Genomic DNA, 57,671 nt, shown 5'->3' with positions numbered 1-57,671 from the left:
ACGACTCTGTCATGGATAGCCGTGTCGAGCTTGCCTGCCTCACCAAGGATGCGCCTTACAAGACGCTCAAGCTTGGAGATGACGCGAATGTTTGTGATCTGGCAAGCTTCAATCGCGGCGCGAAATTGATTTGGAAGCTCCGGCGCGGCAGCTGGCGTCAACCCTCGGCTTTTGTGAAGTGAAAGTGCAATGCTTGTCGCCTCAGAAGGAGACATCACCAGGCGTTGCTCTTCATCTACTACTTTCTCTCTAAACTGGCGCCAGATGAAGTCGTCAGTTAGCTTTTCTACATTGAGGATCAGCAGGATTTTACAGCCGAGTCGCTGGGCGCATTCCTCAACAAAGCCTAGAACTTCGTTGACATGGAGGGAGTCATGCTTGCGCTCGATATCGTCGATGACGATCAGCTTACCCCTCAACAACATGGGGACCGCCATGAAGCCTATTTCATCCAGTGCCTCGAAACTTGGGTGGAGAGCTGTTGCGGCCTTTTTACCGACGGATACCACGTTCCCGAGCATCTCTTTGACGGTTCCGCCACCGCTGGACTGAAGCACGGCTGCTTGAGCGAGCTTTAGCTTCAGATCGCGGATGCTGGTCACGCCGAACAACGAGCAATACATCGCGTTTCTGACAAGTGGATCGAGCGAATCCTCTTGGATTCCCTTCCAGAGGTGTGTTTTACCAACTCCCCAAGGACCAGAGAAGGCTACCACCTTCAATGTCCGATCAAGCAAAAGCGAGGAAAGGGCAGACTTGCAATCGATGTAAGACATGCTTGTCACGTAGCTCCATCTTCATTTTTAGGTAGCCGCAGGCTTGCTCCGCCATCGACCTGGATGGTGCGGATTTCTACAGGATGCATGGTGCCATGCCCCGCGCAGTCACTGATACCCCGTGAGACAATCGACAGCAGATTGTCTACAGAACTTCAATGCTTATGTCGGTGTGGCACTTTTGACACATGCAGGTGCTCGGGCACATGCCAGCGCCATGGAAACTCGATCGCCTTGCTGATCCCGATCCGCGGCCCGACCACCGGTGCGGCGGGTGGCGCCATCCCATCGGACACGATGCGGATGCCGCGGTCGTTACGGACCAGATCCGCGCCATCCAGCGCCTTGGTGATGCCCATCGCCTGCGACAGGCGGCCCGGGCCACTGGCCAGGTCGCGCTCGCGCTTGATCGCCGGACGCGCCTCGCGGATCAGCTGCAGCCCCGCAACCGGTTCCAGTGCGCGCAGCAGCACGCCCCAGCCTTGGCCGACGTCCCCACACACCGCGTTCGAGCCCCAGTGCATGCCGTAGCTGAAATAGACGTAGAGATGGCCGGCTTGGCCGAACATCGTGGCGGTGCGCGCGGTCATCCCGCGATAGGAGTGCGCTGCCGGATCCTGGTCACCCGCGTACGCCTCCACCTCCACGATCCGCCCGGCGCGACCGTCATCGCGCACCAGCAGTTTGTTCAACAGTTCCGGCGCTACCTCGGCCGGGTGCCGCTGATAGAAACGCCGCGGCAGAACCTTCCACGTCTTCATGACCTTCCGCGCAATGGATGCACCTTGCCAGTGTGGAACCAGCGCTTACTGTGACGCGCCGCGGGTCAATGCGCGATCAACGCCCCGCCATCGTCACGCCACGCTCGCCCCGCATTCGCGGCAGGTTGATCGAAACAGGGCAATCCTCGATGGCAGACACCGCCACCGCCAGCCACGCGCCATGCCCGCCAGAAAGCGCCTGAAAATCGCCACCTTCAACGTCAACGGTGTGCTGACACGGCTGCCCCATCTGCTGACGTGGCTGGCGCGCGAACAGCCCGATATCGTGGCACTGCAGGAACTCAAGGCCACCCAGGAGGCGTTCCCGGAGGCGGCGATCCGCGAGGCGGGGTACGGCTGCATCTGGCAGGGACAACGATCCTGGAACGGGGTCGCGCTGCTTGCGCGCGGCCAGGACCCGATCGAAAGCCGCCGCGGGTTGCCCGGCGACCCGAAAGACCACCAGAGCCGCTATCTGGAAGCGGCCGCGCATGGCGTGATCGTGGCGGGTCTGTATCTGCCCAATGGCAATCCGCAGCCGGGCCCGAAGTTCGATTACAAGCTCAAGTGGATGCAGCGGCTCCACAAGCACGCCAAAACGCTGGTCGCATTGCCGCATCCGGTCGCGCTGATCGGCGACTTCAACGTCGTGCCCACGGATGCGGATATCTACGATCCCAAATCGTGGCGCAAGGACGCGCTGCTGCAGCCCGAGGTCCGCCAGGCCTATCAGGCGCTGCTCGACCAGGGCTGGACCGACAGCCTGCGCGCGGTGCATGGCGATGCACAGATCTTCACGTTCTGGGACTACTTCCGTGAGCACTTCGCCCGCGAGCGCGGGCTGCGCATCGACCATCTTCTGCTCAATCCGGTGCTCGCGCCCCGCCTGAAAGATGCCGGGGTGGACCGCTGGGTGCGGGCGCTGGAAAAACCCAGCGACCATGCGCCCACCTGGGTCGAGGTCGTGGCACCGCCCAAGCCCCGATAGCCGCAGCGCGATGTCGAAAACACCGCCGACGCGGTAGAGTCCTCGGGCAGGCCGTTTGCGAGGGTATTGCCATGCCATATCGGAGAAAGGACATCGCCCCGGGCGTCGGCGAGGGCAAGCGGCTGCCGGCCGGCCCGGAGACCCCGGTGTTCTGTCGGGCGCGTGAGTATCCCGCCGGCACGATCATCGCGTTGCATCACCATCCGGACCGGCACCAACTGGTCTACGCCGAATCCGGCGTGCTGGTGGTGCAGGCCGGGGCAGGGCGCTGGGTGGTGCCCAGCACACGCGCGATCTGGATTCCTGCCGGCATGGGCCACAAGGTCAGCTGCATCGGCGCGGTCGGCATGCGCAGCCTGTACATCCTGCCGCAGGCGATCGCCCAGCCACCAGCCAGCGCCTCGACGGTCTCGGTCACGCCTTTGCTGGCCGCCCTGATTCATGCGGCGATGGACGTCGCGCCGCCGTATCAAGCCGATTCCCGCGACGGGCGGCTGATGCAGTTGATCCTGGATGAGCTGCAGCTGTTGCCGGTGCTGCCGCTGCATCTGCCGCAGCCGACCGACCCGCGGCTGCGCGCTATTGGGCAGCAGCTGGAATCCACGCCGGACGATCCCTCCACCCTGCAGGACTGGGCGCGCCGGCTGGGCGTGGACGTCAAGACCATCCAGCGCCTGTGCGCACGCGAGCTGGGCATGACCTTCGGGCAATGGCGCCAGCAGGCGCGTCTGCTGCGTGCGCTGGAGCAGCTGGCGCACGGCGAGAAGGTGATCGACGTGGCGCTCTCGCTGGGCTACGCCAGTCCGAGCGCCTTCACTGCCATGTTCAAGAAACGCTTCGGCCAGCTGCCGAGCCAGTTCTTCCATTGATGCGCGCGCCTCAGCGCATCGTGGTCTTCGGCAGGAACGCTGTCGCCAGCCCCAGCAGCGGCAGATACGAGGTGAAGTGGTAGACCCACACGATGCCGTGCACGTCGGCCAGCTTCCCGAGCCCGGCCGCGCCGATGCCACCGATGCCGAACATCAAACCGAACATCAGGCCCGACACCATGCCGACACGGCCCGGTACCGCTTCCTGCGCGTACACCACCAACGCCGCGAAGGCCGAGGACATCACCAGCCCGACCGCCACCGCCAACACTGCGGTGCCCATCAGGTTGGCGTAGGGCAGGGCGAGCGCGAACGGCGCAACACCGAGGAAGGAGATCCAGATCACCGCCTTGCGCCCGATCCGGTCCCCGACCGGACCACCGATGAAGGTACCCAGCGCGACCGAGGCCAGGAAGATGAAGAGGTACATCTGGCTCTGCTGCACGCTCAGGCCAAAGCGCTCGATCAGGTAGAAGGTGAAGTAGTTGGTGAACGAGGCGATGTAGACGAACTTGGCGAACATCAACACCGCGATCACTGCGATGGCCTGGATCACCTTGCCGCGGCTCAACCCGACGCCGTGGCTCTTGGCCAGGCTCTTCATCTTTGCCTGGCCGTGCTGCACGGTCCAGCCGGTGAGACGGAACAGCACGGTGATGGCCAACGCAGCCGCCAGCATGAACCATGCAATGGCACGCTGCCCGTGCGGGATCACGATCAAGGCCGCCAGCAGCGGCCCGATCGCCGAGCCGGTATTGCCACCGACCTGGAAAGTGGACTGCGCGGTGCCGAAGCGGCCGCCCGAGGCCATGCGCGCCACGCGCGAGGCTTCGGGATGGAAGGTGGCCGAACCGATGCCGACGATCGCCGCAGCAACCAGCAGCATTTCGTAGCTGGTCGCCACCGCCATCAGGGCGATGCCGACGAAGGTGGCGATCATGCCCGACGGCAGCAGGTACGGCAGCGGCCGTTTGTCGGTGTACATGCCCACCCATGGCTGCAACAGCGAGGCGGTGACCTGGTACACCAGGGCGATGATGCCGATCTGGCCGAAGGTGAGCGAAAACTCGCTCTTGAACATCGGATACACCGCCGGCAGCACGGCCTGGATCATGTCGTTGAGCAGGTGCGCGAAGGCAGCAGCGCCGACGATGCGGATCGCGAAACCCTGGTTGGGGGCCGGGGTGATCGGTTCGGTGGGGATGACGGGCGGGGCAGCGGTTTCAGTGGTCATGGGCCGGGATCAGGAGCGGGAGGGTGCCGATGCCTGGGTATCAGCGGCGTTGGCACCCGGAAGCGGACAGGCGACAAGCGTAGACCGCGGCTCGGGCCCCGTCTCTCGCGATATGGGCGGTGGTCGTCGCAATCAGGGCAGGCCCTCTGAAAAGCAGGCGGTACAGCCCAGGTGGTCCCGCGACGCGGCATACTCCCTCCGACTGCCGGACGGCAGCCCAGCGGAAAGGAGGACAGGATGTTGCCGATCAGAACACTCATGGTGGTGCTGCTGCTCTTCAGCACCTCGAGCTGGGCGAGGGTGCCCACCGACCCTGCGCAGGCCGAGCAGATCTTCACTCGCTGGCTGGCGGCCTACAACGCCGGCGACCGCCAGGAACTGCAGGCGGTGCTGTCGACCTACGGGATCGATCACACCGCGCAGCAGTATCTGGACATCCGCGAGACCTTCGGCCCGTTCGACGTGCTGACCAGGACCGTCGATACGCCCGATACCATCGCCGCCATCGTGCGGGGCACATCGAGCGATCGCGGGGTGCTGATCACCGTGGCCATCGATCCTGACAACAGACCCCGGCTCAAGACGCTGCAGCTGGAGGGCACCGAGATACCCGACGCATTCAAACCCGCGCGGCTTGAGATGCCCGCGCTCATCGCGCAGAGCCGCGCGCGATTGGACGGGCTGCAGGCAGACGGCAAACTCTCCGGCAGCTTCCTGCTGGCGAAGGACGGCGAGGTACTGATGACCTGGCAGGGTGGGCTGGCTGACCGCGAGCAGGGTGTCGCGGTCGATGCGGCCACGAAGTTCAGGCTCGCCTCGTTGAACAAGATGTTCACCGCAGTGGGCATCCTGCAGCTGGCCGAGGCTGGCAGGCTTTCGCTGGACGATACGATTGCCAGCCACCTGGAGGACTACCCCAACCAGGCGGTAGCCACGGCGGTCACGATCCGCCAGCTGCTCAACCACACCAGCGGCCTGGGCGAGATCTTCGACGACGCGTTCGAGACCCGCAAAGCGTCCCTCAAGACACTGCACGACTATTGGGCTGTGTACGGGGATGCAGCGCCTGCTTTCAAGCCGGGCACCCAGGACCAGTACTCCAACTACGGCTACATCCTGCTCGGCTCGATCATCGAGGCGGCCTCCGGGCAGCCCTACGAGGACTACATCGAGCAGCACATCTTTCGCGTGGCGGGCATGACGGCGACGGGCGCCATGCCGGAGGCTGCGCGCGTGTCCGGCCGCGCCATTCCCTACACGCTCAGCGACGGCCGCTGGGTGCGCGAGACCCGGACCCTGCCGCTGCGAGGCACGTCGGCGGGCGGCGGCTACAGCACCGCCCGGGATCTGCTCCGCTTCGCCGAAGCGCTGCGCGCTGGCAGGCTGATCCCGGCCGCGGCGGTGCAGGCAGCCACCTCGCCGCAGAACACCAAAGGCTGGTACGGCTACGGCTTCATGGTGAGTGGCGAGGAAGAGCGGCGCCAGTATGGCCACGAGGGCGGGGCGCCCGGCGCGAATGCCGCGCTCATCGTGCTGCCCAGCCAGGGCTATGTGGTGATCGGGCTGAGCAATGTCGATCCCGATGCGATGGAGAACGTGGTCAACTTCGTCGGCAATCGCCTGCCGCTGTAACCGGCTCGCCTCAGCGCCAGCCCAGCAGTGCCGGCAGCGAAGACGCCAGCAACGCGATCCCGGAAACGGTGAGCAGGCTCAGCACGATCTGGCGGAAGCGCAGATCACTGATACCGATGTACACGCGGGTGCCGAGCAGGGTCGGGATCAACATGGCCGGCGCGACGATGGCGAACATCGGCAGCATGTCACGGGTGACGATGCCCGTCCCCACGTAGGTGCCCATGGTGACCAGCAACATCGACAGATTGAAGTTCTGCACGACGGAGCGCTGCACATCGCGCTCATAGCCGCGCAGCGTGCACCACAGCGTCGGCAGCGTGCCGGTGAAGCCACCCAGCCCACCCATGATGCCGCCAGCGAACCCCACCACGCCGTCCGCCGCGCGCCCGCCGGCGGTGACCCGCGGCAGCTGGCGTGACAGCAGCATGGCCGGACACCACAGCACCAGCAGGGTGCCCAGGATCGCCTTGAGCCAGTTCATGTCCAGCAGGGGCAGCAGGTAGACGCCCAGCGGGATGCCGGCCAACCCACCCAGAACGAAAGGCAGCAGGGTCTTCAGGTTGAAGCCGCGGCGCACGGTGAAGGCCGCCAGCAGCTGGCCGGTGAGGGCACCGAACACCGAGAGCGTCGCCGCGAGCCTGGGGTCCAGCACCCAGGCCCAGAAGGACAGCGCCACCAGCCCGAAGGCGAAGCCGGAAAGTCCCTGCACAAAGCCGGCGACGATGGCGCCCAGCGCGACAACCAGGTAGATCGAATCCACTGCCGCTCCTTACTGCCTGCCGGCGAAGGCATCGGTGGCGCGCACCAGCGCATCTGCCGTCGCAGGTTCCGTTGCACTGTGGCCCGACACGACCATCTGCAGCGATGCTTCAGGCCAGGCGCAGGCCAGATCCCACGCGCTGCGCGCCGGACAGATGATGTCGTAGCGGCCCTGCACGATCACGCCCGGCAGGTGCCGGATGCGGTCGATATCCCGCAGCAGCTGCCCAGGTTCGAGGAAGGCGTGGTTGCGGAAGTAGTGCGCCTCGATGCGCGCCTTGGCCAGCGTATGCAGCGGATCATCAGCGGACACCGCATCCACATCGTGCTCAAGCGTGGCGGCGTGATCCTCCCACCCCAGCCAGGCCTGCGCCGCCGCGATGCGGGTCGCTTCGTCCGGGCTGTCCAGGCGCCGCCAGTAGGCGGCGATCATGTCGCCGCGCTCTTCTTCAGGGATGTATGCCTCGTAGCGCGCCCAGCGCTCCGGGAAGATCCAGCGCGCACCGCCGTCGGCTTCGGCGAACCAGCGGTTCTCCTCGGCGCGGCCGAGGTACACGCCGCGCACGATGACACCGGTTGCGCGTTCCGGGTGTGCCTGGGCGTAGGCGAGTGCCAGCGTGGAACCCCACGATCCCCCGAACACCAGCCAGCGGTCGATACCCAGCGCCTCGCGGATGATCTCCACGTCCGCGACCAGGTGCTGCGTCGTGTTGTCGCGCAGCTCGCCGAATGGCGTGGAGCGGCCGCTGCCACGCTGGTCGATCAATACGATGCGATAGCGCAAGGGATCAAAGAAGCGCCGGTGCGTCGGCGATACCCCGGCGCCCGGACCACCATGCAGGAACACCACCGGGATGCCATCTGGATTGCCGCATTCCTCAACGAACAGGGTGTGCAGGTCATCGACCGCCACCTGATGGGTGCGGAAGGGTGTGATCGCCGGATAGAGCGTGCGCATGGTGGGGTCCTGCGGAAAACTGACCCCACATGATACCGCCCGGGTTCGTCGAGCCGCGTCCGTGACGCGTCACAATGGCGGCGGACTGTCCCTGTCGCGCTGAACGCGTGTTCGGTACGCGCGCACGTTGTCGCCACGGATGCGCCGTTCCTGCGTGCCGGTGATGGTGTCGACCTTGCGATCCGCGCCGGTCACCGGCTTGGCGTCGATGGTCGTTTCATGCTCGAACGCATGCGACTTATCGGTGTTGCGGTAGTAACGGTACAACGCCCAATACAACGCCGTCGCACCGGCGGGGCCGGCGGCAAGCAGCCAGAGACCACTGTCATCGCTCATGAGGCAGCTACCAGGAAGAAAAGCACGAGGGCTTCGATGATGGTGCCGGTGGTGAGCGCGGCCAGCAGCAGCTTCCACTGCTGCACCGGCACGCTGCCCATGGTTTCACCGGTGCGGCCGTTCACCGCGATGTAGTGCAGCATGCCGCCATTGCGGCCGGGTTGGTGGTAGGAGTAGAGCCACACCGGCAGGTACATCGACACCCAGCGGGTGCCATGCACGTCCACGCGTTCACGTTCCCAGCGTACGCCCCGATCGTAGCGGCGCACCGAGCCTTCCACCTGCGCGCGGGCGATCGACAGCAGCTGGTCCTCCAGCCGTGGGCGCAGCGTCTCGACATCGAGGTTGCGCTTCTCCGAAGTGAAACCGGCCAGGTAGGAGGCGTTCCACTTCAGCGCGTTCTTGGTATCGAACGGCAGGATCGCGTTGATGATGTTGTTGGTATTGCTCTGGATGTCCAGATTGCCGCGTTCGGCGGAGGACTCCAAGGTCAGGTCGTCCACGGTGAAATCGACCTGGCGGTCGACCTGGTACACGTCGGCGTCGTAGTAGGTCTGCTTGTTCTTTTCGGTGCCGCGCGTGTACTGGCGCGTCTGGATTTCACCCTTGCCCGAGACGCTGGCACTGACGTTGCTGTCCACGATCATATAGGGCAGGTAGACGCCAGTGACGTTCTCCGGTGTGAACTGGTCCTTGAAGGCTTTCAGCGCGAACAGGCGCCGCTTGTCCACGAACTGCCGGATCCGCGCGACCGCGTCGTCCTTGCTGATGCGGAACGGAAGCACCGCATCGGGCACCGCGCCGTTGGCGATCTGTTCGTTGACCCCGAACACGTGGCGGCACCAGTGGCAGCGTGCGGTCATGGTGCTTTCGGTGTTGATGGTGACTTCCGCCCCGCAGCCAGTGCACTTGAAGCTCATCAGGCTGGCGGCGCCAGCGTCGATGTCGCGCGCACCGGACGCGATCACCGTACCGCGAAGCTCGCCGATCCCTTCGCCGAACCCGAACGCTTCCTCGACCCGGTCGCCGTGCCATTCGTGACGGCAGAACTGGCAGACCAGTACATCGGTGCCGAGTTTGAGCCGCACATCGCTGGAGCCGCAGTTCGGGCAGCGGTTGACGCCGTCCTTGAGCTCGGCCGCAGAGGTGTCCAGCGCGGCCGGATCAGGCGCCAGCACTTCGTCGCGGATGGGCTGGGGCAGGGTGGCCGGGTCGATCGGGAAACTGCCCGGCAGCGGGGGCACGTCCCGGGGCGAACCCGGGCCGGTGACCGGCGCTGCCGGGGAAGGCGGCAACGGCGGCGGACCCGCCGGGATCGGCGGTGGCATCTTGGGGTCGGACATGGTGTCGGTGCGCTCGGTGTCTTACAGCCCCAGCGCCTTGGCCTTGAGCTTGTCGTAGTCGTCCTGGGTGATCAGGCCGAGATCCAGCATCTCCTTGGCCTTCTTCAGCTTGGCGACCGGGTCGTCCGCGGCCGGGGCGACAGGCTGCTGCATCCCGCCAACCCCGAGCATGCCCGAGGCCATGCCGACACCGACCAGGCCGGCGGCACCGCCGTTCTCGCCCGCCGACTGGATGCCCTGGGCCACGCTGGCCTGCAGGTTGGAGTTGCCGCGCGAGCCGGCCAGTGCATCGGCGCGCTGCACGGTCTTGAGCAGTTCACGGGTGTTGGCGTCGTACTCGATCGAGACGATGGCGGTCTTGACGATGGCCAGGCCGCGATCGGACTTCCACTGGTAGCCCTGCTCGACGGCAGCGGACAAGCTCTGCGCGAAGCCCAGCGAGTCCTGCTGCAGCTTGGTGATCCGGTTGCCCTTGCCCGGGTCGTTCGTATACAGGCTGAAGGCCGGGGCCAGCGAGCCCACCACTTCGTTGAACAGCTGGCTGGCGGCGGCGTTGTCCAGATCGGTGAAATCGAACACCTGGCCCGGCTGCAGGTAGCTGGCCGGCACGAAGTTCTTCACGAACAGGATCGGATCGACGATTTTCAGCGTGTACGAGCCGCGTGTGACCGCGCCGACCTGCGTGCCGAGGAAGCCATCGTCCCAGTAGATTTCGGACTGCGTGCCGAAGCGGTTGTCCGGCAGCTCTTTCAGCGAGACGAAGAAGGCCGCCTGCTGCGACCCGGGCTGGCCGCCGAACTTGAAACGTTCCCAGCTCTGCTTGATCAGCGGGCTGACGAAGCCGTCGCCGGCGAAGATCGACTGCGAGTTGGTATCGTCCGAGCGCCATTCATAGCCACCCGGCTCGGCGACGAAACCGGTGATCGCGCCGTCCTGGAACAGCAGCAGGCCGTAGCCTTCGGGCACGACGATCATGGAGCCGTTGGTGATGATGTTGGAGGAGGCGCTGGTGTTGGAGCCACGCCCGGCATTGGTGCCGCGCGGGACCGCCGCGAACAGCGCTGCCGTGGAGGGCAGGCCCGTCGGCACGGTGTAGAAGTCCTTCCACTGGTCGGCCAGAACACCACCCACTGCACCTGCCACCGCCTGACGAAGACCCATGACCAACTCCCTGTGATTCGTGGCCGGGCACCGTGCCCGCCATGCTCGGCCGACTATATCAGCAGCCAACGCACCTGCATCCAGAACGCCGCTCTGCTCGTACAAGCGCCATGAACCCCAAGTCGCCGATCCCCCGGAAGTGGCCTACCATGGAGGCTGACCCGCCTGTTGCCAGGATGACGCCCTTCGAGGCCGCCCGGATGATTGCCGCCCCCGCTCAATCCACGACGGAGATCAAGACCTGGGCGGCGGAGATGGCGGCGGTGGCCGGCTCGCGCGACCGCGAGTGCTTCCTGCGCATCTACGACCACTTCATGCCGCGTCTGTGCCGCTACCTGGGTGGGTTGGGGGCGGCCGATGGCGTGGCCGAGGATCTTGCCCAGGAAGTGCTGCTCAAACTGTGGAACCGTGCCGACCTGTACGATCCGGCGCGCAGCAGCCTGGGCACGTGGCTGTACCGGGTGGCGCGCAACATGCATATCGACCGCGTGCGCCGGGAACATATCTGGGTGCATGCCCACGAGGTGGTCGAGCAGGCCGCCGAAGAGGCCGACGGAGGCGGCTCGCTGGCCGAGCGCCATACCGAGCACGTCAGGCTCAAGCAGCGGCTGGACGAACTCTCCGCAACGCAGGCCCGTTTGATCCGGATGTCCTACTTCGAAGCCAAGACCCACGCCGAGATCGCCACCGAGCTGCATATGCCACTGGGCACCGTGAAATCCCATATCCGACGCGCGTTTCTGCAGTTGCAGTCGCTGATGGGAGAGTCGCGATGAATCCTCGTCATCACCTGGACCCGACCACCGTCCTGGGCTTTGCCACCGGAACCCTGGCGCCGGAAATGTCGGTGGTCGCCGCGGCGCACCTGGAAGCCTGCGCCTACTGCCGGGAACAACTGCGCGCGGCCGAACGGGTCGGGGGACTGCTGCTGGAGCAGCAGTTGCCGCCGCCCTGCGCGGAGGATCGCCAGGCCGCGCTTCGGCAGACCATGCTGGCGCGCCTGGATGCCGCGACAGCGGAGGATGGCATGCGTGCCCAGGCAGCGGTACGCGGCGCGCCTGGGCACGACCCGGATCAACTGCCGGCGGCGCTGGCGCCGCATTTCGGAACCTCCTACCGCTCGCTGAAATGGCGGTGGATGGCGCCGGGTGTCCACTGCATCCGCGCAGCGGCGCACCCGTCGTTGATCATGCTGAAAATAGCCCCGGGCAAATGCCTGCCCATGCACAGCCATGGCAGCAGCGAGCTGACCCAGATCCTTCGCGGTGCCTACGATGATTCACTGGGGCATTTCGCCCCCGGCGATGTGGCCGATCTCGACAGCCAGGTCGAGCATCAGCCGGTGACCACCCCCGGGGTGGCGTGCATCTGCGTTTCAGCGCTGGATGCGCCACTGGTCTTCAGCGGATGGTTCGCGCGGAAGCTGCAGCAGGTGTTCAAACTCTGACCGGGCAGGCCGTGATCGCGGCCGCTTCGAACACCTGCATCACCAAGGCCGGGGACATCGGCCGGGCAAGCAGGTAGCCCTGGACTTCATCGACCCCCATCGCAGCCAGTACCTCCACCTGCGCCTGCTGCTCGACTCCCTCGGCCACGGTGAGGTAGCCCAGCTCATGCGCCAGATGATGGATGGCCGAGACCTTGGCGCGCGCCCGGGGATTGATGGCGATGCCATCGATCAACGATTTGTCCAGCTTCACGGTGTGGATGGGAAGGTCGGACAGATAGCTGAAATTGCTGTAGCCGCTGCCGAAGTCGTCGATCGCCACGGTGATGCCGGCCTGCGCCATCGCTGCGATATGGCCAATGGCCGGGGAACCCGGGCGCAGCCATTCGCCCTCGGTGATCTCCAGTTCGATCATCGAGAACGGCAGCGCCCTGTGCTCGAGTTTGCTGCGGATGTCGTGCCATGCCGAGGCGTTGGACAGATAACTGCTGGAGAGGTTGATCGAGACCGGAATATCCAGCCCTTGGGCGCGCCACGCCTGGACCTGATCGAGCGCGGTGTCGAGCACCCAGTTGGTCACCTCGTCCATCAGGGCGGTCCGCTCGAAGACCGGAATGAACTCGGTCGGGCTGATCGACCCCAGGGTGGGGTGGGTCCAGCGGATCAGGGCTTCGGCCGAGACCGGGCGCCGGCCGTCCAGGGTGAAGCGGGGCTGGTAATCCAGGTGGAAATCGCCGGCCTGCAGCCCGCGTTCGGCATCGGAGGCCAGGCGGTAGGCGCGGTGCATCTTTTCGTCGCGCTGTTCGGAGTACCAGCAGAACGGCCGCCGTGCGTCGAACGCACCGTGCATGCTGACCAGCAGCCGCCGCAGCAGGTCGTGGCTGTCTTCTTCGCCCGGTCCGACGGCGCAGATGCCGGCATGGAAGCGCGGCGACATCGGCACTGCCGCGGCCATCAGCGGGCGCAGCATGCGCGTTCTCAACTCCAGGATCAGCGCCTCCACCTGGGCTGCGGCCGGCATCTCGACCACGAAAGCAAACCGCGTTACCCCCACGTGGTACACCGTGGCCACGCCCTCCAGCGCGGCACGCAGGCGGACGCCGGCGCGCCGGATCAAGGCCTCCAGCGGACGCAGGCCCAGCACCTGGCCCACCTGGTTGGCGCGTGGAATATCGAGGATGTCCACCGCGACGGCGTAGGCCGTTCCTTCAGTGCAACGCGCCAGGATGCCGGGCAGATCCGCATGCAGCTGGTGCCGGCTCGGCAGCCCGCTGACCGGGTCCAGCCGACCGGACATCGCACGCAGCTCCAGCTGCGCGACGACCAGTTCGGCCAGGGTGGCCAGCTGATCCTGATCACCCTCGTTGAACGTGCGCGGGCGTGTGTCCATGACGCACAGGGCACCGATGGCGACCCCGTTCTTTGCCACCAGCGGTGCGCCCGCGTAGAAGCGCAGATGCGGGCTGTCGGTGACCAGTGGGTTGTCGCGGAAGCGGGGGTCCTGGCGGAGATCCGGAACCACCAGCACGCCATCGGCGGTGACGGCGTGGGCGCAGATCGAGGCGCGGATGTCGGTCTGTGCCATGGGCAGGCCGATCCGGGAAAGGAAGCGCTGCTTCACATCCCCGAGGATCGAGACGAATGCCACCGGGGCATCGAAGGTGTAACCGGCCAGCGCGGTGAGCCTGTCCAGTGCAGGCAGGGACGCCAGACCGTCGACCTGCATGGCACTGAGGACCGCGCTGCGTTCGTCGCGTTGTGAGGTGGGGGGGCTCATCGTGATTCGACTGGGGGTGGAGGCCACGGCCGAAGCCGGAAAAGTGGGCCTCCTGTCCCTTGCCGCTCGAACCGGCGGCGTTCCTTCCAGGCTATACGTACGACAAACGCACCTGGATGCAGTTACCAGTCGGTGGGCGCGTAGTCCTTCAGGAACTGACCCCAGACGTGCTCACCGGTGTTGATGCCGTGGATGATCGGGTCGACAATGCGGGCGGCGCCGTCGACGATATCCAGCGGCGGATGGAAGCGCTCTTCCTTCACTTTCTTGGCCGCGATATCCGCCGGATCCTCGTCGGTCACCCAGCCGGTGTCCACGCTGTTCATGTGGATGCCGTCGTTCTGGTAATCGGCCGCCGAGGTGCGCGTCATCATGTTCAGCGCCGCCTTGGCCATGTTGGTATGCGGGTGGCGGGTGGTCTTGAAGTTGCGGTAGAACTGCCCCTCCATCGCCGAGACGTTGACGATGTGCTTGTCGCGCTCCGGCGTGCGCAGCATCAGCGGCTTCAGGCGCGCATTGATGATGAACGGTGCGATGGCGTTGACCAGCTGGGTTTCCAGCAGCTCCACCGAGGGCACTTCGGCCATCAGCATGCGCCAGGAGTTGCGCCCGCGCAGATCCACCTGCTGCAGGTCCTGGTCCAGGCGACCGTCCGGGAACAGATGCTGCTGCGCCACCAGCTCATCGTCCAGCAGCGGCACCTGCGACAGCTCGGCGGCACGGGTCAGGCCGTTGGCGGCATTGAAGTCGCGGCCCTGGACCACCGGCAGCCCGGCCGAGGCGGTGGTGCCGAGCAGTTCGGCGCTGCGCAGGCCTTCGTAATCGCCGATCAGCTTGCGCAGCGTGTCCGGTACCTCGTGCAGCGGCGCGGTTTCACCGGCCATCATGTGCGCATAGAACTGCGGCGGGCGGCGCACGGTCTGGCAGGCGTTGTTGATGATGAAATCCAGGCGCGAGCGGGTGGCCAGCAGTTCGCTGCAGAAGGCCTCCACGCTGGGGGTGTGGCGCAGGTCCAGGCCGTACACCTGCAGGCGGTGGCCCCATTCGGCGAAGTCGGGCTCTTCGGCGTAGCGCGCGGCCGAGTCACGCGGGAAGCGCGTGGTCACAATCAGGTCGGCGCCGGCGCGCAGAAGCTTCAGGCCGGCCTGGTAGCCGATCTTGACCCGGCCGCCGGTCAGCAGCGCGACGCGCCCGGTCAGATCCGCGGTCTCGGTGCGCTTGAAGAAGTTCAGCTCGGCACAGGCCGGGCACATCTGGTCATAGAAATGATGCAGCTGGGTGAACTTCTGCTTGCAGACGTAGCAGTGGCGCAGTTCCGGGGAATGCACCGGCTCCGGCGCGGCGGCGGCATGCTCGCCATTGGAGGCGTCATGCAGGCCGGCGGCATGGGGCGGGAAGTAATTCGGGGTGCTGAACACGGGCTTGCGGCGCAGGGCGCGGATGCCGGTCTGCTCCAGCAGTGCCTCGGCCTTGGCCACTTTTTCCTGGTGCCGGGCCTTGGCCTGCTGTTTCAGCTTCGCCCGCCGCGCCTTGGGCTCGGGGTGGTAGACCTTCGCCACCACCTGGTGCAGGCGGGTGCGGTCGGCGTCGGGCAGCGTATCGAGCACGCTGCGGTCGGCTTCGATGGCCTCCAGCAGGTCCAGCGCGGCGCGCAGCCGGTCGGTCAGGGGCAGGTCGTCGTCGGCAGGGGGCAGGGCGATGGTATTCAATTCGGGTCCGGGAAAAGCAGCAGGAAGACAGGCAGGCGGGCGCCGCGCGGTGGCCCCCGACGGGGCATGCGCCGGCAGGCCGGGGCAAACGATGGGCGGCTATTGTCCCTGATCCTGGGATTTGGTGCTGAGCGGCGCCGTCTGGCTCCACATCCGCTCCACACCGCCCCCCATAGAGTGGCCTCCACCCAATCGATGGCCCTTCCCCGTGAGCCTGCAGACCTCCGTGTCCCTTCCGCTTCCCCGGCGCCCGTTGCCGGACAGTTGCCACTTCGAGCTGCTGGATGTGAGCGCCCTGCAGGACCCGAGCAGCGGCCGTATCGTGCATCTGTACTCGATGGTGGCGCGGTGCCTGTCCTGTGAGGTGGTGTTCAATGCCCGGGAAGGGGAAGGATTCGTCAGCACCTCGGCGGCGCGCCTGCTGCGCTGCCCCACCGGCTGCGGCGAGCAGTCCCTGAAGGGGGCCGCATTGCGCCAGTGGCGTGCGGCGGGCGTGTGCGGCACCTGATCCGATCCGGGCAGCCGCATGAGCATGCGGACCCGCAGTTGCAGGGTGCGGATCTGCCGGCCGATGAGCACGCCAGATCCAAGAACAACGTCCAGCCCTGATCGGCACGAACGTCTCGCTCGCTCAGCCTGACGCGAGCGAGGCCTGCAGCGCAGTGGCCAGCGCGGCGTCACCATTCACCAATTCGGTCCACTTCAGGGTGAGGCCATTCCGTTTTCCCTTCGGCACCAGCTTCAGGCCGTCGGGATCGATGGTCAGCGTGTACGCCTGGTCGCCGATCTGGACCTCCCGGCGCACGGGTTTATCGAGCGGGGTCATGGGGGATCACGGCTTCGGCGGGGATTCGCGCTTCGGTTCCGCGCTGGTCCCGGTGTCGTGCCCGGAGTCCTGCGCCTCGGAGGCGGCCGTTCCACTACCGCCACCGGGCACGTTGCGCGACGTATCGCCCGCGGCCGGGGCGGTGGCAGGCTGCTCGATCGTATCGGCGTGCTTGCCTTGATCAGTGTGCTCGGCCTGGCTGCAGGCAGACAGCGCCATCGTGGCAAGGGCGGTGAGCAACAAGGTGCGCATGACGATTCTCCGGGAGTGATACCACTCCGGTTTGTAACGCTGAGGCTGTTGCTGATCCGTGATCACCTCGTTGATCACTCTGTGACGACAGCGGCATGGAGTACCCTTGCCGCCGTCGATGCTTAGCCGTTCCGTGGTCTGCGGGCGGGGAGCCGGCGTGTTACGGAGCAGAGTAGACATCATGAGTATTCCCGAGGGAGTGGACGAGAACCGGCGCGGGCACGGCCTCACACGACGAGGCTTCCTTCTTGCGGTTGGTTCGGTTTCGCTGCTCGCGGCCTGTCGTGATAAAGCGCCTGCGGTGGCAACGCCCGCCGCAGCAGCGCCGGCGGCCAGGACCGATACCGCCTTTCTCTCGCTGTCCCGCGCCCTGACCGACAAGAACGACCTCGACCCGGCCACGGCCGAACGGATCGAAAAGGCGTTCGCCACCCTGCAGCCCGACCTGCATGCGCGGTTCCCCGCCCTGGTCACGCTGGCCGGGCAGGTGAGCGGTGCCACGGCGCTGGTCGCCGCCGCCGGCGAGGCCCAGCCCGCGGCGCTTGCCATCATCACTGCCTGGTATACCGGCACGGTGGGCAAAGGGGTCCACGCCGTGACCGTGTCCTATCGCGATGCGCTGATGCAGCGCTGCGTGGACGACGGCCTTTCGCCACCGACCTATGTCCAGGGCGGACCCGCCTGGTGGACCGCTGAGCCGCCGGCCCCGATTCGAGCCCACGCATAATCCTGCGCGGTTCTCTTTTTCCTGTTACTGATCTGGAATCCCTCTCATGAAAGCTCCGGTTTTCCGTGATGGCGACGTCGATGCCGACGTCGTGATCGTCGGCTCGGGCGTCGTCGGTGCATTGATCGCCCACCAGCTGGTGCGCGCCGGCAAATCGGTCCTGGTCCTTGAGGCCGGGCCCCGCTTGAACCGCTCCGATGTAGTCGAGAACTGGCGGAACGTCAGTTTCGAGCGCCGTATCGGCAGCGACTTCCAGGGGCCATTCCCGCAATCGAAATTCGCGACAGCGCCGCTGTATTTCCCCGCCAACGACTACGTCGGGCTGACCGGGCCCGATGCCAGCAGCTTCCATCAGGGCTTCATCAAGGCCGTCGGCGGCACCACCTGGCACTGGGCGGCGTCGTGCTGGCGCCATCTCCCGGTCGACTTCAAGATGCAATCGGCCTATGGAGTCGGTCGCGATTGGCCGATCAGTTACGAGGACATCGAGCCGTACTACTGCCGTGCCGAGGAGGCCATGGGCGTGTCCGGGCCGAACGACCCGGCGCAGCAGAGCCCCTCGGAGCGCTCGAAGCCTTACCTGGCCGACATGATTCCCTGGGGCAACGGCGACAAGGTGTTCGCCGAGGTGGTCAATCCGCACGGCTACAACCTGGTGCCGATTCCGCAGGGGCGCATGATCAAGCCGTGGAATGACCGGCCTGCCTGCTGTGGCAACAACAACTGCCAGCCGATCTGCCCGATCGGGGCGATGTACAACGGCGTGCACACCGTCCAGGCCGCCGAGGCGCTGGGCGCCAAAGTGTTGGCCGAATCGGTGGCGTACAGGATCGATACCGACGACCAGAACCGGGTCACTGCGATCCACTGGTATGACAGCGACAAGGTGAGCCACAAGGCCACCGGCCGCAGTTTCGTGATCGCCTGCAACGCGCTGGAAACACCGCGCCTGTTGCTGCTGGCCGCCAACGAACAGAACCCGAACGGCATTGCCAATTCCTCCGACCAGGTCGGCCGCAACATGCTGGACCACTCCGGCTTCCACTGCTCCTTCATTGCCGACCGGCCGATCTGGCTGGGACGTGGTCCGGCGCAGTCCAGCTGCATGGTCGGGCCACGCGACGGGGCGTTCCGCTCGGAGTACTCGGCGACCAAGATCATCCTCAACAACATCAGCCGCGTGGCGATCGCCACCGACCAGGCCTTGAAGATGGGGCTGGCCGGTGAGGCCCTGGATGCGGAAATCCGCCGCCGTTCTATCTACGGGGTGGACCTGTCGATCAGCCTGGAGCCGCTGCCGGATCCGAGCAACCGGCTGACGCTCTCCAAGACCCGCGTCGATGGTCATGGCCTGGCCTGCCCGGACATCCATTACTCGCTGGGCGATTACGCGCGCAAGGGCTACGACAAGTCCTGCGAGCAGCTGCGGCACATCGGCAAGCTCTTCAATGCCGAAGAGTTCGTCATCACCACGGCGCTCAACGCCAACAACCACATCATGGGCTCGACCATCATGGGTGCCGACCCCCGGGATTCCGTGGTCGACGGCGACTGCCGCGCGCATGACCACCCGAACCTGTGGCTGCCGGGTGGCAGCGCGATGGTCTCGGCCAGCGTCGTCAACAGCACCCTGACCATGGCTGCGCTGGCGCTGCGCGCGGCCGATGCGATCGAGCGTGCCGCATGAAGACCTTCCTTCTTATCGCGTTCGGCCTGCTGGCCGGTGGCAGCCAGGTTGCACGTGCCGACGAGACGGTCGAGCGCGGTCGCTACCTGTCCGTGGCCGCCGATTGTGTGGCCTGCCATACCAGCCCGAAGCAGGGCAAGCCGTACGCGGGCGGTTATGCGATCGCCTCGCCACTGGGCGAGATCTGGGCCAGCAATATCACCCCGTCCAAGAGCCATGGCATCGGCAACTACACGGAAGGCGATTTCGCCAAGGCGGTGCGCGAGGGCGTGCGCAAGGACGGCGCGCATCTGTATCCGGCGATGCCCTACACCTCGTACGCGAAACTGACCGACGATGACATCCACGCGCTGTACGTCTATTTCATGCAGGCCGTCGCGCCGGTGGATGAAGAGGCGCAGACCACCGAGCTGCCGTTTCCCTTCAGCGTCCGCTCGTCGATGGCGGTGTGGAATCTGCTGTTCCTGGACAAGACGCCCTTCAAACCTGATCCGGCGCAGAGCGCCCAGTGGAATCGCGGCGCCTATCTGGTGGAAGGGCTGGCGCACTGCTCCAGCTGCCACAGCCCGCGCGGGTTGATGATGCAGGAGGTGGGTGGCAAAGCCTTCGCCGGCGGTTCGTTGGGTGACTGGTATGCCCCCAACATCACCTCCCATCCGATCAGCGGCATCGGCGGCTGGAGCGATGACGAACTGGCCCGATACCTCAAGACCGGCCGGGTGGAGGGCAAGGGACAGGCCGGCGGCGGCATGGCCGAGGCGGTGACCAACAGCCTCTCCAAGCTGCGCGATGAAGACATCAGCGCCATCGTGACCTACCTGCGGACCGTGCCTGCGGTGGCCGACAAGGACGCCACCCGCGCCGCCTTCGCCTGGGGCGATGCCGCCAAGGCGCCCGGTGAGCAGCCGGTGCGCGGCACGGACGCGCCGATCACCTCCGGTGCGGTGCTGTATTCCGGCCTGTGCGCCAGCTGCCACGGGCCGCAGGGCGAGGGCAGCAAGGACGGCTACTACCCGTCGCTGGTGCACAACAGCACCGTCGGCATGACCCGGCCCCAGAACCTGGTGGCCACCATCATCGGCGGCATCGACCGCGAGGTGGATGGTCAGCATGTGGTGATGCCGCATTTCTCCGAGGGCTCTTACGTCCAGGCGTTGAGCGATGCCGATATCGCCGCCGTTGCGACGTATGTACGGACCAACTTCGGCCCCGGTGATCAGGTGACGGAAGCGCAGGTCGCGCTGATCCGCGACGGCGGTGAGAAGCCCTTGCTGGCCAAGATCGCACGCCTGTGGCTGCCGCTGCTCATCCTCGGGCTTGCGGCGTTCGTGGTGGTGATCGCGATGGTGCGACGCGCCTGGAAGAAACGCAGGCTGCGGAGGGCCTCGGCATGAAATACACCCCCTGTCTGATCACCGTTGGTCTGTTGGCGGCCGCGACCAGCGTACCGGCCTGGGCGGCCGACGCCGAGGCGCCCAAGCCGAAACCGGTGGATACCATCGCCCAGACACCGCTGAGCGCGGCGTGGGCGGCCCGGATATGGCTGCAGGACCGCGGCGTGACCCCGAGCGCCCGGATCGTGGTCGCCACCGGCGTCAACAGCGACGGTTACAAAGGCACTGGCTGGTCGACCGCCGAGCACGTCGACATCGGCGCGATGATCGATACCGGCAAGGCCTTCGGTGTTGACGGCACGATGCGCGTGGTCTTTTCCGACCGCTTCGGCAACGCGGTCAACGACCGCTCCACCGGCTCCTACGTGCAGAACCAGGCCTTCTACGGGCAGGGCCAGAACCTGCGTTTCAATGAACTCTCCTACGAGCGCTGGCTGCTGGACAAGCGCTTGAGCCTGAAGGGCGGCTTCTACTCGATGGGCAACGACTTCGGCGGTCTGCCCTATACCTGCAATTTCAACAACAACGGCCAGTGCGGCCACCCGCTGGGGCCGATCTACAGTTCCGGCTGGCTCGACAACCCTACCGGCCAGTGGGGCCTTCGGGTGAAATGGGCCGACCCTTCCGGCTGGTACGCCCAGACCGGCATCTATGACGTCGTGCCGATGCGCAAGCAGGCCGGCAGCGGCTTCCGGGTGTCCGACCGTGGCAAGACCGGTCTGTTCCTGCCTGTCGAAGTGGGCTACAGCCACGGCAACACCGGCGCGCATTACGGCGGCACCTACAAGGTGGGCTACTACCTGGACACCTCCAACGCCGACGATATCGGCAATCCGGCGGCGCCACGTGCCTCCCATCGCAGCGGCTCCTACATCCAGCTGGCGCAGCGCGTGCTCAAACCCGAAGGCGACACCGTGCGCGGGGTGTCGGTATTTGGCGTGGCCACGCGCGCGGATGCCAAGACCGGCCTGATGCGTTACTCGTGGGAGGCCGGCCTGAGTTGGCGCGGTGTCGTGGCCTCGCGCGAAGACGACGTGCTCAGTCTCGCCTGGACCCGGCTGGACATCTCCGACCGCCTCGCCGAGTACCAGCGCATTACCGGCAAGGACGTGCAGAGCAACGAGCAGTTCGTCGAGCTGAACTACGGCGTGCAGGTCACCCCGTGGCTGATCCTGCGGCCCGCGGTGCAGTACGTCGCGCGGCCGGGTGCGTATGACAGCCGCCCGGACAGCTGGGTGTTCACGCTGCAGGCGCAGGCGACGCTGTGAGGGGGGCGAAAGGGCGCCCGTAATGCAGGCGCTCTGTCCGGGACCATGCGACCGTACGGTGGTGCGGTCGCGGCGCTGCGTCGTCGCTGGGGCACTAGGCCTGCTGTGGGTTGCCCGTTGACCCCGATCCTGTGGCCAGCGCTTCTGCCACCCGTTGCTGCAACACGCGGATGTCGAAGGGCTTGGACACGAAGGGCACCCGTTGATGGGCGCGTGGCACTATCTGGTGATAGACCGCGGAGGCGAACAGGAAAGGGGTGCCCGTGGCGGCCAGTCGGTCGGCCACAGGGAAGACCGATCCGTCGCGAAGCTCCACGTCGAGGATGGCCGCATCGAATCGCTGGCCGGTGAGGGCGCTGAGCGCATCCGTCGCGGAATCAGCGCTGACCGCCGTATGACCTGCCTCCTGCAGCACTTCGATGAACAACCGGGAGAGCTCGGCTTCGTCTTCAACAACCAGTACGGTACGGCCTGTAGGTACAACAGTGGAACGGTTCATGGGGGTGGGACAAAAGAAGAGGCCTCCATGGTGTGCCTGCACGCGTCAAGGACGAGGGAAGGGCCGTTGCCTGTCCGTTGACACGCGCCGGTCGGCCGCCGCCCCCGCGGCCGCCGGAGGCGTAAAATGGCCAGCCGCTGACGCTGACGAGTGCCCTCCCCATGCCCTATGCGACCCGTGACGCGATCCAGCGGCTTCGCGAGCAGATTCCTTCGTTCCGCTGCGTAGTGGGGTGCCACGACTGCTGTGGGCCGGTCACCGCCTCCAGCGAGGAAGTGGCCCGCCTGCCGCTCAAGAGCGATGCCGAGCATGCCGCCGCCCTGGAAGCGCTGAGTTGCCCGTATCTGGGCGCCAATGGCTGCGAGGTCTACGAAGAGCGGCCGTTGATCTGCCGCATGTTCGGGACCACGCCTACGCTGCGCTGCCCGAACGGCCAGCGACCGGTCTACATGCTGGACGAAAGCGTCGAAGCCGAGATCCACCAGTTCCTGCGCAGCACCCGCCAGGTCCTCATCTGACGGGCACTGTGGCTGTGCGGGACGCCATGCCCTCAGCTCGACCTGCGGGCGCCCAGACGCCAGACGGCGAGGCCGCCGTACAGCGCCAGCAGCGCCGCCAGCGTCCATATTTCGTGGCTGACTTCGCTGAGGCTGGCATCCATCTGGTTCAAGCGCACCATCAGGTTGATGCCGGGCGTGGTGGGCAGCAGGTGCGCCAGCGCGACCAGTGCCGGCGGCGAGGTGACCGCTGGCCAGGACAGGTTGGCCAGGAAAAACAACGGGATCGAGCAGGCGATGACGACCTGGAACGCACGCTCGCGGGTGGCGAAAAAGCTGCCCACGAACAGGCCGAACGCTACCGTGGCTGCGATGAACAAGGTGCCGCCCAGCAGCTGCCCGAGCGGATTGCCACCGCGCGGATAGTCCTGCACCCACGCGGTGAAGCCGGCGTAGTAGAGCAGGCCGAGCAGGCCGATCGCACCGAAGCCGACGGCCATCCCGGCCAGCGTCGGCAGGTCGAAACGCAGCCGCCGGCCCAGCGCCAGCCGCCGCGCGCCGAGCAGCACGCCGATGCCCATGAGCAGGGTCTGGTGCACGATCAGTTCGGCCACGCCGGGGACGATCGCGCTGCCGTAGCCCTCCTGGGTGTTGAACAGCGGGCGTTGCACCAGGGTGATCGGCGGTGCCTGCGGCGCGCCCATGAAGGCTGCCTGGGACACCGCCGCTTCCCGGGCGAACGCGGTCAGGGCATCGGCCACGCCGCCGAGCACCCAGCTGGCGCGGCCCAGGTAGGCGCCGTTGCCCATCAGCACCAGATACCCGTTGCCCCCACGCAGGATGTCGCGCTCGAGGTTGGCGGGGATCAGCAGGATGCCTTCGGCCCGGCCGGCTTCCATTTCATCCCGGGCCTGGTCGACGCTGGCCGGCTGGTCGACGATGCGCACCGTGCGCAGCGCATCCACGCGACGCAGCAGTTCCCGGCTGGTCGCGCTCTGGTCGTGGTCGACCACCACGATGGGCAGGTTGGTCGCCACCTGGTGGCGGTAGGCGGCCGGGTAGAAGAACGAGTACAGCACCACCGCGCCCACCATCAGCACGACTGCGTAGCGGTCGGTGAGGACCGTGCGCAGGGTCAGGCGCAGGCTGCTGCCGAAGCGGCTCATGCGCTGGCTCCGGAGGCCGCGGCCGGCGTACCCGGATCGGCAGCCCGCGCGGCGGCGATCAAGCGCCACCCCCCGATGCCGCCCGCCACCAGCACCATCAGCAGCAGGGTACCCAGTGGCCACAGGGAAACACTCCACGGGGCGCCGACGAACTGCTGCTGGGTCTGCAGTTTGACGTAGGCGGTCAGGGGCAGCAGCGCGTTCCATATGCGGGTGAACAGTGGCGCATCCACCACCGGGAACGTCGCCCCGGAAAATGCCAAGGCAGTCCCGATGCTCAGGCCGATCGCGGAGAGCGCGCTGCCCATGTCGCGGGTGAGCCCCACGAACAGCAGTGCCACCGCCGCGCAGGCCAGATAGAACAGCGGCTGGCCCAGCATCAGCAACAACGTGCTGCCGGCGATGCCGTCGCCACGGACCCGCGCGAGGTAGAGCACACCGAGCGCCCCGTAGGCCGAAAACAGCACGACATAGGGCGCGATCTTGCCGACGATGGCCGACCACGGGGCGTCGCCGAGCCACGCGCGCAGGTGCCCGTCGCGAACTTCGCGCCCCAGGCTGGCTGCGACCGCCAACGCCAACCCCAGCGACAGAACCGCCGGGAACAGCAGCGGCAGCAGGAACAGCTCATAGCTGCGTGCCGGGTTGTGCAGGATGTCCGACTGCACCGCGATCGGCGGCGCGCGCAGCTTGGCCGGGCCCACCTGCTTGGCGATGCGCCCGCCCAGCAGGCGCGCATTCCAGGCGCTGACGGCTTCAACGATGTCGCGCACCGCCGACTGGCCAGTGGTGAGGTAGGTGGCGTTGTAGTATGCGAACACCGTGCCCTGTTCGCCACGCAGGGCGTTGCGGGTCGCATCGCGCGGCACCAGCACGACGGCGAACACGTCCAGCCGCCGCAGCTGCGACTGCGCATCGGCCAGACTGATCGGCTGGCTGGCCACGCGCACCCCGGGGCTTGCATCGAGCATCCGGGCCAGCTGACGGCTCTCGGCGCTGCGGTCCAGGTCGACGACGGCGATCGGGATATCGCGCATCACCGAGGCCGCGAACAGCCAGGCCATCAGGCCCAGCATCAGCGCTGGAAGCAGGGTGACCAGCAGCAGATCGGCACGATCCTGACGCAGGTGCTGCAGCTCGCGCTGCAGCGAGGCGGTGATGCCCGCCCGCGCCCGGCGGTTCATCCCTGCGGCCACGCGAACAGCACGCTCATCCCCGGCCGGAAACCTTCGATGGGGGCGACCGGGCGCAGCCGGATCTCGAAGCTGCGCACGTCATAGCCGGACGACTGCCGGGTGGCGCGCCAGGTGGCGTAGTCGCCCGCCGGATTGATGAAATACACCTCGAAGTCGGCGTCGCGGTCCAGTGCGGGAACGCTGCCGTGCAGGCGGCTGCCCACCTTCAGGCCGCGCATCTGCGACTCGCGCAGGTTCACTGAAACCCACATGTGGTCGATGTCGACCAGGGTGAAGACCGGGTAGCCGGCCGGCACCAGCTCGCCGATATCGGACATGCGCTTGTTGATCTCGCCGGCCACCGGCGCGCGGCCGTTGACCTCATCGCGGGCAGCGTTGACCTCGGCCACCGCGCCCTGCGCCTGGCGGACCTGGCCCTGCGCGGCGCGCTTGTCCTGGTCACGGGCGCCGGCCAGCGCCTGGTCGTACTGCGCCCGTGCGGCATTGGAGAGCTCGCGCGAACTGCGCGCCTGCGCCAACGCTTCATCGCGCTTCTGCCGGGTCATGACCCCTTCGTTGAACAGGTTCTGCACGCGCTGATAGGTCGCCTCGGCCAGGGTGGCACCGGCTTCGGCACGCTTCCAGTTGGCCTGCGCAGCGCGGATATCCTCGCTGCGTGCACCTTCGTCGGCCTTGTCGGCCACGGCACGCGCCGCTTCCAGTGCACCATGCGCCTGCTCTTCCTTGGCCGCTACTTCGGGGCTGTCGAGTACGAACAGCACCTGGCCGGCCTTGACCCGGTCGCCTTCGCGCACCTTCAGCTCGGCAAGACGCGCGGTGATCTTCGCGGCTACGTTGATGGTGTCGGCGTCGGCCATGCCCTGCAGCTGCTCGGCCGGGGTACGCCAGGCCAGCCAGAGGCCGACCACCACGACGACCACCAGGGCCAGGCCAATGAGGATGCCCGCCTTGCGCTTCTTCGGCGGCGGCGCGTCGGCGGCGGCCTGCAATGTGTCATTCATGCGCGATCACCTCGTCGCCCCGGCGGCGGAATTCTTCGTATCGGTCCATCTGTCCACTGATCTCCAGCAGCTGTGCCAGCGCTACGTCGTATTGATAGGCGGCCTGCGCGCGTTCCACCTGCGCGCCCCCCAACCCCAGCCGTGCATCGATCACGTCCAGCGAGGTCGCCTGGCCTTCGCGGAACGCCAGCTCCTGAAGGCGCAGGTTCTCACGGCTCTGTTCAATGCTGCTGTCCAGCAACAGGAACTGCTGGCGGGCGGTGTCCAGTTCGTACCAGGCCTTGCGAACGCCCAGCGTCACCTGGTTCTCGGCTTCGCGCAGGCCGGCTTCCGCCTGCTCCTGCTGCGCGCGGGCGGCGCTGATCTGGGCCGGGCGCGAGCTGGGCGAGAGGAAGGTGTACTTCAGGCCGATGCCGAATGCCCAGTCCGGATCGGTCAGCATCTCGTCGCGACGGCGGAAATCGTACTGGCCGAACAGGAACACGGTGGGTTTGAGCTTGGCCTGCTGCACGCGCACGCCTTGTTCGGCCTGCGCCACCAGGGCGCGCAGCCGGGCGATCTGCGGCTGCCGGGCCTGGGCCTCGCGTTCGAAGGTGGGCAGTGCACCGATCGGCGCGCGATGCACGAACAGCGGCGACACCGGGCGGACCTCGCCGCCGCTGCGGAGCAGGGTGGCCAGCGCTGCCTTCAGGGTCTGCAGATCGTTCAGCGACTTCTGGTAATCGCGCTCGGCCTTGTCGCGGGCCACGTTGGCCTGCAGGCGCTGGGCGCGGGTGGCAAAGCCCTCGCGCTCAAGCTTCAAGGCGTCGTCGAGGTGGCGCTGCAGGCCATCGCGGACATCCCGCCGCACATCGACGGCCTGCTCGGCAAGGCGCTGACCAAAATAGGCCTGGGCCAGCTGCACGCTCAGCGATTGCCGCTGCGACTCGCGCTCGGCACTGGCCTGGTCGGTCGCGCCGGCCGCCGCCTGCTGCGCCGCCGGGATCAGCCCGCCGGTATACAGCGGCAGCACCGCGGTCACCACCGGGCGGGTACGCCAGTCACGCTCGGTGAACTGCAGCGGCGAATCGATACCGAAGGCTTCGGCAACCGGGGCCAGCGAACCCAAGGGGAGGGTGAGGGTCTTCTGGAACTGCAGGCGGCGCACTTCACCGGTGATCTCCGGCAACCGCAACAGGCGGGTGGCGTCCTGCAGGTCCTGTTTGTTGCGCACCGACGCATCGGCGGCGGCCAGCGCATCGGAGACCTGCTCCAGCCGCTGCTGGGACTGCTGCCAGTCCAGCGCGGGGATAGCGGCGGCGCCCGGGGCGGGCTGGGCGATGGCCAGGCCACTGAAAAACAGCAGGGAGAGACTGGAAAGTCCTTTTAACGCGCGCGTTGGCGGCCAATGCCGGCTCACGAGGGGGCAGCTCCGTGGGGTGTGACGGCAAGAGGGTAGCGTGCGTCGCGTGAAGTGCGGGTCTTCACAACGGTGACCGTGGGAACCCGGACAGTGGCGCACTGCACATTGACAATTCTCCTATCAGGACGTTTATATCCCATTCGGGATGATTGTCTGCCGCATGGGGTGGTCCTCCCTTGAACGCCGCGCGAGCCGGAACCGCGGGGCGAAACGCGCTTCAGTACGCCCTTCAAGAGAGCACGACATGACAGCAGTAAAGGGTTGGCGGCGGTTTGGGCGATGGGTGTAGTGGATCCTGCTGGGTCTGTTGGCGCTCGTGATTCTCCTCACCCTGGTGGGCGTCGTGTACGAGGCGCTGGCGCGCCGGAACGCGGCGGACGAGCATCCTCTGCGCGGCGAAATGGTCGACATCGGCGGGCGGCAGATGCATATCGAGTGCCGGGGCAGCGGCTCGCCGACGGTGATCTTCGAATCCGGCCTGGGCACGGGCGGCACGCTCGACTGGACCCGCGTGCACGACCGGATCGCCCGCTTTACCCGTGCCTGCGCCTACGACCGTGCCGGCATCATGCGCAGCGACGCAAAGGATTCCCCGCAGCGTGCATCGGCCGTGGCTGATGACCTGCATGCGTTGTTGAAGGGCGCCGGCATCACCGATCCGCTGGTGCTGGTCGGCCATTCGATCGGCGGCCCGTACATCCGGACCTATGTGGGTCGCTACGGCGATCAGGTCGCCGGGCTGGTGATGGTCGACCCCTCACATCCAGATCAGATCGCCCGGCTTGGCAGCGTGGTCAGCATCAACGTCCACCCGAAGAAGGTGTCGCTGTTGATGCATACCGCGACGGCACTGTCGCGGACCGGCCTGGTGCGCTTCCTGTTCTCGCGCGCCGATCATGGTCCCCGCCCCGAGGATGAGGCGGCGGAGATCACCGCCTTCTCCAGTGCCTCGGTCAAGGGCGCGACCGCCGAAGTGGATGGTTTCGACAGCACCATGGACGATGCCCGCGCGGTCACCTCGTTTGGCGATCGCCCGGTGATCGTGCTGACCGCGCTGAAGCCGTTCAAGCCCGAGGAGCTGGAAAAGATGGGCCTGACCGCGGAGGAGGGCGCGCGGTTCAAGCAGGAATGGCGCACCCTGCATGCCGAGCAGGCCGCCATGTCCAGCCGCGGGCAGCAACAGATCGTGAGCGACGCCGGGCATTACATCCAGATCGATCAGCCGGATCGGGTGGTGGACGCGGTTCGTGAGGTCGTGGATGACGTGCGTGCAGACGCGCGTACCGACAAGGAGATGAAATGATGAAGCGCACTCTGCTCTGGGCCGGTGTGTCGATGCTGTTCGCCGCCCATGCGGCCGCCGCCGACTATGACCTGGTGATCCGTGGCGGCCGCGTACTGGACGGTGCCGGCAACCCCTGGGTCCGTGCCGATGTGGCGGTCAAGGACGGGCGGGTGGCACGGGTCGGCCAAGTGCCGGGGACCGGCACCCGCGAGATCGACGCGCGCGGGCGTTATGTGTCGCCCGGCTTCATCGACATGATGGACCAGTCCGGCGCGGCGCTGCTCAAGGATGGCGCCGCGGAGAACAAGCTCCGCATGGGCGTGACCACGCTGATCGGCGGCGAGGGCGGACCGCCGGTGCCTGCGGCGGGCATGCCGGGATACTTCAAGCAGCTGGAGACGCAGGGCATCGCGGTCAACTTCGGCACCTACTACTCCTCTACCCAGGCCCGCGTGCATGTCATGGGCGATGCCGCCGGTGCCCCGACCCGCAAGCAGCTGGATGCCATGGGTGAGCAGGTCAAGATCGCGATGGAGGCCGGTGCGTTCGGTATCTCCAGCGCGTTGATCTATGCGCCCAGCAGCTTCCAGAGCACCTCGGATCTCATTTCGCTGGCCAAGGTGGCCGCGCAATGCGATGGCTTCTATGCCACCCATATGCGTGACGAAAGCGAGGGCGTGGTCAAGGCGATCGAAGAAGCGATCGAGATCGGTGAAAAGGGCGGCGTGAAGGTGGAGATCTTCCACTTGAAGGCGGCCTATGCACCGGAGTGGGGCAAGCTGATGCCGCAGGCGCTGGCCACGATCAATGCGGCGCGCGACCGCGGTGTCGATGTCGCCGCGGATCTGTACCCATATACCGCCGGCGGCACCGGGCTGGAGATCATCGCGCCGAGCTGGGTCTGGGCCGATGGGCTCGAGAAGGGTATCGAGCGCGTGCGCGATCCGAAGGTGCGCGAACGCATGAAGAAGGAAGTCGCCGCTGGATCGATGCCCGGCTGGTCGAACCTGGTGCACGCCTCGGGCGGTTTCCAGAACGTGCGCCTGGCCAACAGCTTCAGTGACAAGTACCGGCGCTTCCACGGCAGGACGCTGGCCGAGATCGGTGCCGAACTGAATCTGGACCCGGCCGATGCGGCCTGGGATATCGCGCTCGAAGGGCTGCCCAACCGCGCGGTCGCGCTGTATTTCATGATCAGCGAGCAGGACGTACAGCTCGCGCTGCGCCAGCCCTGGGTCAGCATCGGCAGTGATGCCGCGGCGGCGGTGAACTACGGCAGCGAAGGTGCCATCGGCCTGCCGCACCCGCGCGCCTACGGCACCTTCCCGCGGATCATCGCTGAGTATGTGAAGCGGAACCAGGTACTGACGCTGGAGGATGCCGTCCGAAAAATGACCGGCTGGCCCGCGCAGCGGATGGGCTTGAGCGACCGCGGGCTGATCCGTGAGGGCATGCGCGCGGACATCGTGCTGTTCGATCTGGACACGCTGGACGATGTGGCAAGCTGGGATGTACCGGCCGGCGCGCCGACCGGCATCGAGACCGTCATCGTCAACGGCGTGGTGAGTTTCGAGGGTGGCAGGCACACCGGCGCCCGGGCGGGCTCGGCGCTGCGCCACGCCTGCCACACGCGCTGATCCACGTGCGCGCCACACCAACTTCAGGACCCACCTCATGATTCGATACTCCTCCCGCTGCAGCCTTCTGGCCCTGGCGCTCGCCGCCTCCGCGCCGGTGCTGGCGGCCGCACCGCCGATCACCAGCGCGGACGATCTGGGTACCGCGGTCTCGGCGCAGCTTGCGTGCGCCGGCATTTTCGTAGCCAACCGCACCGAAGCCGACGTCCTGCGCGATGACGTGCATGCGCTGGCGCCTTTCACCAGAACGGTCGCGCTGTCGGTGGATCGCAAGGCCGGGACGGTCACCGCCTCCGCGCCCGGCACGCCGACCCGTACCGCGCTGTATCGCCCGGCGGTCGGCTGCACCCTGACCACCGGCGATGTTCCGTTGAAGGCCCTCAAGACGCAGGCGGGGCGGCTCAAACCGCTTGCTCCCTTGCCGGCGCGCCCCTGGCCCCAGGGCGACACGCCCGTGCCGGCGCTGCAGGCGGCGGCTGAAGCGAAACTTGACCGGGCCGCACTCGATGCCGCGGTCAGCGCCGCCTTTGATGAGCAGAACGTCGGCGGCTATCCCGACACGCGGGCGATCGTGGTGGTGCAGGGCGGGGCGATCGTCGCCGAGCGCTATGCGCCCGGCTTCAACCAGGGCACGCGCATGCTGGGCTGGTCGGCGACCAAGAGCATCATGGGTACGCTGGTCGGCCTGTTGGTCGATGACGGTGTGCTCAAACTGGACGAGCCGGCACCGGTGCCCGAGTGGAAGGGCGCCGGCGACCCGCGCGGCGCGATCACGCTGCGCCAATTGCTGACGATGTCCAGCGGGCTCACCTTCGTGGAGAGTTACAAGCCCGGTAACGACTCGATCAAGATGTTGTTCGAGGCTGGCGACATGGGGGCGCTTGCCGCTGCGTTGCCGCTGGAGCATGCGCCGGGAACCTTCTGGAGCTATTCGTCCGGCACGACCAATATCCTGTCGCGGATCGTCTTCGAGGCGACCGGTGGAACGCTGGAAGGCATGACACGGTTTGCCCAGACGCGGCTGTTCGAGCCCGCAGGGATGCGCAGTGCACTGATCGAGCCGGATGAATCGGGTGTGCTGGTCGGCAGCTCGTACGGGTACGCGACGGCACGCGATTGGGCGCGGTACGGACTCCTGCATCTGAACCACGGCGAGGCGGGCGGCAAGCGGCTGCTGTCGCAGCAATGGCTCGACTTCGCGGTGACACCGACCCCGGCCTCACCGCGGCCCTCGTACGGCGCGCAGCTGTGGTTGAACCGGGCCGAAGCCGGCGGAGAAGGACGCAAGGTGCTGCAGGATGTCGCGACAGATGCCTTCATGGCGATGGGCCATAACCACCAGATCGTGGCCGTGATTCCCTCGCAGGATGCGGTGATCGTGCGCCTGGGCTGGACGCCCGAAGGCCAGAAGTTCGACTGGAACAAGTACCTCTCGCAGATCGCGGCCGCGCTTGCGCCCGCCGCTCCCGCCGCAAAGTAACCAGAAAAGCAGGGAAAGGGGAGGGCGCGGAACCCGGCGCCCGTTGACAGTTCTCGTATGAGAGAACGAATGTCTCAATGTGAGAATTACTCACCATGAGGCAGGGAAACCAGATGTGCTTGATCCAGCTGTTGGGAACGTCCCCGTTGACGCGTGAGCGTGGTGCAACCGGGGCTCACGTCTGATGGCCCGCCTGAAACTCGGCATCGCCGTCGACGCCCTGCGCCTTGCGGCACCCTTCCGCATTTCCAGCCACGTGTTCGACAGTCGCCTGGCCGTCCTCGTCACCCTGGATGACGGCACGCACATCGGGCGTGGCGAGGCGACCGGGGTGTACTACCTGGGCGAAGACGTGGAGACCATGCGCATCCAGCTGGAAGCGGCGCGCGATGCGATCGAGGCGCATCCCACGCGCGAGGAACTACGTGCGATCCTGCCGGCCGGCGGCGCGCGCAACGCGGTCGATGCCGCCCTGTGGGAACTGGAATCCAGGCAGACGCGAACGCCCGTATGGGCGCTTGCAGGGCTGGAGGCACCGCGGCCACTGCCGACAACCTTCACGGTCGGCGCCGATGAGCCGGCCGCGATGGCGGCGGCCGCTGTGGCCTACCGTCAGGCGCACTCGATCAAGGTGAAATTGACGGGCGATCTCGACCTGGACATCGCCCGCGTCGCGGCCATCCGCGCGGTACGGCCGGATGTGTGGCTGGGCGTCGACGCAAACCAGGGGTATCAGATTGGTGATCTCGACCGGCTGGCCACCGCCATGGTGGACGCCGGTGTGGCGCTGATCGAACAGCCGCTGGCCCGCGGGCGCGAAGCCGACCTCGATGGATTCGTCTCGCCGATTCCGCTGGCCGCGGACGAAAGCGCGCTCACCCTGGCCGACGTGGACGGCCTGAAGGGTCGCTTCAACGTCTACAACATCAAGCTCGACAAGTGCGGCGGCCTCACTGAGGCGCTGCTCATCGCGGCAGCCGCGCGCGAAGCGGATCTGGGCGTCATGGTCGGCTGCATGGTCTGCAGCAGCCTGGGCGCCGCGCCGGGCTTCGTGGTCGGGCAGTTGTGCGATCTCGTCGATCTGGATGGCCCTACGTTCCTCAAGCAGGACCGCACGCCTGGGGTCGTCTATCGCGGCGGCACGATCTGGTGCGACGAGGCCGTCTGGGGCGCCGCACGCTGAGGCGCGGGGCGCGCCTGGCGCACGATTTGATGTCAATGCTGCGTCGCAGGATTGACAGTTCTCTGAACAGGACTATTGTGTCCTAAATGGGCTTGTAAGCAGCCATTCGTCCCCAGGAGCGTCATTGCCAGGCCGGCCCCCACCCCAGAATGTCGGGGTGCCCTGACTGCCGCATTCCGTGCCCATTGCCGTGGGCTCCCAGCTTCGCTACCGAGGTCTCATCACCATGAGTCACTGTTCGCTCCGAATGAACGCGTTGTCGCTGGCCTGCGCTGCAGGCATTCTGGCCCTGGGCTGCAGCGCCACGGCACTGGCACAGGTCGCCGCCGAGAATCCCGAGCGCGATGACGTGCATACGCTGGGCACGGTCACCGCCACTGCGCAGAAACGCGTGGAAGTGGTGACCGACATCCCGATGTCGATCAGCGTCATCAGTGAGGAGCAGCTCGATCGCCTGCAGGTCAACAACATGAATGACCTGGCCGGCCTGGTCCCCGGCCTGCAGATCACCAGCCTCGGCGCGCCGGGCCGCTCGACGATCTCGATCCGTGGCATCACCCCGATGGGCAACACCGCCTCGACCTCTATCTACGTGGACGATGTACCACTGACCGCGAATGGCTCGCTCTCCGGCGCCACCTCGGGCATGTTCGACCTGCTTCCCTACGATGTGCAGAACGTGGAAGTGCTGCGCGGTCCGCAGGGCACGCTGTACGGTGCCAGCGCGCTGGGTGGCGTGGTCAAGTACGTCACCAAGCGGCCGGACCTGGAGTACTTCGCGGGCCGCGCCGGGGCGACGATGCGTGTCGTTGACGATGGTGGACGGGTGGGTCATTCCGAACGCGCTGCGGTCAACGTGCCGCTGGTGAAGGGTCAGCTGGCCCTGCGCGCCAGCTATGCCGAGCAGACCAGCCCGGGCTGGATCGACAACAGTGTCCTGCATCGCCGCGACACCAACGACGTGTACCAGAACGCCGGCCGCCTCTCGCTGCTGTGGAAAGCCTCGGACACGGTGGACGTCCTGCTCACCGCGATGCGCCAGGAAAACAAGGGGGACAATTTCGCGACGGTCGCACTGGACCCGGTCACGTTCAAGCCGAAGCTGCCGGGCTACTCGAACGAGTACCTGTTCCTGCAGCCGAGCACGATCAAGTACGACGTCTATGGGCTGACAGTGGACTGGGACGTGGGCTGGGCCGACTTCACCTCGGCCAGCAGCTGGATGAAATCCAACTCCTGGCGCCTGCAGGACCAATCGGTCGAGTACATTCCGCTGCTCGGCCAGAAACCCGGCGTGGGCCCGGTCATGGCATACGCCGGCCTGGACACGGATATCGAATTGAAGAAGTGGACCCAGGAATTCCGCCTGACCTCCAAGGGCGACAGCCGCCTGCAATGGCAGCTCGGCGCGTTCTACACCGATGAAGACGCGGCCTACATCGAGCGCGGCAGCGCCTTGAGCCCGGCCTTCAACCCGGTGCTCGATCTGTTCACCGCCTCGGTGCTGACCACCTACAAAGAGAAGGCGCTGTTCGGCAACGCCACCTGGAGATTCACCGACCGCTTCGATCTGGCCCTGGGCGTGCGCCATGCGCGCAACGACCAGGAGTTCCGCCAGACCCTCGGCGGCCCGCTGGGTGGTGACGGGGTGCAGCGGATCACCGAATCCTCCGAGAGCGTGACCACCTGGAGCGCCAGCCCGCGCTTGTTCCTGGGCGAGGACACCATGGCCTACGTGCGCGTAGCCACCGGCTACCGCGCCGGCAGCCCGAACCCCATCCTGCCGGCCGCGCCGGAAGTCCCCGCGCAGGTCAAGTCGGACACGTTGATCAACTACGAAGCCGGTTTGAAGAGCCACTTCTGGGATCGTCGTGCGCTGGTGGAAGTGGCCGCCTTCCGCATCGACTGGGATGATATCCGCCTGAATCTGCTCACGGCCCAGGGCATCTCCTATGGCGTCAATGGCGGCGAAGCACGCAGCCAGGGCGTTGAGTTCACCGGCGCACTGATGCCCATCGATGGGTTGCGCCTGAGCAGCAGCCTGACCTACACCGATGCCAAGCTGACCGCGCCGATTCCGCCGGCGCGCCCGGGCGGGCCCAACCAGGCCGAATCCGGCGCCCAGCTGCCGCAGGTGCCCGAATGGGCCGGCAGCCTGCAGGCCGACTACCAGTTCCCGACGAGCGGCGAATGGGGCTGGAGCGTCGGTGGCGCGCTGCGCTATTACGGCGAGCGTGCGGCATCGGTGGCCTCAACGCAGTCCTTCGACCTGCCCAGCTACACCACCGTTGACCTGACTGCCGAAGTGAGCAGCCAGAACACGACCGTGCGCTTCTTCATCACCAACCTCACCAACAAGGACATCTACGTCGCCGCTGGCAGGACGATTCCTGCCGCGGGCGCGCAGCAGTACCGGCGCTGGAATGCGGTGATGATGCAGCCGCGTACCGTGGGTGTTTCGTTGGATTACAGCTTCTGATCCAGCGGGGCAGGGCAGTGCGGCCCCTTTGGGGCCGTGCTGCCCGGTAACCGTGGCCGAAGCGGATATGCTTGCACGGATCCCATCCCGACCCGCAGGCAGCAGCGCGATGCACGCCAGAACATGTTCCGTCCTGCTTTCTGCTGCGCTGCTGCTGTGTGCAGCGCTGCTCACCACTGGATGTGCACGCGCCCAGCGGGAGACCGTGTTTTCGTCAGACACGCTGAAGGTCGTGGCCGTGACGGAAAGCAGGCTGGATATCAACAGCAGCAAGTACCAGCACCACACCACGTACGCCGTTTACGAGAATGGCAGTGCGCTGTCAGATAAGGACTTCGCGACGCTGCTGCAGGATCATGCCGCCACAGACGCCCCGTTTGTGCATACCGATGCGGTGGTGCTGGACGAAGACGCAGTTCTGATGGCATCGCACAATCGTGACAGCTCACGCTGCTGGACAACGCGGCTTTCCGCGAGCCGCGGCAGGGCGACGCTGGAGAAGATCACGGCAGGGACCGTCGACTGCGGCATCCGTCCGGCACCGCCGGGCTGGCGGGCGCTCTACACAGACCGCAGTGATCTCATCCTGGTCCGTGAACACCCCTTCCAGGTCCATCCCATCGCGGGGTACGCGTACGTCCTGTGGATCGATGGCGACATCGCCGCCCTGTATCACAAAGACCGGGACCATGAGCGACTGGTCGTCAGGCTGGCGAGGATTTCGTCCGACACGCGCCTCGCCGAGCAGGCACTGCCGATGCGGACCTATGCGGAGCCGGACCTTCTGTATGCCTCGCCTGAGCAGCGCCGCCAATGGCTGTTCGATAACTTCACGGTGGCCATGGGGGCGTCCCCCTCGATCCAGCTGCGCCCCGATCATCGACTGGAGACGATCACGCCCGAGGTGTGGGCGCAGTACCAGGAAAACGACCGGCAGAACAAGGAACTCGATGCCCAGGCACGTGCCGCCGGGGACGCCTGGATCGAGGCCCAGCGCCGGGAGCTGATGGAAGCGGACGCGACGGCGCGCGACGCCACGAAGTAACGCTGTCCGGCCCCTCGTCGAGCATCGCTGACGAGCAGCAGCATCATGACCAGTCCCTCCAGCAGACGCCTGCTGGCGCGCTCTGGACAACGTAGAGATTTGGTATGTTGAACACCCTCAATTCCGGCATTCAAGAGGTCTGGTGTTTCAGTGATAGAGACCCGCCTGCTCCAACAGTTCATTGCCGTGGCCGAGGAGCTGCACTTCAATCGCGCCGCCGAGCGGCTGCACATGGCGCAGCCGCCGCTGAGCCAGGCCATCCGCAAGCTGGAGGGCGCCGTCGGAGCCCCGTTGTTCGAGCGCACCCCTCGCAGCGTCGCGTTGACACCGGCGGGGGCAGCCTTCCTTGAGACCGCGCGCCGAACTGTGCAGTCGCTGGAGGAGGGCGTCGCCCAGACGCGCCGCGTGGCCCAGGGCATGGAGGGCCACCTGACCCTGACCTTCATCAACATCGCCCCCTATGCCTCGTTGCTGCAGGCGTTGCGCCACTTTCGCGAGCTCAACCCGGGCATCGCCTTCACGATGCGGGAGGCCACCACCCAGGAGCAGGTCAACGCCCTGGAGCAGGGAGAGGCGGATATCGGCTTCATGCGGACGCCGGGCACCACGACGCCGCACCTGCGCATGGAAAGGCTGCTGAGCGAACGGATCTGCGTCGCGCTGCCGGCCGGTCATCCGCTGGCGGCGAAGGCGGGCATCGACCTGGCATTGCTCAGGGACGAAGCATTCGTCGCCTCGCCCCGGACACTCGGCAAAGGATTTCATGACCAGCTGATCGGCCTGTGCCAGACAGCCGGGTTCGTGCCCGACATCGTGCAGCACGGCCGGCAGATGCAGACCTTGATTGCCTTGGTGGCTGCGGGGTTCGGTATCGCGCTGCTGCCCGCTTCGCTGGCGACGGAAACGCGCGAGGACGTTATGTTCCGTCCGCTCCAGGTGGAAGCGGCGGAGGACGTGTCACGGCTGGAGCTGTTCATGGCGTGGAACGAGACCCGGACCTCAGCGATCCGCGACCGATTGATACAGGCGATTCTGCAGACCCGTTCTCTGCCCTGAGGTGACAAGACGCGCGGCGTCTTGCTGCAGTATGTAAACCGTCCTTCACCCGCACATGGCCAGGCACTAGGCTTCCGCAGCTCTGCTGGATAGGACCTGCGATGCCTGCTGCCATTTATGTGTTTTCCCTGTGCGCGTTCGCGTTCGGGCTCTCCGAGTTCGTGGTCGCGGGATTGTTGACCACCATTGCCGATGACCTCGGGGCGCGGATATCCCTCGTCGGCACGGTCATTGCCGCCTATGCACTGGGCGCGGCCATCGGCGCACCGTTCATCACCGCCCTGGTCGCGCACTGGCGGGACCGGCAGATCCTGCTGCTGGCCACGGCGTTGCTCGGACTGGGCAGCCTGCTGATGAGCGCCTCGCCCAATCTGGTTACACTGCTGGCCATCCGCTTCGTGGTCGGCCTCGGCCACGGCGTCTTCATGGCGGTCGCCTCCGACGCGGCGACCCGGCTCGTGGACCCGCAGCGATCCGGCCGGGCGCTGTCGGTCGTGTGGATCGGGTTGACCCTCGCGCTGGCGTTCGGCGTTCCGATCGGCACGTACCTGGGCAGTCTCTGGTCGTGGCGCGTGGTCTTCCTGTCCATCGGCGTCCTCAGCGTGGTCGGCATGCTGGGTCTGGCGCTGTGCATGCCGAGGGGAGCTGCCGGTTCGGCCCCGTCCCGCGGCGGGGCATGGAAGGGCATCCAGGCCATCATCCATCCCCAGCTCCTGACGACGGCCGGCATCGGCGCGCTGGTGAGCGTCGCGACGTTTTCGTTCTTCACCTTCGTCTCGCCGTATCTGCAGCAGGTCACTGGTGTGGACGTGCAGTGGCTGAGCCTGGGCATGCTGTTGTTCGGCGTCTGTGCGATCGCAGGCAACCTGCTCGGGGGAGCGCTGGGCGACGCGATGGACGGGGACCGCAGCCTTCAGTTGGCACTGTGCGCGTTGGCGTTGAATCTGCTCGGGCTCTACGTGTTCGCCAGCATGCCGGCCATGATGATGCTGCTGATCGGCACGCTGGGCATCTGTTTCTTCTGCATCGTGACGCTGCTGACGCTGCGTCTGCTCAAGCAGGCGCAGCGCTTGATTCCCGCCTACAGCCCGGTCGCGGCCGGGTTGAACATCGCCTCCTTCAACCTGGGCACCGCGCTCGGGGGCGCCATGGGCAGCCTTACGATCAGCTATGCAACGCTGGCATCGGTACCGCTGACAGGGGCCGTGGCCGCGGTACTGGCTGGCACCGTGTTGTATCGCCTTGCTCGCCGCAGGCACGGATCGCGTGTTTGAAGTGGTGGATCACGTCCGCTGCCGTTCAATACCCTCGAGATGCTCTGGAGCAGTCACCTCACTTGAAGCCGGCTGCCTTGCAGGCATCGACGAACGTCGCGCCTTGTTTATCCATGGCCGTTCTCACGCGCTTGCTGGCGTTCACAAGCGCCCCGCTGGGGGTGGCCCATTGCGCTTCCGGCAATGCCTGGGACCAGGCTTCCACCACGGCCGGCAGCGAAGGACGGCCGCGGCGATGGACCCATTCGGCGAGCAGGTAGGGCAGCTTCCAGAAGGTAAGGACACGCCACGCGTACCAGCGACGGAGCGGCCAGTAGGAGCGTTTGTCGTAGCCATACTTCTCCCGTTGTTCCAGCGTCAGATCATCACCGCCATCGTCGAGCGAACCCATCGCGCGAGCATCCTCACGCTCGATCTCAAAGGTGTGCATGCCCTCATACGGCTTCAGTCGATCCTTGGTCGGGACCAACCCCAATGCCTGGAACCATGGGTTGGGTGCATTGAACAACTGCCCGTCCTCCATGTAGTTTCGGATCGACGCCCACAGGCCCAGTGAGTGCGAATCACTGGGTTGTGGCAGCAGGACAAACTGCACGGTGTCGCGCTCTTCATCCTCCAGGCCCATGCCGAAGGTGTACTGGCGCGTTGTGCCATACGGGGTGATGCCTTGTGAATTGGACACCCAGGCAACGATGCTCTCCCAGGGCACGATCAGGGCACGGCCGCTCTCGCGGTCGATGTAGCACACCTCGCGACGCTGACGGTTGAAGCGCACCGGATAGGGCTTTGCGCGTTTGAACTCATCCGAGAACATCCCGTAGGCGAATGCCCCCAAGGGGAGGATGCCGAGAAGCGCGCCGGCAGAAAACACTTGAATGAGCATCTTCAAATCCGCCCATGGCGTCGGGAAGTTCTCCGGGTAGGCGAGCACCAGGTAGAGCATGATGAGCGCGGGCACGATGAACGCGAGCACGAACAGGCCGACGATTCCGCCGGCAAGCATTTTGCCGCCCTCTACGGTTCCCCAGTTGCTCCCTCCCAGGTCCAGGAACACATCATTGATGTCCGAAAAATGGCGACGGGAGGATTGCACCTGCCCGGTGTACACCGGCAAGGGAGACAGGAACAGCGTCTCGGTCGCGCCTTCAACCCGGATCTCGCCCGCTGAAGGGCGTTGACTGCGGACGTCGAGCGCAGCGGTCGCTGCCACAGTCGTGCGGCTCTTCCTGAAGAATCGTTGAAACATGCAAGCTCGCCGGGCGGACAACCGCGCATGATTTCACAGGCACTATCGGCTGTCACCATCCCCTGGAATCACAGCGTCTACCAGTTCCACCGCATGCCCAGCTTGCCGTTCCACGCGTTCTCGTCGCCATTGAAGCTCCAGCTGTAATCGAGATCGGCAAACAGGTAGCCGGTCTGGGTGACCTGCCAGGTTCCGCCGATGCCCACTTCGCCCCATGAGCCGCCCATATCCACGGCGAACGGCACGTAGCCGCTGTTGGTGGCGAACGCGGCGCGGGGCGTGCCGCGGAACTCGTGCCACACGTTGGCGCGCAGCCAGGCATTGCTGCTGCGGGCCTCACCCTGCGCGGTCTCGTGCTGGCCGGTGCGATTCAATCGCGCGCCGATGCGCCCGACCAGCGAGTCACCGTCGCTGAAGTGCACCTGCGCGGTGTGATCATCGAGGTCGTCGACGTCGATCTGCTGCCAGATCACCTGCGCCTGCGGCTCCAGACGCCAACGCCCGTCCTCGCCGGAGGACCCGTCGCCCTCGTTGAGGATGAACGGCCAGCCGCCTTCCAGCGACAGCGCCAGCCCATCGGCATCGACAAAACTGTCGGACGTGCGCGGGGACTGCAGGCGCACGTCATACCAGGTGTACTGGGCCACGGCGTCGATGTAGGCGCCTTTGGCGGAGAACGCTGTCCAGTAGCCGCCGACCGAGCCGGCCTTGAACCGGTCAGTGCCAGCATGGAAGCGGTAATCCAGGAGGTTGTGCCGCACCTCGCCCTTGCCTTTGCCATACGCGAGGTAGACACCGGCGTGACGGCGGCGCAGGTCATCGGCATCCACGCGCCGGTAGAGGTCGGTACCGATCTGCAACGCATCGAAACGGTAGTCGAAGTCGGGCCCGCGATCGCCATAGATGCCGCGCCGGCCACCATCATGTTCGCCGTCGTGGCCGAGATAGCGCATCCAGGCGCCATTGAATCCGCTACGTTCGGTATCCAGGTCGCCGCGCTGATGCAGCAGCTGCTCATCGCCGACCCGTTCGTGCAGGGTATCGATCAGGGTGCGGCCGTACACCTGGGCCATCGCCGGTACGGCCGCGATCAGCGACACCTCCTGGCGATAGGCCGGGGGCGGCGAGGGGCTGGGCGGTTCAGGGGGCACGGGATCCGGCGGAGCAGGATCCGGTGGCGGCGGGAGAGGAGGGGCGGGGCAGGGCGGTACCGGCGCGCCCGGGCTGGCGCAGTCGATCACCGAGCGCAGGTACCAGCTGTTCTCCACATCCGCGCCGGAGACCGTGGCCGCGCCACCGCGGAACAGGAAGTACTCGTACGGACCCGCCACCACCGGTGCCGCCAGCGCGAAGTTGTCGGGCGTGCTGGTGGCGTTGCTTGCCTGCACCACGCGGATGCCATCGGCCAGCGTCCGGTCGCCACGTCCGCCGGTGTTGTGTATCTCCAGCACGCCCGGGCCACTGCTGCTGCCATCCACCACGACCAGCTGGTCCGAGGGCGAGGCATCGTCGCCCAGCCAGGTGTTCAGCGCGAGCGTGCCATTACCGCTGTAGCGCGACACGGTCAGGGTTCTGTAGCTGGCCACTTGGACGAGATCTCCGCCAGGCACCGCGAACGCGATCCGGCTGCGATCATTGAGCAGCGTGGTGAGCGTGGAGCTGCCGGTCAGGTTCCACAGCGTGTCATGCAGCGCCACATTGGAGAGGCTGCCGGGCAGGGTGATCGCGGCGCCGGTGAGCACGCTGCCGGTCGCGGTGATGCTGGCAAGGGTCGGGGTGTCGGCGGCCGGCAACACACCCTGCGGCGCCGGTAAGGCCATCGGCAGGGGCACTGGCGGATCATCGGGCGGAAGGTCCGGGGGAAGGAGCGGGACAGCGGCGTCGAGCCCGTCGAAATCGGCAATGGCACCGACCTTGAGCCACAGGTCGCGGCCTTGCACCGTGGTGCCGGTCAGGTCGATCTGCGCCGCACCGATGGCGCCCACGCCGGGGCCGTCCGCAGCGGATAGCGTGGACTGCGTAACGAACGCCGAGGCTGGGGCGGGGTCGCCACGGACCAGCAACGCTGCCGCGCCGGGACCGGTCGTGGCCAGCGTGGTATCCGCCACGTCCACCCGACCGCCGTTCCATGCCACCGCTGCGTGGGCCAGCGCACCGCGGGTAGTGACATGGCTGCCGCCGCCCAGCAGCAGGTGCCCGTTGTCGGCCCAGGCAATCAGCCCGTGCGCCTGCACGCCTGTGGTGGCGATGCTGCTTGCCGTCGCAGTCAGCAGGCTGTCGGCATACGCGGCCAGCCCGTAGCCATGCAACCCGCTGGTGGTGACGGTCATGCCGCTCGTACGGATCTGCCCAGCCCCCGCCGCGCGTGCACCGATGGAATCGGTGCCGCGCGTGGAGACACTCACATTGGCCAGGGTCGCGATCGCATCCACGCCCTGGATGTTGAAGCCTTCGCTGGCGTTGCCCAGCGTAGTGATACTGCTGCGTGCGCCGTCGGCCTGCCCCGTCACCGGAGTGACGTTCATCCAGACCCGCCCCCCGGCCGTGCCCACATACACCCCGTGCCCGGAGATGCCGGACGCCATGAAGGCAGCGGGGTCGGTCACCGGGTTGCCGCCTGCATCGATCGGCCTGCCAAAGGTCGGCAGCGCCAGGTCGGTTCCCAGCAGGACGCCGGTACGGATCGTGTCGCCACTGGAGATCAGCGTGCCCGCGGTGCCACCGCTGGCGTTGAGCGTCATCCCGGGGCGGCCTGAGTTGATGATGGTCGTTCCAGCGCTGTCGATGGTGCCGCCGGTGGCGTTCAGCCCGATGCCACCCGCGCCACCGCCGCCGATGTAGAGATTGCGCGCGGTGATGCGGGTTGCCGCGCCATCGGCACGGATACCGCCCCCGCTTCCCGAGGTGGTCAGGATACTGTCGGTGACGCTGACCTGCGCGCCAGCCTGGCCATACACGCCGTTGGCATTGAGATCGGTGGTGCGCGTGTCCAGGCGCAGCAACGCCGCCTGTGGTCCGACCCCGCCGACGGCGCCCTGGACCAGCACGGCGTTGGCGTTCATCCCGTGCGTGGTGATCACCGTGTCTGCTGCCTGCAGCCGCGAGGTCGCGGCAGCCGCCTGGGCTACCAGCACGCCGGTGCTGTTGTTGCCGTAGGTCTCGATACGGGTCGTGGTGCCCAACGCTGAGCCATCGGCCGCCACGTCCAGCCGCAGCGTGCCACCCGTGGAGGACACCTGCGCGCCGTTCGCCCCGGTGGTGCCGGTGGCCACATACGCGGCAGGATCCGTGGTGGCATTGCCGCCGGCATCCACCGGCAGGCCATAGCTGGCGGCGGCAGGATCCGTGCCGAGCTGTACGCCGGTCAGCAGGGCATTGCCTTGGCTGACCACGGTACCGCCGCTGGCGGCCTGCAGGCCAACCGCCGAGTTGCCGCCGGCAATGCCGGAGGTGTAGATCGCACTGCCGCTCAGCGTGAGCGTGCCTGATGTCAGCGCATGGCCAGCGATGGCACCGTTGAGCAGCGTTGAGAGGCGCAGCCCGTTTGCCGTAAGCGCGCTGCCACCGCCTTCGGCGCGCAGCGCATTGCCGGTCTGTCCTGCAGCGATGACGACACCCGGCGCTCCTGCCAGTGTGACCGTGCTGCCGCTCCCGGCCAGCACGCCGTGCGCATTCTGCCCGGCCACGCGGATGTCCAGCCCATCAACCTGCACCTGGGAGGTGCCGGTGGCCGACAGCCCGTGCGCGGTGATGCCGGTGGCGTTGATGGTCAGCCCGGACAAGGTGCCTTGCGCATCAGCGAACACCAGGCCGGTCGCGCCGGTGCCGGTGGTATCGATGGAAAGCTGGGATGCCTGGAGGCGCGAACCGGTGGCAAAGCGTCCACCACTGTTGTTGTTGCCGCGGGTGAGGATGTTCACCGCATGCACGTCGAACTGCGCGCCGCTGGCGCCGAGCAACCCGTGGCTGCCATTGGTTGCACCGGCGCCGGTGCCGAGGATATGGATCAATGTGGTGCCACCCGTGGGAACGCCGGCGCTGTCCACATTCAACCGGACGGTGCCGTCAATGGCACTGATGCCGTGGGCCGCCGTTGCGGCCTTGCCCACGTAGGCATCGGGATCGGTGACGAGATTGCCGCTGGCGTCCACCGGCAGACCGTAGGTGGCGGGATTGCCGGGTTGCGTCCCCAGCAATACCCCGGTGGCAATGACATCGCCGCTGCCGGTGAAGCGGCCGCCTGCGACCTGGATGCCTTCACTGTTGGCCAGGGACGTGTAGAAACGCGTGCCGTTGGAGGTCAGCGTGGTGCCTGCCTCCAGGCGGGCAGCAGGCCCCCCGGCGCCCAGCCGGCTGACGGTGGAGCCGGCCGCCAGGAAGTTGACCGCGCCCGCGTTGGTCGAGCAGACCGTGGCCGTGTTGGCGGCACTGGTGATCAACGCCACCGCGCCGGTAGCGTTGATCACGCCGGCATTGGCGGCATAGAAGGCCGGTGCACCGACGGTGGTCGGCGCGTAGGTGCCGCTTGCGACCGTCAGGACCGTGCCGTTCGCGCGGACCTGCTGGGCGGGTACGCTTGCCGGTACCGTGATACAGCTGGCCGCGTCCACGCTCTGCGCCAATGCGCACCAGGGCGCCGACGCAGCCAGCCCGACCACGAGCAGGCTGCCGCGGATCGATTGCGGTGACACGAACGTACCCGCACACGTCACGCCGGAGGCTGCTCGGCGACCAGATCGGGAAGTCTCCACGTTTTATCCATGATGTGCTGTGTTGATCTACATGCACGACGTCGCCACGCATGGCGGGCACCGGGTGTGACTCGAGTCTGGCCACAGCGCTCCACGTGCTCAACCGCAATACGTGCGGGGTGAGGTCAGTAAAACTACCGGCACCCGCGGCGCACAGCCTCCCGCAGACATCCGACGCAGCGCTGACATCGGCCCGGGTATAGTGATCCTGACTTCACCGCAAGGATCGAAGCTATGCAGAAGGGCTCGGATCTACTGGTCAAGGCGCTGGAAAACGAGGGCGTCGACCGCATCTTTGGTGTGCCGGGCGAGGAGAATCTGGACTTCCTGGAGTCGCTCCGGACCTCGCGCATCGAGTTGGTGCTCACCCGCCACGAGCAGGCGGCCGCGTTCATGGCAGCCACCCACGGCCGGCTGACGGGCAGGCCCGGCGTGTGCCTGGCCACGCTCGGCCCCGGCGCACTGAATTTCTCCACCGGCGCGGCGTATGCCCACCTGGGCGCGTGGCCGATGATTCTCATCACCGGCCAGAAGCCGGTCATGAGCGCCAAGCAGGCACGGTTCCAGATCGTGGATATCGTGGCGTCGATGAAGCCTCTCACGAAAATGACGCGCCAGATCGTCAGCCCTGCCGCGATTCCGGCGACCGTACGCGATGCCTTCCGGGTGGCCATGGAAGAGCGCCCCGGGCCGGTGCACCTGGAACTGCCGGAGGATGTCGCAGGTGAGGAGGTGGAGGATGTGCCCGTCATCCCCATCCACCCGCTGGAACGTCCCATCGCACCCTCTGCCGCGCTCGACCGGGCGGAAGCGGCGATCCTGGCCGCCAAACGCCCATTGGTGATGATCGGCGCGGCGGGCAGCCGGCCATGGCTCGCCGAATCACTCTCCGCATTCGTTGCGCGCACGCGCCTGCCGTTCTTCAATACACAGATGGGCAAGGGTGCGGTCACCGGCGGTTCCAACCTGTACATGGGAACGGCCGCGCTCTCCGAGGGCGACTATGTCCACGAAGCCGTTGCCCGTGCTGATCTGATCATCGCCATTGGCCATGACACGGTCGAAAAGCCGCCCTTCCTGATGAAGAGCGGCGGCGGCCCCAAGGTCGTCCATATCAGCTTCCAGTCCGCCACGGTGGAGCAGGTGTATCACCCCGATATCGAGGTGCTGGGCGACATCGGGGCTTCGGTGGATGCCCTGGCCGAACGGCTGGAAGGGCGGTTGCCTGCGGACGAGGGCATGATCGCCCTGCGCCAGAGAATCCTGGCCCGCATCAACGACCGCGCCGAAGAGGACCGTTTCCCGGTCACGCCGCAGCGGCTGGTGCACGACGTGCGCCGGTCCATGCCGGACGACGGCATCGTCTGCCTCGACAACGGCATGTACAAGATCTGGTTCGCCCGCAACTACCGCACGCACGTGGCCAACACGCTGCTGCTGGACAACGCGCTCGCCACCATGGGCGCTGGCCTGCCGTCGGCGATGATGGCTGCCATGCTGTACCCGCAGCGCCGCGTCATGGCCGTATGCGGTGACGGCGGCTTCATGATGAACTCCCAGGAGATGGAAACCGCGGTGCGCCTGGGGCTCAACCTGGTGGTGGTGATCCTCAACGACAGCGCCTACGGCATGATCCGCTGGAAACAGGCAGTGGATGGCTTCGACGATTTCGGCATGCGCTTCGGCAATCCGGATTTCGTGAAGTATGCCGAAGCCTACGGTGCGAAGGGGAGCCGGGTGACCGCGGTCGAAGCGCTGGTGCCGATGATCGAGGCCGCTTTCGCCGGCGGCGGCGTCCACGTGCTGGATGTACCGATCGACTATGCCGAGAACACCCGCGTGCTGGTCGATGAACTTCGCAACCGCACGCCGGACGTGGGCTGTGATTGATCGTCATCCCTGATGCTGAGCAAGGAACCCAACATGCTGACTGTCGTCCAGGCGTTCGACCGTGCCCCCATCGCCGAGATCGGGTTGGATACCGCCGCGGCCCTGGAGCGCAAGCTTAGTGCCGCCGAGCGGGTATTCAAGGACCGCGACGGCTGGCTCGCGCCGCACCAGCGCATCGCGATCCTGCGCCGGCTCGCCGCGCTGATGGACGGCAGGCGTGATCATCTGGCGCTGCAGATTGCCCGGGAGGGCGGCAAGCCGCTGCCGGACGCCATCGTCGAAACCACGCGCGCCATCGACGGTGTCCACAACGCCGCCGACGAGCTGCGCAACTTCGCCGGTCGCGAAATCCCGATGGGGCTGTCGGCCGCGGCGGAGGGCCGTTGGGCGTTCACCACGCGGGAGCCGATCGGCGTGGTTGCCGCGATCTCTGCGTTCAACCACCCCCTGAACCTGATCGTCCACCAGGTGGCGCCGGCCATCGCCGTCGGGTGCCCGGTGATCATCAAACCTGCCTCCGCGACGCCATTGTCGTGCTTGGAATTCGTCGCGATGGTGCACGAGGCCGGGCTGCCCGAGCCGTGGTGCCAGAGCTTCCTGCCGGAGGGCAACGACCTGGCCGAGGCGCTGGCCACCGACAAGCGGGTGGCCTTCCTGAGCTTCATCGGCTCGGCCAGGGTAGGGTGGTCGCTGCACGCCAAGCTCGCACACGGTGCGCGTTCGGCGCTGGAACACGGCGGGGTCGCCCCGGCCATCGTCGATCGCAGCGCCGACCTCGGCAGGATCATCGAACCGGTCGTCAAAGGCGGCTACTACCATGCAGGCCAGGTGTGCGTCTCCACCCAGCGCGTCTTCGTCCACGAGGATGTTGCCGATGACTTTACCCAGGCACTCATCGCACGGGTCGAGCGCCTGCGCACCGGCGACCCCACGCTGAAGGACACGAATGTCGGCCCGCTGATCCAGCCACGCGAGGTCGACCGCGTCGCCGAATGGATTGACGAAGCAGTAAGTGGCGGGGCGCAGCTGGCCACCGGCGGCAAGCGACTTTCCGAGACCATGCTGCAGCCCACGGTGCTGCTGGATCCGGCCAGCGACGCACGGATCACCATGCAGGAAGTGTTCGGGCCGGTGGTGGCGGTGTATCGCTATACCGACCTGGACGAGGCGATCGCGCGTGCCAACTCACTGCCTACCGCGTTCCAGGCGAGCGTATTCGCGCAGGATATCGATATCGCCATGCGCGCCGCCAACCGGCTGGATGCCTCGGCCGTGATGATCAATGATGCCACCGCGTTCCGGACCGACTGGATGCCCTTCGCCGGGCGCCGCGAGTCGGGGTATGGCACGGGCGGCATCCCGTACACGATGCGGGACATGTCACAGGAGAAGATGATCCTGATGCGCAGGAGCTGAGCGGGCAGGCGACGTCTACGGCGCTGGCTGCGTAATGTACGTCCGGATGCCTGACACCTGTCACTTGTGACGGGTCGGTGCAAAGCGAGAATGGACCCATTCCCGCACGGCGCTGCATCGCCGGCACCCACCCAGCTCAAGGACGCCCCGTGAACATGCTGCATCCCCTTCTCTCGAACACCCCGGTGTGGGTCTGGGCGCTTCTGGTCTTTCTGGTCGCACGGGGCGTCGCCGCCATGAAACCTGGAGAAACCTCGCTCACGAAACTGGCCATCGTGCCGGCCCTTTTCGTGGCGTGGGGCATCGTGTCGATAAACCACCGGTTCGGCAATGCCTGGGAAGCGTGGGGTCAGTGGTCGGTGGGCATCGGTGCAGGCGTGGGCCTTGGATGGCTGCTGCTGCGCCGGGCAACGCTCACCCTGAATCCGTCGACGGGAAAGCTGTGGCGCAGTGCGGACTACAGTCTCCTGCCGCTGCTCCTGGTGACGTTTGCGGTGAAGTACGGCTTCGAGTGCGCGCTATCCGTATCCCCCTCACTGAGCGCGGACGGCAGTTTCCGCGCCGCGTATCTGCTGCTGTCTGGCGGGTTCACGGGCATCTTCCTCGGCAAGTATCTGCGGTACCTGCGCGCGTCTCGGCTTGCTGTACTGGGTAGAACCCTGGATGCGGCGGGCTGAGTTGGTACCGGCGCACGTCGGCAGTCCCGGTCAGAGACTCATCCGGCTATGGTTCACCGCGACCCAGGCACCGAGCAGAGTGCGCGACACAGCATCGGCGTGGCTTCAAGCGAGACGTCGATCCGCACTTCCCCGGCAGCGGGGGAACTGACTGCAGCCAAAGAACGACTCACCGGTGCGCCGGTTGGTTCGCTGCACCAGTGTGCTGCCGCATCGAGGACAGCCCTCACTCAACGCAGGTGTTTCCTTCGGCGGTGCGATCTTTGGCTCAATACGTGGGTTGGGCGCGGTTGGCCACACATCCGCGTTGCGTGACGCCTGGATCATCTCCAGCAACGTTGCCCCGTCCATCAGCTCGATGGGCTTGCCCTGTGCAAACGCCTCAGCGTCGCGGGTGAATGCCCCAATGCAGACGATCCTGACCGCATCCGCGCGATGGTGGGCCAACAGGCCAGCCATCTCGCGCACAACGCTCACGCCGACCTGCTGGCGCTTCCATTGCTTGCACTGGACCAGAATGCGCCGGCCGTCCTTGCGAAGGATCAGATCGATGCCGCCATCCGGGCCGCCAAGGCCCGTCTCTTCGACGGTGTAGCCCTGCCGGCGAAACGCTTCGCCTACCAACTGTTCGAACTGGCGCCAGCCACCGACGGCCAGACTCTCCAGCGTGGTCCTGGTATCCAGCAGGTGACGCCGATATCTGGCACGCAGGAACGAGAGGAGGGCGGCCATCCAGCAGAGACCCAGCAGCACCCAGGCGAGCGGGGCGAGTACCTGTCCGAACTCTCCCGCAAGGCCGGCAGCCAGCGTGCCGCCCTGGCGCGAGAACCACCACGGGATCCCGTACCGAAGCGCGCTGTAGCCGGCCATGCCGACCAGGATCCCGACCGGCCAAGGCAGGCCGATCAAGGCGTCAAATCCGGTCGATGTCCTTCTACGTCCCATGTATGCAGCCTGTTTCCCCTGGCGCCAACATACCACCCTGAGGGCCAATATCTGATGCCGTGCGGCAGGAGGTAAGCCGCTCCCGGTCAGTGCGATCTCGCCGTCTTGCACGTCACGGCTTTGCCGGCCTCACGACGTAGCGCTCCCAGTAGCCGGCAAGCTGAGCCGCCTTTCGGTTGCTCAGCTCGCTGCCGAGGGTCTGCTGTATCCCTGCTGCTTCCTCGCCACGCTCGGCACGGTACAACTCGCGGGCCGTCTCGAGCAGCGCCCGCTGGCGTACGTTGAGGTTACCGAAGGGGTCGAAGTAAGAGTCAAGGCGTGACGCGTCAGCCACCCCGGTCCACGTGAAGCGTGCTTCGCCCGCCTCCGTGGCAACGGATCGGTACCGGTCCACGGCCATAGCCGGCGTGGCCCTGCCTTCCAGCACATCCAGGCGCGTCTGCAGCAACGCGACTTCAGGCGAGTTGCGCTCTACCTTGAGGGCTTGCACCGACTCCCGAACAAACGCGCGGTCCATGTTGCCGGTGCCAGACTGGACGCCCAGCAGGTTGAAGCTGGCGACAGCGGCGTGGTACTCACGGCGCCCCTCCCGCTGCACCAGCGCCTCACCGGGTTCGCCGAGGCTGGAGGGCTGTACGATCCGCAGGTCCGGGGAAGCGGCCAGGATCGCTTCGATGTCCCGCTTGTGGAACTCGCCAACCACCACGACAACCGTGCCGCCGGGGCGCGCTTTCACCGCGGCGGCTACCCGCTGCGCCTGCAGGTAGGTGCGATAGAGATACAGCCTGCGCGGCAGGTCATCCGCTGCCCGCTTGGCCGGCGTTGCGGCCCATTGCGCGATCCGCTCCACGTTCTTTGCCTCGTCGGCGTGGAAGAGATCCCGCGTGAGCTGGCTCGGGGAGGGGAATGAAAGGAACTGCTGGAACCCGCTGGCAGGGCGCAGTTCCGGCGGGGCCCCCAGGTCCAGGCCGAATCCAAGCTTGGCATCTTCGACGGGTGGCTCCCAGTCGATGGGACACAGATCGATCCCGTTGCGCCGGGCGAAAGGAACCACGACGTCCTGAACTTCGTAGGTGAACTCGTAATAGTCGTTGCGTGCGAAGGCCTGCGGCGACCGCTCGATGCAGATGGCATCGGGCCTGGCATGCGCCAGGAAGGCCGCAAGGCGGGCAGGGCGGTCATTTTTGGCCACAAGCTGGGCAGCGTGGTCCACGCCAAGCACGATCACGGTTGTCGTCCCGTCGGCGGCATTGGAACCTGCTCCGGCCGTCGCACACATCAACAGCAGCGCTGCCGAGAAAAATAGACGCCTCACACGTACTCCCTCCATTCCATTGGAACCAACATAGCGTGCACAGCCCCCTGGCTCGTGTGCCATTGGTTGTAGTCACGCCGCAGCTGCGATGCTGCAACTGGATCGTTACAGGGGCCAGCCTGCCTCTGGCGCCAGATGTCAATGACGCGGTAAGTTTCCATGACACGCCGCTGGACGGCGTCCAACAGGGACGTACCTCAATGCACCCCGATCACCGCAGCTACTTCAGGTTCACCTCGAAAGCCCGACTGAACAAATCCGTCAACGCCCTGATCGGCATCGTCGAAGGGATCGTGATCGACGGCCAGATCAATCCCCTTGAGCTCGACTACCTCAACCTGTGGTTGGTCGAGCACGAGGCAGTGCGAGAGCAGCACCCATTCAACGAGCTGGTGCCGGTTGTCACTACCGCCGTGGCCGACGGCGTCCTGACCGAGGAAGAGCGCGCAGACATCCTGTGGCTGTGCGAAAGGCTGCGCTCCACCGAGTTCTACGCCGATGTGACTGCCGACCTGCAGCGATTGCACGGAATCCTGGGGGGCATCGTTGCGGATACGCACATCTCCATGGAAGAGCTCCGCGCCCTGTCAGATTGGATGGCAGATCACGAGCACCTGAGGACATGCTGGCCATTTGACGAGGTGGGGAGCCTCATCACAGGCGTACTCGCCGACGGACAGATAGACCCGAAGGAACACGCGTTGCTCCTCGCATTCTTCGCGGAGTTCACGCCACTGCTCGACGACCGTACGATTACCAATCCGCTCGTACTGAAAGAACAGAGGATCGTCGGCTTGTGCGCCGTGGATCCCGAGATCAACTTTCTGGATAGGGGCTTTTGCTTTACCGGCGCATCGTCACGCTTCACCCGCACCGAGTTCCAACAGATCGTCGAGAGGCTCGGGGGATCGGCCCACTCAGCCCCATCGAAGAAGGTCCACTACCTGGTCATCGGCGCGGAAGGCAATCCTTGTTGGGCCTTTGCCTGCTACGGACGCAAGGTCGAAAAGGCCATTGAGCTTCGTAAATCAGGGTCACGGCTCGTACTCGTCCACGAGCTCGACTTTCACGATGCATTGGCCGACCACGGCGGCTGATTCGCCTGGGCCGCAAACAGCCTTAGGGCCAGCGATACACCCAGCGTCGGTGGCCCCATGCTTGCCTTCGGCGCGCGCCTGCTGGCGAGCGTGAGCGTGCGGAGTCAATCCTCCGCACACGACTTCACCTGAGCGGCATGCTCACAGGGTTTCTTCCGGTATCAGTCTCAGTAGCTTGCCGTCCACCCCATCGGTAAGCGCATAGACGGAGCCATCTGCAGCGACCATGACGTCACGAATCCGTTCACCCAATTCGACGAGCAGCCGCTCCTGGCGCACCACGCGATCACCGTCACGAACGAGCCGGCGGATGCTCCGCTCACGCAATGCAGGCACCAGCAGATCTCCCTGCCATCCCTTGAAGAGGGCGCCTTGATACACGGCAAGACCGGAGGGCGCGATGGACGGCGACCAGACCACCTCAGGGTCCTCGAACGCCTTGTGCCGGGTAAACGGGCTCACCCGTGCAAATGGGTAGTCGATCCCGTGACTGACCATCGGCCAGCCGTAGTTTGCGTCCGGTCGAAGTCGGTTGAGCTCATCACCGCCGCGCGGCCCGTGTTCGCTGACATGGATGGAATCTGTGACAGGGTCATGCACGATGCCCTGCGAGTTGCGATGCCCGGAGGTGTACAGGGTCCCCACGCTCGCGCCAGGCGCGAGCTCTATGCGCATCACCTTGCCCAGCGAGTTGCGCACATTCTGCGCTTCCTCCCGGCGGGCACTACCGTCGCCCACGGTCATCAGCAGGGTGTGCGCGTCGAGAAAGGCCAAGCGGCCGCCATTGTTGCCGTCGCTGGCTTTTGGCGTGGATTCGAAAAGAATCTCCACCTGTTCCATGGACCACGCATCGCCAACGCGTTCCAGCGCGCCACGGATCAAGCGAACACCCACGCCGCGTTGATCTCGATAACCCTGCGTCAGATACACGCGGCGATCGGTCTCGAAATCCGGCGACAGCGCAATGTCCATCAGGCCGATCACGCGTTCACGCTGATAGCCCGCGGGCATTTCGGAGAGATTGACGTCCACACGTGCACCGGCGCGGTCAATCAGCTTCAGGCGGCCAGCCATTTCGGTGACGAGCAGCGTTCCATCGGGCAGTTCCGCCAGCGACCACGGCCACTGAAGGCCGCTGGCGACGGTCGCGACCTGGTAGCCTTTTGCCGCAGGCGGCTGTGCACGTTGCGCCGTTGGCTGCATAAACATGAATGAGACAAGCGGCAGCAGCACCAGGCCAGCCGGCAACAGCAAGGCAACTCCGCCGTGGGGGTGCGTTTCGCGCACGGCACGCGCCCTCAGCGTGTAGCTCACATAGCCTCCCACCAGCCCACACAGACTGAGCAGGGCGAAGCCGGGAATCTCCCGGATGGCGGCCACTGCCGGCATCGGAATCACACTGCGCAGCAGCGCGAGCACGACCGCCAGCCCGGCTACACCGGCGAGCAGTGCGCAGGGCAGGGCATGGAGGCCAAACCGGCGCAGAATTGGCTGCAGACCTGACGCAAGCACGCCGCCGGCCAGCGAAAAGCTGAACATTACAGGTCCGAACCGAGCCAGATCCTCCACGTTGACTGCGGCCCTTGCCGGCCAGCTGACGTCCAGGCCCAGCTGGGTAAGAGCATGCAGATTGATCTGGGTCTGGAGCAGGCTGGCAACAGCGGCCGTCGCCAATGCAGCAGTGAGGTTGATTGAGATCGTTCGCAACCAGGAGCGCATGCAGGGAGTTCGTCAAAGCAGGCCGAATCCACACTCTAGCAATGAGATCCGGTGAACCTCCAGTGATGCATTCCGTTGAAGAATTCACAGCGGAGGAACTGCACGGCGGCGACCCTCTACGGACCTCCCCTCTACGTAGAGGGTTGGCAGGGAATCGTTACGAACACGGCCAGATCTTCGCTAACCGATTGATGGATCGGTGAATTCTACCCTCCGCCGCCCTTGCAGGGTCGGACCTCCCCAAGGAGCTGTGGCACCATTCAACCATGGCCACCACGTACTACTTCCTGGACACCGAGTGGGCCGATGTAACGGGCAGCGAGCTGGTGAGTTTGGCGCTGGTGAACGAAGGTGGAGACCGCCTTTTCTACGCTGAGCGAGCCAGCCTGCCCGAGGCTCCCACCGACTTCGTTCGTCAAAGCGTCTACCCACTGCTCGACCGCGGCGGCGCGGCCCTGCCGGATGCCGCCCTGACTACCGAACTGCGCGCCTTCCTCAGCGAGGCCGATGCTCCGGCGGTGATGGCGGATTTCCCGAACGATCTGCATCTGCTGCGGTATGCCTTGGATGGGTTCGAGCTCCCCGATGACCAGGTTGCTGCATGCGGACCCCGGCCGGCCCCGGTGATGACGCGCATGTCCAAGGAAGGCCTGCCGGGATTGCTGGTGGAAGATTGGTTCGCGGCCCATCCGGAACATCGGGCGAGGCGCCACCACGCGCTGGTGGACGCGCAGGCCTTGCGGATGGCTTGGCTGGTGGCGACCGACCGCGTCCCGGCTCCGGCGTGGGCCCACTCCTATCATCGTGCCCGGCGATAGCGGCATGGCGTCCATTCCCGGTATGCTTGCCTCATGAACCGCCTGAGCCCGCTCGACCCTCGAATACCGGCGTGATCGCATCAATCGATCACGCCCCTGTTGCTCATGTTGGTCAGAGCGCCGGCCTTATACCCCGGTGAGAGCACGCGCCAGATAAGCGCGTACACGTCGGTTCGATTCCGACCAGGGGCACCACCGTCAACGACGGAAGAATGCTTCTACTTGCGCGCCATGACAGCGCTTGTACTTGCTGCCGCTGCCGCACAAGCACGGTGCATGCTCGCGCAATCCCGCACCGAGTGACTGGCCCAAGAAATCCCTCGCCTGCAGCAGGGGCTGGATTTCATTGGCCGGAACGCTGACCTCGCCATACTGGGACGCTCGCTCGCCGCGGTTCATCACCTGGACAATCGCTTCGGACATCTGGATGAAGTGTTTGATCAGCAGGTCGTCGCGTAATGGCATGCGGACGTTGTCGATGGCAAGGCCCTCGTAACGTCTTCGCGGATCCGGCACGAAGAGAATGCGCTTCTCGCCTTCAGGCTTTGGCGTGATGTCGATCATTTCTCCTTCGGGGCTGACCCACACCGCGTGGAATTCCGCTTCCACCAGCACGTGCGGCCATTCCCACAGCTGCCACCCGCATAGCATCTGACCACCGTCGCGCGCGACCTTGGCCTGCACGTTGGGAAAGCATTCGTGCACGATCGCATCGGCTTCCGGCTGCACATCGAGGTACACCGGTTCTGCACCGCGCACGACCGAATCGGTCAAGCGCCGCACCGCACGGCTGATTTCCGGGGGTGTGGTTGTGACTACGCTCATGACAAAGCTCCTTGCGATCGTGGCGGATGTTTCGCTCCTAGGCTATGACCCCGGCGTCTCTTCCGATGAGATCCGCTTGGCGCCTTTGCCGCCAGCACTGGCTGGCTGCAGCTGGGCCAGCAGCGGCTCCAAGGTGCTCAGGCGCACGGTGGCGCGCAGGGTCTCCGCCTCGGCGTGCTCGCGTCGTTCGCGCTCCTGGACCAGTTCGGACCGGGCTTTCGTGAGCTCTTGTCGAGCATCTTCCAAGGCCTGAGCGTCTTGGCCCCAGCGCACCTGCAGCGCCTGGTATTCGGCCGCCGTCAGGCGCAGCGCATCGAGCTCGTCCTGTTGCGTCTGGATGGTCTGGCGCAGCTGCGCCACCTCCCTTTCCAGCCGGGTGTGGCGTTCCAGCCACTGGCCGTTTTCCCGGTTGAGCTGCACCAGGTCGTGGTTCTTGGCGGTCAGTGCTTCGTTGGCCTGGCGCAGGGCAACCTGCAGTTCCTGCACCTGGTGCTCGTGCCGGCGTTGCTCCTGCTCACGCTGGTCTTTGGCCGAGGTGCGGTAGTGCTCAAGGGCTTCCCTGGCATGCTCGTGCTTCTGCTCCAGGGAGCGTGCGTGGCTTTCGTGCTCTGCCAGCCGCGCCGTGAGGCCTGCAATGCGCTCCTCCAGCTGAGCCCGTTCGGTGGTGCGGCTGGCCAGCTCGCCCCTGGCGGCTTCGCATGCCTCGCGCTCTGTCAGTAGCAGCGTTTCGGTGCGCTGAAGCTGCGCGCTGAGGTTGCCGGTCTCTTGTCGGGCCTGTTCCAGGGCTTGGGTGCGCTCGTGCAGCTCGGCCTGGAACCTCTCTTGCGCTTGGGCGACCACGGTTTCCGCCTCGACATGCAGCCGCTCGGCAAGGCGAGCCACCAGGTCCTGCAGGGCGTCGCTGACCGAGATCTTGGCGCCTAGGCCTTGCCCGTCCTCCTCTTCCAGCTCCTTCAGGTAGCGATGGATGGTGGTTTTAGACCCAGTATTGCCCAGTGCCACGCGTACGGCGTCCACTGACGGATTCCTGCCTTCGGCCCGGAGACTGTCCCGGGCGCGTTGCACATCGCTTTTGTACAAGCCAGACCGAGCCATTCGTCCTCTCCTGCTATTTCGTAATATATTACATACCATGTAATTACGCGCCATTCAACATGCACATGGATCAGGCTGGGGCGTTAATTTAAGGCGGGATAATATGGAATTATCCCGCGTAAGGCCGATTCATGCCCTTCCCAGCGCCCCAAATAGTACGAAACCGCCCAAGGCCGGCGATCGCTGGGTAGTCTGGCCCAGAGCGGAAAGGAGGCCAGCCAGGGTGCGGCCAGGCTCCGCCACCGAGCCCGTTGGTCATCAAAGGACTGTGCATGCCGATCGAACGTATCGTCATCGAAAACTTCAAGTCGTTTCGGCATCTGGACCTGCCGCTCAACGCCCACATGAACCTGGTGGTGGGCGACAACGAGGTCGGCAAGTCCACCCTGCTGGAGGCCATCCACGCGGTGGTCACCGGGCAGTTGCATGGGCGCAATCTTGCCTACGAGCTAACGCCTCACCTGTTTCACCAGCCCACAGTGCGGGAGTACTTGGCGACGCTTGCTGCAGGGACGCCGGCATCGCCGCCGCGGATCTCCCTCGAAGCCTATCTGGGCGGCGACGCCGCACTGGCCTCGTTGCGCGGCACCAACAACTCGCTGCGCCAAGACACCGCCGGCATCCGGTTGCTGGTTGAGCTCAAGGGTTCTACCCCGAAATCACGGACGGTTGTAAAAGGGCTGAGAACTTCTGGTCTTGCCTGGCGACCCTTCGTCGCATCCTCGGGTTGTGGAACCGCTCGATGTATTCGAACACATCCGCCCTCGCGG

The 57,671-nt window shown here is 66.1% G+C and carries 47 protein-coding genes, 1 tRNA gene and 3 pseudogenes (1 of these 51 running past the window's edge); 26 read left to right on the top strand and 25 right to left on the bottom strand.

What is annotated here, in order from left to right:
* On the bottom strand, positions 1-776 hold the start of the coding sequence (locus tag NJD74_RS16665) for a hypothetical protein (protein WP_319624612.1). 1,018 nt of this gene lie to the left of the window's left edge; the window shows 776 of its 1,794 coding nt (coding positions 1-776); it begins with the start codon at positions 774-776; the stop codon falls past the left edge of the window.
* A 155-nt stretch (positions 777-931) separates the two neighbouring features.
* Positions 932-1,537: a DNA-3-methyladenine glycosylase gene (locus NJD74_RS16660; RefSeq protein WP_319624611.1), complete on the bottom strand. Its 606-nt coding sequence runs from the start codon at positions 1,535-1,537 to the stop codon at positions 932-934.
* Between the two features lie 181 nt (positions 1,538-1,718).
* On the opposite strand from NJD74_RS16660, the pseudogene xth reads away from it, so the two are divergent.
* Positions 1,719-2,495: pseudogene (gene xth, locus NJD74_RS16655) on the top strand (exodeoxyribonuclease III); the annotation flags it as partial.
* 101 nt (positions 2,496-2,596) lie between these two features.
* Positions 2,597-3,394, top strand: coding sequence for a helix-turn-helix transcriptional regulator (locus NJD74_RS16650; protein WP_102789269.1), 798 nt, complete (start codon positions 2,597-2,599; stop codon positions 3,392-3,394).
* A gap of 10 nt (positions 3,395-3,404) precedes the next feature.
* On the opposite strand, the gene NJD74_RS16645 is transcribed toward NJD74_RS16650, so the two are convergent.
* Positions 3,405-4,628 carry an MFS transporter gene (locus NJD74_RS16645; protein ID WP_070474041.1) on the bottom strand — a complete coding sequence of 408 codons (1,224 nt, stop codon included), beginning with the start codon at positions 4,626-4,628 and terminating at the stop codon, positions 3,405-3,407.
* A gap of 258 nt (positions 4,629-4,886) precedes the next feature.
* Here NJD74_RS16645 and NJD74_RS16640 point away from each other — a divergent pair, with 258 nt between their 5' ends.
* Positions 4,887-6,260 (top strand): serine hydrolase domain-containing protein, encoded by a 1,374-nt coding sequence (locus NJD74_RS16640; RefSeq protein WP_319624610.1) that lies wholly within the window; start codon positions 4,887-4,889, stop codon positions 6,258-6,260.
* A 10-nt stretch (positions 6,261-6,270) separates the two neighbouring features.
* On the opposite strand, the gene NJD74_RS16635 is transcribed toward NJD74_RS16640, so the two are convergent.
* From NJD74_RS16635 to NJD74_RS16615, 5 genes are all read right to left on the bottom strand, one after another.
* A complete protein-coding gene (locus NJD74_RS16635; protein ID WP_070474045.1) occupies positions 6,271-7,023 on the bottom strand; it encodes a sulfite exporter TauE/SafE family protein in 753 nt (250 codons plus the stop codon).
* A 9-nt stretch (positions 7,024-7,032) separates the two neighbouring features.
* Entirely contained in the window at positions 7,033-7,980 is a 948-nt protein-coding gene (pip, locus tag NJD74_RS16630; protein WP_319624609.1) for a prolyl aminopeptidase, read from the bottom strand.
* A 69-nt stretch (positions 7,981-8,049) separates the two neighbouring features.
* Positions 8,050-8,316: a hypothetical protein gene (locus NJD74_RS16625; RefSeq protein WP_070474049.1), complete on the bottom strand. Its 267-nt coding sequence runs from the start codon at positions 8,314-8,316 to the stop codon at positions 8,050-8,052.
* Positions 8,313-9,659 (bottom strand): TFIIB-type zinc ribbon-containing protein, encoded by a 1,347-nt coding sequence (locus tag NJD74_RS16620; RefSeq protein ID WP_319624608.1) that lies wholly within the window; start codon positions 9,657-9,659, stop codon positions 8,313-8,315. Before NJD74_RS16620 ends, NJD74_RS16625 begins: the two co-directional genes overlap by 4 nt.
* A 21-nt stretch (positions 9,660-9,680) precedes the next feature.
* On the bottom strand, positions 9,681-10,820 hold the full coding sequence (locus NJD74_RS16615) for an SPFH domain-containing protein (RefSeq protein ID WP_319624607.1): 1,140 nt from the start codon (positions 10,818-10,820) through the stop codon (positions 9,681-9,683).
* Between the two features lie 149 nt (positions 10,821-10,969).
* On the opposite strand from NJD74_RS16615, the gene NJD74_RS16610 reads away from it, so the two are divergent.
* Together NJD74_RS16610 and NJD74_RS16605 are read left to right on the top strand one after the other, a co-directional pair.
* Entirely contained in the window at positions 10,970-11,596 is a 627-nt protein-coding gene (locus tag NJD74_RS16610; RefSeq protein WP_026069848.1) for a sigma-70 family RNA polymerase sigma factor, read from the top strand.
* Positions 11,593-12,267 carry a ChrR family anti-sigma-E factor gene (locus NJD74_RS16605; protein ID WP_319624606.1) on the top strand — a complete coding sequence of 225 codons (675 nt, stop codon included), beginning with the start codon at positions 11,593-11,595 and terminating at the stop codon, positions 12,265-12,267. Before NJD74_RS16610 ends, NJD74_RS16605 begins: the two co-directional genes overlap by 4 nt.
* Here NJD74_RS16605 and NJD74_RS16600 read toward each other — a convergent pair.
* Together NJD74_RS16600 and NJD74_RS16595 are read right to left on the bottom strand one after the other, a co-directional pair.
* Complete coding sequence (locus NJD74_RS16600) at positions 12,257-14,044, bottom strand: sensor domain-containing phosphodiesterase (RefSeq protein WP_319624605.1); 1,788 nt, start codon at positions 14,042-14,044, stop codon at positions 12,257-12,259. The genes NJD74_RS16605 and NJD74_RS16600 overlap by 11 nt on opposite strands.
* A 122-nt stretch (positions 14,045-14,166) precedes the next feature.
* Complete coding sequence (locus NJD74_RS16595; protein ID WP_070474057.1) at positions 14,167-15,753, bottom strand: SDR family oxidoreductase; 1,587 nt, start codon at positions 15,751-15,753, stop codon at positions 14,167-14,169.
* 208 nt (positions 15,754-15,961) lie between these two features.
* Between NJD74_RS16595 and NJD74_RS16590 the strand changes: the two genes are divergently transcribed.
* On the top strand, positions 15,962-16,261 hold the full coding sequence (locus tag NJD74_RS16590) for a hypothetical protein (RefSeq protein WP_046272818.1): 300 nt from the start codon (positions 15,962-15,964) through the stop codon (positions 16,259-16,261).
* Positions 16,262-16,384: 123 nt separating this feature from the next.
* On the opposite strand, the gene NJD74_RS16585 is transcribed toward NJD74_RS16590, so the two are convergent.
* Both NJD74_RS16585 and NJD74_RS16580 read right to left on the bottom strand, forming a co-directional pair.
* Positions 16,385-16,579 (bottom strand): hypothetical protein, encoded by a 195-nt coding sequence (locus NJD74_RS16585; protein WP_070474059.1) that lies wholly within the window; start codon positions 16,577-16,579, stop codon positions 16,385-16,387.
* A gap of 6 nt (positions 16,580-16,585) precedes the next feature.
* Entirely contained in the window at positions 16,586-16,831 is a 246-nt protein-coding gene (locus NJD74_RS16580) for a hypothetical protein (RefSeq protein ID WP_070474060.1), read from the bottom strand.
* 181 nt (positions 16,832-17,012) lie between these two features.
* Between NJD74_RS16580 and NJD74_RS16575 the strand changes: the two genes are divergently transcribed.
* From NJD74_RS16575 to NJD74_RS16560, 4 genes are read left to right on the top strand one after another with little or no spacing between them, the layout of a single operon-like run.
* Positions 17,013-17,558 (top strand): sugar dehydrogenase complex small subunit, encoded by a 546-nt coding sequence (locus NJD74_RS16575; RefSeq protein WP_083298839.1) that lies wholly within the window; start codon positions 17,013-17,015, stop codon positions 17,556-17,558.
* Between the two features lie 46 nt (positions 17,559-17,604).
* Positions 17,605-19,245, top strand: a complete 1,641-nt coding sequence (locus tag NJD74_RS16570; protein ID WP_019183692.1) for a GMC family oxidoreductase — start codon at positions 17,605-17,607, stop codon at positions 19,243-19,245.
* The gene (locus NJD74_RS16565; protein WP_070474065.1) at positions 19,242-20,639 is read left to right on the top strand and encodes a c-type cytochrome; all 1,398 of its coding nucleotides are present in this window, start codon (positions 19,242-19,244) and stop codon (positions 20,637-20,639) included. Before NJD74_RS16570 ends, NJD74_RS16565 begins: the two co-directional genes overlap by 4 nt.
* On the top strand, positions 20,636-21,907 hold the full coding sequence (locus tag NJD74_RS16560) for a carbohydrate porin (RefSeq protein WP_319624604.1): 1,272 nt from the start codon (positions 20,636-20,638) through the stop codon (positions 21,905-21,907). Before NJD74_RS16565 ends, NJD74_RS16560 begins: the two co-directional genes overlap by 4 nt.
* Positions 21,908-22,001: 94 nt before the next feature.
* Here the strand turns inward: NJD74_RS16560 and NJD74_RS16555 are convergent, their stop codons facing one another.
* Entirely contained in the window at positions 22,002-22,406 is a 405-nt protein-coding gene (locus NJD74_RS16555) for a response regulator (RefSeq protein ID WP_319624603.1), read from the bottom strand.
* A gap of 161 nt (positions 22,407-22,567) precedes the next feature.
* On the opposite strand from NJD74_RS16555, the gene NJD74_RS16550 reads away from it, so the two are divergent.
* Positions 22,568-22,924: a YkgJ family cysteine cluster protein gene (locus tag NJD74_RS16550; RefSeq protein ID WP_019183696.1), complete on the top strand. Its 357-nt coding sequence runs from the start codon at positions 22,568-22,570 to the stop codon at positions 22,922-22,924.
* Positions 22,925-22,956: 32 nt separating this feature from the next.
* On the opposite strand, the gene NJD74_RS16545 is transcribed toward NJD74_RS16550, so the two are convergent.
* The 4 genes from NJD74_RS16545 to NJD74_RS16530 are packed head-to-tail and all read right to left on the bottom strand — an operon-like array spanning position 22,957 to position 27,611.
* Positions 22,957-24,069 (bottom strand): ABC transporter permease, encoded by a 1,113-nt coding sequence (locus NJD74_RS16545; protein ID WP_019183697.1) that lies wholly within the window; start codon positions 24,067-24,069, stop codon positions 22,957-22,959.
* Positions 24,066-25,253 carry an ABC transporter permease gene (locus tag NJD74_RS16540; RefSeq protein ID WP_319624602.1) on the bottom strand — a complete coding sequence of 396 codons (1,188 nt, stop codon included), beginning with the start codon at positions 25,251-25,253 and terminating at the stop codon, positions 24,066-24,068. Before NJD74_RS16540 ends, NJD74_RS16545 begins: the two co-directional genes overlap by 4 nt.
* Positions 25,250-26,266: an efflux RND transporter periplasmic adaptor subunit gene (locus NJD74_RS16535; RefSeq protein ID WP_019183699.1), complete on the bottom strand. Its 1,017-nt coding sequence runs from the start codon at positions 26,264-26,266 to the stop codon at positions 25,250-25,252. Before NJD74_RS16535 ends, NJD74_RS16540 begins: the two co-directional genes overlap by 4 nt.
* Entirely contained in the window at positions 26,259-27,611 is a 1,353-nt protein-coding gene (locus tag NJD74_RS16530) for a TolC family protein (RefSeq protein WP_254427873.1), read from the bottom strand. Before NJD74_RS16530 ends, NJD74_RS16535 begins: the two co-directional genes overlap by 8 nt.
* A gap of 373 nt (positions 27,612-27,984) precedes the next feature.
* Here NJD74_RS16530 and NJD74_RS16525 point away from each other — a divergent pair, with 373 nt between their 5' ends.
* The 8 genes from NJD74_RS16525 to NJD74_RS16490 all read left to right on the top strand — a co-directional run bounded on the left by NJD74_RS16525 (position 27,985) and on the right by NJD74_RS16490 (position 39,107).
* Positions 27,985-28,971, top strand: coding sequence for an alpha/beta hydrolase (locus NJD74_RS16525; RefSeq protein ID WP_319624601.1), 987 nt, complete (start codon positions 27,985-27,987; stop codon positions 28,969-28,971).
* The gene (locus NJD74_RS16520) at positions 28,968-30,590 is read left to right on the top strand and encodes a D-aminoacylase (protein ID WP_319624600.1); all 1,623 of its coding nucleotides are present in this window, start codon (positions 28,968-28,970) and stop codon (positions 30,588-30,590) included. The genes NJD74_RS16525 and NJD74_RS16520 overlap by 4 nt, the downstream gene beginning before the upstream one ends.
* A gap of 37 nt (positions 30,591-30,627) precedes the next feature.
* Positions 30,628-32,070 (top strand): serine hydrolase, encoded by a 1,443-nt coding sequence (locus tag NJD74_RS16515; RefSeq protein ID WP_070474083.1) that lies wholly within the window; start codon positions 30,628-30,630, stop codon positions 32,068-32,070.
* Between the two features lie 184 nt (positions 32,071-32,254).
* Positions 32,255-33,253, top strand: a complete 999-nt coding sequence (locus tag NJD74_RS16510) for a dipeptide epimerase (RefSeq protein ID WP_319624599.1) — start codon at positions 32,255-32,257, stop codon at positions 33,251-33,253.
* A 226-nt stretch (positions 33,254-33,479) separates the two neighbouring features.
* A complete protein-coding gene (locus NJD74_RS16505) occupies positions 33,480-35,732 on the top strand; it encodes a TonB-dependent receptor (RefSeq protein ID WP_319624598.1) in 2,253 nt (750 codons plus the stop codon).
* Positions 35,733-35,799: 67 nt separating this feature from the next.
* Positions 35,800-36,777 carry a hypothetical protein gene (locus NJD74_RS16500; protein ID WP_319624597.1) on the top strand — a complete coding sequence of 326 codons (978 nt, stop codon included), beginning with the start codon at positions 35,800-35,802 and terminating at the stop codon, positions 36,775-36,777.
* Positions 36,778-36,927: 150 nt separating this feature from the next.
* Positions 36,928-37,833 (top strand): LysR substrate-binding domain-containing protein, encoded by a 906-nt coding sequence (locus NJD74_RS16495; RefSeq protein ID WP_102789252.1) that lies wholly within the window; start codon positions 36,928-36,930, stop codon positions 37,831-37,833.
* A 101-nt stretch (positions 37,834-37,934) separates the two neighbouring features.
* Entirely contained in the window at positions 37,935-39,107 is a 1,173-nt protein-coding gene (locus tag NJD74_RS16490; RefSeq protein WP_102789251.1) for an MFS transporter, read from the top strand.
* Between the two features lie 58 nt (positions 39,108-39,165).
* On the opposite strand, the gene NJD74_RS16485 is transcribed toward NJD74_RS16490, so the two are convergent.
* Positions 39,166-40,353 (bottom strand): hypothetical protein, encoded by a 1,188-nt coding sequence (locus NJD74_RS16485; RefSeq protein ID WP_319624596.1) that lies wholly within the window; start codon positions 40,351-40,353, stop codon positions 39,166-39,168.
* 77 nt (positions 40,354-40,430) lie between these two features.
* The gene (locus tag NJD74_RS16480) at positions 40,431-45,044 is read right to left on the bottom strand and encodes an autotransporter outer membrane beta-barrel domain-containing protein (protein WP_319624595.1); all 4,614 of its coding nucleotides are present in this window, start codon (positions 45,042-45,044) and stop codon (positions 40,431-40,433) included.
* Between the two features lie 294 nt (positions 45,045-45,338).
* Between NJD74_RS16480 and NJD74_RS16475 the strand changes: the two genes are divergently transcribed.
* The 3 genes from NJD74_RS16475 to NJD74_RS16465 all read left to right on the top strand — a co-directional run bounded on the left by NJD74_RS16475 (position 45,339) and on the right by NJD74_RS16465 (position 49,087).
* On the top strand, positions 45,339-46,994 hold the full coding sequence (locus tag NJD74_RS16475; protein WP_319624594.1) for an acetolactate synthase large subunit: 1,656 nt from the start codon (positions 45,339-45,341) through the stop codon (positions 46,992-46,994).
* Positions 46,995-47,027: 33 nt separating this feature from the next.
* Entirely contained in the window at positions 47,028-48,410 is a 1,383-nt protein-coding gene (locus NJD74_RS16470; RefSeq protein WP_319624593.1) for an aldehyde dehydrogenase family protein, read from the top strand.
* 155 nt (positions 48,411-48,565) lie between these two features.
* Entirely contained in the window at positions 48,566-49,087 is a 522-nt protein-coding gene (locus tag NJD74_RS16465; protein ID WP_070474097.1) for a DUF6622 family protein, read from the top strand.
* Between the two features lie 105 nt (positions 49,088-49,192).
* On the opposite strand, the gene NJD74_RS16460 is transcribed toward NJD74_RS16465, so the two are convergent.
* Together NJD74_RS16460 and NJD74_RS16455 are read right to left on the bottom strand one after the other, a co-directional pair.
* A complete protein-coding gene (locus NJD74_RS16460) occupies positions 49,193-50,032 on the bottom strand; it encodes a restriction endonuclease (protein ID WP_070474124.1) in 840 nt (279 codons plus the stop codon).
* Positions 50,033-50,144: 112 nt separating this feature from the next.
* Positions 50,145-51,260: a hypothetical protein gene (locus tag NJD74_RS16455; RefSeq protein ID WP_254427861.1), complete on the bottom strand. Its 1,116-nt coding sequence runs from the start codon at positions 51,258-51,260 to the stop codon at positions 50,145-50,147.
* Positions 51,261-51,382: 122 nt separating this feature from the next.
* Here NJD74_RS16455 and NJD74_RS16450 point away from each other — a divergent pair, with 122 nt between their 5' ends.
* Positions 51,383-52,444: a BRCT domain-containing protein gene (locus NJD74_RS16450; RefSeq protein WP_319624592.1), complete on the top strand. Its 1,062-nt coding sequence runs from the start codon at positions 51,383-51,385 to the stop codon at positions 52,442-52,444.
* A gap of 141 nt (positions 52,445-52,585) precedes the next feature.
* Here NJD74_RS16450 and NJD74_RS16445 read toward each other — a convergent pair whose 3' ends face one another.
* Complete coding sequence (locus NJD74_RS16445) at positions 52,586-54,163, bottom strand: PQQ-dependent sugar dehydrogenase (protein WP_319624591.1); 1,578 nt, start codon at positions 54,161-54,163, stop codon at positions 52,586-52,588.
* A 266-nt stretch (positions 54,164-54,429) separates the two neighbouring features.
* Between NJD74_RS16445 and NJD74_RS16440 the strand changes: the two genes are divergently transcribed.
* Together NJD74_RS16440 and NJD74_RS16435 are read left to right on the top strand one after the other, a co-directional pair.
* Positions 54,430-54,981 (top strand): 3'-5' exoribonuclease, encoded by a 552-nt coding sequence (locus NJD74_RS16440; protein ID WP_319624590.1) that lies wholly within the window; start codon positions 54,430-54,432, stop codon positions 54,979-54,981.
* Between the two features lie 92 nt (positions 54,982-55,073).
* Positions 55,074-55,176 (top strand) — tRNA-Ile (locus NJD74_RS16435).
* Positions 55,177-55,179: 3 nt separating this feature from the next.
* Here NJD74_RS16435 and NJD74_RS16430 read toward each other — a convergent pair.
* Together NJD74_RS16430 and NJD74_RS16425 are read right to left on the bottom strand one after the other, a co-directional pair.
* Positions 55,180-55,806, bottom strand: a complete 627-nt coding sequence (locus NJD74_RS16430; RefSeq protein WP_130531478.1) for an SEC-C domain-containing protein — start codon at positions 55,804-55,806, stop codon at positions 55,180-55,182.
* A gap of 42 nt (positions 55,807-55,848) precedes the next feature.
* Positions 55,849-56,901 carry a DNA-binding protein gene (locus tag NJD74_RS16425; RefSeq protein ID WP_319624589.1) on the bottom strand — a complete coding sequence of 351 codons (1,053 nt, stop codon included), beginning with the start codon at positions 56,899-56,901 and terminating at the stop codon, positions 55,849-55,851.
* 272 nt (positions 56,902-57,173) lie between these two features.
* Between NJD74_RS16425 and NJD74_RS16420 the strand changes: the two are divergent.
* Positions 57,174-57,542, top strand: a pseudogene (locus NJD74_RS16420) (AAA family ATPase); the annotation flags it as partial.
* Between the two features lie 7 nt (positions 57,543-57,549).
* Here NJD74_RS16420 and NJD74_RS16415 read toward each other — a convergent pair.
* Positions 57,550-57,671: pseudogene (locus NJD74_RS16415) on the bottom strand (IS3 family transposase); the annotation flags it as partial.

It is taken from the genome of Stenotrophomonas sp. RG-453 (assembly GCF_033843685.1).
Lineage (GTDB): Bacteria > Pseudomonadota > Gammaproteobacteria > Xanthomonadales > Xanthomonadaceae > Stenotrophomonas > Stenotrophomonas bentonitica_A.
The sequence above is the reverse complement of the archived record's forward strand: the minus strand, read 5'-3'. Positions and strand labels throughout refer to the sequence as shown.

Excerpts from the sequence above, each read along its gene's own strand:
- NJD74_RS16605 (WP_319624606.1), top strand. The coding sequence starts at position 11,593 with ATGAATCCTCGTCATCACCTGGACCCGACCACCGTCCTGGGCTTTGCC.
- NJD74_RS16535 (WP_019183699.1), bottom strand. The coding sequence starts at position 26,266 with ATGAATGACACATTGCAGGCCGCCGCCGACGCGCCGCCGCCGAAGAAG.
- NJD74_RS16500 (WP_319624597.1), top strand. The coding sequence starts at position 35,800 with ATGCTTGCACGGATCCCATCCCGACCCGCAGGCAGCAGCGCGATGCAC.
- NJD74_RS16620 (WP_319624608.1), bottom strand. The coding sequence starts at position 9,659 with ATGTCCGACCCCAAGATGCCACCGCCGATCCCGGCGGGTCCGCCGCCG.
- NJD74_RS16475 (WP_319624594.1), top strand. The coding sequence starts at position 45,339 with ATGCAGAAGGGCTCGGATCTACTGGTCAAGGCGCTGGAAAACGAGGGC.
- NJD74_RS16430 (WP_130531478.1), bottom strand. The coding sequence starts at position 55,806 with ATGAGCGTAGTCACAACCACACCCCCGGAAATCAGCCGTGCGGTGCGG.
- NJD74_RS16580 (WP_070474060.1), bottom strand. The coding sequence starts at position 16,831 with ATGCGCACCTTGTTGCTCACCGCCCTTGCCACGATGGCGCTGTCTGCC.
- NJD74_RS16645 (WP_070474041.1), bottom strand. The coding sequence starts at position 4,628 with ATGACCACTGAAACCGCTGCCCCGCCCGTCATCCCCACCGAACCGATC.
- NJD74_RS16470 (WP_319624593.1), top strand. The coding sequence starts at position 47,028 with ATGCTGACTGTCGTCCAGGCGTTCGACCGTGCCCCCATCGCCGAGATC.
- NJD74_RS16465 (WP_070474097.1), top strand. The coding sequence starts at position 48,566 with ATGCTGCATCCCCTTCTCTCGAACACCCCGGTGTGGGTCTGGGCGCTT.
- NJD74_RS16555 (WP_319624603.1), bottom strand. The coding sequence starts at position 22,406 with ATGAACCGTTCCACTGTTGTACCTACAGGCCGTACCGTACTGGTTGTT.
- NJD74_RS16585 (WP_070474059.1), bottom strand. The coding sequence starts at position 16,579 with ATGACCCCGCTCGATAAACCCGTGCGCCGGGAGGTCCAGATCGGCGAC.
- NJD74_RS16625 (WP_070474049.1), bottom strand. The coding sequence starts at position 8,316 with ATGAGCGATGACAGTGGTCTCTGGCTGCTTGCCGCCGGCCCCGCCGGT.
- NJD74_RS16510 (WP_319624599.1), top strand. The coding sequence starts at position 32,255 with ATGGCCCGCCTGAAACTCGGCATCGCCGTCGACGCCCTGCGCCTTGCG.
- NJD74_RS16660 (WP_319624611.1), bottom strand. The coding sequence starts at position 1,537 with ATGAAGACGTGGAAGGTTCTGCCGCGGCGTTTCTATCAGCGGCACCCG.
- NJD74_RS16540 (WP_319624602.1), bottom strand. The coding sequence starts at position 25,253 with ATGAACCGCCGGGCGCGGGCGGGCATCACCGCCTCGCTGCAGCGCGAG.
- NJD74_RS16520 (WP_319624600.1), top strand. The coding sequence starts at position 28,968 with ATGATGAAGCGCACTCTGCTCTGGGCCGGTGTGTCGATGCTGTTCGCC.
- NJD74_RS16490 (WP_102789251.1), top strand. The coding sequence starts at position 37,935 with ATGCCTGCTGCCATTTATGTGTTTTCCCTGTGCGCGTTCGCGTTCGGG.
- NJD74_RS16425 (WP_319624589.1), bottom strand. The coding sequence starts at position 56,901 with ATGGCTCGGTCTGGCTTGTACAAAAGCGATGTGCAACGCGCCCGGGAC.
- NJD74_RS16640 (WP_319624610.1), top strand. The coding sequence starts at position 4,887 with ATGGTGGTGCTGCTGCTCTTCAGCACCTCGAGCTGGGCGAGGGTGCCC.
- NJD74_RS16650 (WP_102789269.1), top strand. The coding sequence starts at position 2,597 with ATGCCATATCGGAGAAAGGACATCGCCCCGGGCGTCGGCGAGGGCAAG.
- NJD74_RS16485 (WP_319624596.1), bottom strand. The coding sequence starts at position 40,353 with ATGTTTCAACGATTCTTCAGGAAGAGCCGCACGACTGTGGCAGCGACC.
- NJD74_RS16615 (WP_319624607.1), bottom strand. The coding sequence starts at position 10,820 with ATGGGTCTTCGTCAGGCGGTGGCAGGTGCAGTGGGTGGTGTTCTGGCC.
- NJD74_RS16610 (WP_026069848.1), top strand. The coding sequence starts at position 10,970 with ATGGAGGCTGACCCGCCTGTTGCCAGGATGACGCCCTTCGAGGCCGCC.
- NJD74_RS16440 (WP_319624590.1), top strand. The coding sequence starts at position 54,430 with ATGGCCACCACGTACTACTTCCTGGACACCGAGTGGGCCGATGTAACG.
- NJD74_RS16550 (WP_019183696.1), top strand. The coding sequence starts at position 22,568 with ATGCCCTATGCGACCCGTGACGCGATCCAGCGGCTTCGCGAGCAGATT.
- NJD74_RS16545 (WP_019183697.1), bottom strand. The coding sequence starts at position 24,069 with ATGAGCCGCTTCGGCAGCAGCCTGCGCCTGACCCTGCGCACGGTCCTC.
- NJD74_RS16445 (WP_319624591.1), bottom strand. The coding sequence starts at position 54,163 with ATGCGCTCCTGGTTGCGAACGATCTCAATCAACCTCACTGCTGCATTG.
- NJD74_RS16570 (WP_019183692.1), top strand. The coding sequence starts at position 17,605 with ATGAAAGCTCCGGTTTTCCGTGATGGCGACGTCGATGCCGACGTCGTG.
- NJD74_RS16600 (WP_319624605.1), bottom strand. The coding sequence starts at position 14,044 with ATGAGCCCCCCCACCTCACAACGCGACGAACGCAGCGCGGTCCTCAGT.
- pip (WP_319624609.1), bottom strand. The coding sequence starts at position 7,980 with ATGCGCACGCTCTATCCGGCGATCACACCCTTCCGCACCCATCAGGTG.
- NJD74_RS16515 (WP_070474083.1), top strand. The coding sequence starts at position 30,628 with ATGATTCGATACTCCTCCCGCTGCAGCCTTCTGGCCCTGGCGCTCGCC.
- NJD74_RS16460 (WP_070474124.1), bottom strand. The coding sequence starts at position 50,032 with ATGGGACGTAGAAGGACATCGACCGGATTTGACGCCTTGATCGGCCTG.
- NJD74_RS16575 (WP_083298839.1), top strand. The coding sequence starts at position 17,013 with ATGAGTATTCCCGAGGGAGTGGACGAGAACCGGCGCGGGCACGGCCTC.
- NJD74_RS16505 (WP_319624598.1), top strand. The coding sequence starts at position 33,480 with ATGAGTCACTGTTCGCTCCGAATGAACGCGTTGTCGCTGGCCTGCGCT.
- NJD74_RS16560 (WP_319624604.1), top strand. The coding sequence starts at position 20,636 with ATGAAATACACCCCCTGTCTGATCACCGTTGGTCTGTTGGCGGCCGCG.
- NJD74_RS16565 (WP_070474065.1), top strand. The coding sequence starts at position 19,242 with ATGAAGACCTTCCTTCTTATCGCGTTCGGCCTGCTGGCCGGTGGCAGC.